Annotated in this window: 66 protein-coding genes and 1 pseudogene (2 of these 67 cut by a window edge); 59 read left to right on the forward strand and 8 right to left on the reverse strand. The window is 68.8% G+C overall.

Annotated elements, in window-relative coordinates:
• From fusA to truA, 39 genes and pseudogenes are all read left to right on the forward strand, one after another.
• On the forward strand, positions 1-1,436 hold the 3' portion of the coding sequence (fusA, locus tag ACWCRD_RS10285; protein ID WP_450965456.1) for an elongation factor G. Its footprint begins 691 nt before the window's first position; only the last 1,436 of its 2,127 coding nucleotides appear in the window; its start codon lies off the left edge, out of view; the stop codon is at positions 1,434-1,436.
• A gap of 178 nt (positions 1,437-1,614) precedes the next feature.
• The gene (gene tuf, locus ACWCRD_RS10290; RefSeq protein WP_450965457.1) at positions 1,615-2,808 is read left to right on the forward strand and encodes an elongation factor Tu; all 1,194 of its coding nucleotides are present in this window, start codon (positions 1,615-1,617) and stop codon (positions 2,806-2,808) included.
• A 230-nt stretch (positions 2,809-3,038) separates the two neighbouring features.
• Positions 3,039-3,748, forward strand: a pseudogene (locus tag ACWCRD_RS10295) (glycosyl hydrolase 115 family protein); the annotation flags it as partial.
• Positions 3,731-4,099 carry an endo-1,4-beta-xylanase gene (locus ACWCRD_RS10300; protein WP_450965823.1) on the forward strand — a complete coding sequence of 123 codons (369 nt, stop codon included), beginning with the start codon at positions 3,731-3,733 and terminating at the stop codon, positions 4,097-4,099. The pseudogene ACWCRD_RS10295 and the gene ACWCRD_RS10300, both read left to right, overlap by 18 nt.
• Before the next feature lie 273 nt (positions 4,100-4,372).
• Positions 4,373-4,846: a hypothetical protein gene (locus ACWCRD_RS10305; protein WP_450965458.1), complete on the forward strand. Its 474-nt coding sequence runs from the start codon at positions 4,373-4,375 to the stop codon at positions 4,844-4,846.
• Positions 4,847-4,997: 151 nt separating this feature from the next.
• The gene (locus ACWCRD_RS10310; RefSeq protein ID WP_450965459.1) at positions 4,998-9,449 is read left to right on the forward strand and encodes an SGNH/GDSL hydrolase family protein; all 4,452 of its coding nucleotides are present in this window, start codon (positions 4,998-5,000) and stop codon (positions 9,447-9,449) included.
• Positions 9,450-9,544: 95 nt separating this feature from the next.
• A complete protein-coding gene (locus ACWCRD_RS10315) occupies positions 9,545-9,730 on the forward strand; it encodes a hypothetical protein (RefSeq protein ID WP_450965460.1) in 186 nt (61 codons plus the stop codon).
• A gap of 19 nt (positions 9,731-9,749) precedes the next feature.
• Positions 9,750-10,046 (forward strand): hypothetical protein, encoded by a 297-nt coding sequence (locus ACWCRD_RS10320; RefSeq protein WP_450965461.1) that lies wholly within the window; start codon positions 9,750-9,752, stop codon positions 10,044-10,046.
• A gap of 387 nt (positions 10,047-10,433) precedes the next feature.
• Positions 10,434-10,742, forward strand: coding sequence for a 30S ribosomal protein S10 (gene rpsJ / locus ACWCRD_RS10325; RefSeq protein ID WP_003948644.1), 309 nt, complete (start codon positions 10,434-10,436; stop codon positions 10,740-10,742).
• Positions 10,743-10,759: 17 nt separating this feature from the next.
• A complete protein-coding gene (rplC, locus tag ACWCRD_RS10330; protein WP_189933353.1) occupies positions 10,760-11,404 on the forward strand; it encodes a 50S ribosomal protein L3 in 645 nt (214 codons plus the stop codon).
• An 8-nt stretch (positions 11,405-11,412) separates the two neighbouring features.
• Positions 11,413-12,069 (forward strand): 50S ribosomal protein L4, encoded by a 657-nt coding sequence (gene rplD, locus ACWCRD_RS10335; protein ID WP_266958977.1) that lies wholly within the window; start codon positions 11,413-11,415, stop codon positions 12,067-12,069.
• Positions 12,069-12,488, forward strand: a complete 420-nt coding sequence (gene rplW / locus ACWCRD_RS10340; protein WP_030930522.1) for a 50S ribosomal protein L23 — start codon at positions 12,069-12,071, stop codon at positions 12,486-12,488. Before rplD ends, rplW begins: the two co-directional genes overlap by 1 nt.
• Before the next feature lie 38 nt (positions 12,489-12,526).
• Positions 12,527-13,363: a 50S ribosomal protein L2 gene (gene rplB / locus ACWCRD_RS10345; protein WP_115906448.1), complete on the forward strand. Its 837-nt coding sequence runs from the start codon at positions 12,527-12,529 to the stop codon at positions 13,361-13,363.
• A 12-nt stretch (positions 13,364-13,375) separates the two neighbouring features.
• Positions 13,376-13,657 carry a 30S ribosomal protein S19 gene (gene rpsS, locus ACWCRD_RS10350; protein WP_030930516.1) on the forward strand — a complete coding sequence of 94 codons (282 nt, stop codon included), beginning with the start codon at positions 13,376-13,378 and terminating at the stop codon, positions 13,655-13,657.
• 44 nt (positions 13,658-13,701) lie between these two features.
• Entirely contained in the window at positions 13,702-14,049 is a 348-nt protein-coding gene (gene rplV, locus ACWCRD_RS10355) for a 50S ribosomal protein L22 (protein WP_003974262.1), read from the forward strand.
• Complete coding sequence (gene rpsC, locus ACWCRD_RS10360) at positions 14,049-14,876, forward strand: 30S ribosomal protein S3 (protein WP_030839666.1); 828 nt, start codon at positions 14,049-14,051, stop codon at positions 14,874-14,876. The genes rplV and rpsC overlap by 1 nt, the downstream gene beginning before the upstream one ends.
• A gap of 5 nt (positions 14,877-14,881) precedes the next feature.
• Positions 14,882-15,301 carry a 50S ribosomal protein L16 gene (gene rplP / locus ACWCRD_RS10365; protein ID WP_009327094.1) on the forward strand — a complete coding sequence of 140 codons (420 nt, stop codon included), beginning with the start codon at positions 14,882-14,884 and terminating at the stop codon, positions 15,299-15,301.
• Positions 15,301-15,525 (forward strand): 50S ribosomal protein L29, encoded by a 225-nt coding sequence (gene rpmC, locus ACWCRD_RS10370; protein ID WP_030930505.1) that lies wholly within the window; start codon positions 15,301-15,303, stop codon positions 15,523-15,525. The genes rplP and rpmC overlap by 1 nt, the downstream gene beginning before the upstream one ends.
• On the forward strand, positions 15,525-15,815 hold the full coding sequence (gene rpsQ, locus ACWCRD_RS10375) for a 30S ribosomal protein S17 (RefSeq protein WP_099930779.1): 291 nt from the start codon (positions 15,525-15,527) through the stop codon (positions 15,813-15,815). The genes rpmC and rpsQ overlap by 1 nt, the downstream gene beginning before the upstream one ends.
• Positions 15,816-16,171: 356 nt before the next feature.
• Positions 16,172-16,540 carry a 50S ribosomal protein L14 gene (rplN, locus tag ACWCRD_RS10380; protein WP_003998823.1) on the forward strand — a complete coding sequence of 123 codons (369 nt, stop codon included), beginning with the start codon at positions 16,172-16,174 and terminating at the stop codon, positions 16,538-16,540.
• 2 nt (positions 16,541-16,542) lie between these two features.
• On the forward strand, positions 16,543-16,866 hold the full coding sequence (rplX, locus tag ACWCRD_RS10385; protein ID WP_030930498.1) for a 50S ribosomal protein L24: 324 nt from the start codon (positions 16,543-16,545) through the stop codon (positions 16,864-16,866).
• On the forward strand, positions 16,866-17,423 hold the full coding sequence (gene rplE / locus ACWCRD_RS10390; RefSeq protein WP_007494758.1) for a 50S ribosomal protein L5: 558 nt from the start codon (positions 16,866-16,868) through the stop codon (positions 17,421-17,423). The genes rplX and rplE overlap by 1 nt, the downstream gene beginning before the upstream one ends.
• A gap of 5 nt (positions 17,424-17,428) precedes the next feature.
• A complete protein-coding gene (locus ACWCRD_RS10395) occupies positions 17,429-17,614 on the forward strand; it encodes a type Z 30S ribosomal protein S14 (protein WP_003948630.1) in 186 nt (61 codons plus the stop codon).
• A gap of 238 nt (positions 17,615-17,852) precedes the next feature.
• Complete coding sequence (gene rpsH, locus ACWCRD_RS10400) at positions 17,853-18,251, forward strand: 30S ribosomal protein S8 (protein WP_030930492.1); 399 nt, start codon at positions 17,853-17,855, stop codon at positions 18,249-18,251.
• Between the two features lie 24 nt (positions 18,252-18,275).
• Complete coding sequence (rplF, locus tag ACWCRD_RS10405; RefSeq protein WP_389084286.1) at positions 18,276-18,815, forward strand: 50S ribosomal protein L6; 540 nt, start codon at positions 18,276-18,278, stop codon at positions 18,813-18,815.
• A 3-nt stretch (positions 18,816-18,818) separates the two neighbouring features.
• Positions 18,819-19,202, forward strand: a complete 384-nt coding sequence (rplR, locus tag ACWCRD_RS10410) for a 50S ribosomal protein L18 (RefSeq protein ID WP_450965462.1) — start codon at positions 18,819-18,821, stop codon at positions 19,200-19,202.
• Positions 19,203-19,238: 36 nt separating this feature from the next.
• A complete protein-coding gene (gene rpsE, locus ACWCRD_RS10415; protein ID WP_019753099.1) occupies positions 19,239-19,844 on the forward strand; it encodes a 30S ribosomal protein S5 in 606 nt (201 codons plus the stop codon).
• 2 nt (positions 19,845-19,846) lie between these two features.
• A complete protein-coding gene (gene rpmD / locus ACWCRD_RS10420; protein ID WP_003974250.1) occupies positions 19,847-20,029 on the forward strand; it encodes a 50S ribosomal protein L30 in 183 nt (60 codons plus the stop codon).
• 2 nt (positions 20,030-20,031) lie between these two features.
• Positions 20,032-20,487, forward strand: coding sequence for a 50S ribosomal protein L15 (gene rplO / locus ACWCRD_RS10425; RefSeq protein WP_003974249.1), 456 nt, complete (start codon positions 20,032-20,034; stop codon positions 20,485-20,487).
• 198 nt (positions 20,488-20,685) lie between these two features.
• The gene (gene secY, locus ACWCRD_RS10430) at positions 20,686-22,002 is read left to right on the forward strand and encodes a preprotein translocase subunit SecY (RefSeq protein ID WP_450965463.1); all 1,317 of its coding nucleotides are present in this window, start codon (positions 20,686-20,688) and stop codon (positions 22,000-22,002) included.
• Positions 22,002-22,664 (forward strand): adenylate kinase, encoded by a 663-nt coding sequence (locus tag ACWCRD_RS10435; protein ID WP_232650423.1) that lies wholly within the window; start codon positions 22,002-22,004, stop codon positions 22,662-22,664. Before secY ends, ACWCRD_RS10435 begins: the two co-directional genes overlap by 1 nt.
• A gap of 99 nt (positions 22,665-22,763) precedes the next feature.
• Positions 22,764-23,600: a type I methionyl aminopeptidase gene (gene map / locus ACWCRD_RS10440; RefSeq protein WP_450965464.1), complete on the forward strand. Its 837-nt coding sequence runs from the start codon at positions 22,764-22,766 to the stop codon at positions 23,598-23,600.
• A 176-nt stretch (positions 23,601-23,776) separates the two neighbouring features.
• Positions 23,777-23,998 carry a translation initiation factor IF-1 gene (gene infA / locus ACWCRD_RS10445; protein ID WP_003948620.1) on the forward strand — a complete coding sequence of 74 codons (222 nt, stop codon included), beginning with the start codon at positions 23,777-23,779 and terminating at the stop codon, positions 23,996-23,998.
• Positions 23,999-24,057: 59 nt separating this feature from the next.
• Positions 24,058-24,171 (forward strand): 50S ribosomal protein L36, encoded by a 114-nt coding sequence (gene rpmJ, locus ACWCRD_RS10450; protein ID WP_003998809.1) that lies wholly within the window; start codon positions 24,058-24,060, stop codon positions 24,169-24,171.
• 195 nt (positions 24,172-24,366) lie between these two features.
• Positions 24,367-24,747 (forward strand): 30S ribosomal protein S13, encoded by a 381-nt coding sequence (gene rpsM, locus ACWCRD_RS10455; RefSeq protein WP_020135802.1) that lies wholly within the window; start codon positions 24,367-24,369, stop codon positions 24,745-24,747.
• 70 nt (positions 24,748-24,817) lie between these two features.
• Positions 24,818-25,222, forward strand: a complete 405-nt coding sequence (rpsK, locus tag ACWCRD_RS10460) for a 30S ribosomal protein S11 (protein ID WP_003956432.1) — start codon at positions 24,818-24,820, stop codon at positions 25,220-25,222.
• A 151-nt stretch (positions 25,223-25,373) separates the two neighbouring features.
• On the forward strand, positions 25,374-26,396 hold the full coding sequence (locus ACWCRD_RS10465; protein ID WP_003966937.1) for a DNA-directed RNA polymerase subunit alpha: 1,023 nt from the start codon (positions 25,374-25,376) through the stop codon (positions 26,394-26,396).
• Positions 26,397-26,490: 94 nt separating this feature from the next.
• Positions 26,491-26,985 carry a 50S ribosomal protein L17 gene (gene rplQ / locus ACWCRD_RS10470; RefSeq protein WP_450965465.1) on the forward strand — a complete coding sequence of 165 codons (495 nt, stop codon included), beginning with the start codon at positions 26,491-26,493 and terminating at the stop codon, positions 26,983-26,985.
• Positions 26,986-27,129: 144 nt separating this feature from the next.
• Positions 27,130-27,984, forward strand: coding sequence for a tRNA pseudouridine(38-40) synthase TruA (gene truA, locus ACWCRD_RS10475; RefSeq protein WP_450965466.1), 855 nt, complete (start codon positions 27,130-27,132; stop codon positions 27,982-27,984).
• On the opposite strand, the gene ACWCRD_RS10480 is transcribed toward truA, so the two are convergent.
• Positions 27,985-28,887, reverse strand: a complete 903-nt coding sequence (locus tag ACWCRD_RS10480; RefSeq protein ID WP_450965467.1) for a hypothetical protein — start codon at positions 28,885-28,887, stop codon at positions 27,985-27,987.
• Positions 28,888-29,236: 349 nt separating this feature from the next.
• Between ACWCRD_RS10480 and rplM the strand changes: the two genes are divergently transcribed.
• The 4 genes from rplM (at position 29,237) to ACWCRD_RS10500 (ending at position 32,414) form a co-directional block, all read left to right on the forward strand.
• Entirely contained in the window at positions 29,237-29,680 is a 444-nt protein-coding gene (gene rplM, locus ACWCRD_RS10485) for a 50S ribosomal protein L13 (RefSeq protein ID WP_030930458.1), read from the forward strand.
• A 42-nt stretch (positions 29,681-29,722) separates the two neighbouring features.
• Positions 29,723-30,244: a 30S ribosomal protein S9 gene (gene rpsI / locus ACWCRD_RS10490; protein WP_450965468.1), complete on the forward strand. Its 522-nt coding sequence runs from the start codon at positions 29,723-29,725 to the stop codon at positions 30,242-30,244.
• 162 nt (positions 30,245-30,406) lie between these two features.
• Positions 30,407-31,765, forward strand: coding sequence for a phosphoglucosamine mutase (gene glmM, locus ACWCRD_RS10495; protein ID WP_450965469.1), 1,359 nt, complete (start codon positions 30,407-30,409; stop codon positions 31,763-31,765).
• Positions 31,766-31,883: 118 nt separating this feature from the next.
• Positions 31,884-32,414: a hypothetical protein gene (locus ACWCRD_RS10500; protein ID WP_450965470.1), complete on the forward strand. Its 531-nt coding sequence runs from the start codon at positions 31,884-31,886 to the stop codon at positions 32,412-32,414.
• On the opposite strand, the gene ACWCRD_RS10505 is transcribed toward ACWCRD_RS10500, so the two are convergent.
• From ACWCRD_RS10505 to ACWCRD_RS10515, 3 genes are all read right to left on the reverse strand, one after another.
• Positions 32,411-33,358, reverse strand: coding sequence for a DUF389 domain-containing protein (locus tag ACWCRD_RS10505; RefSeq protein ID WP_450965471.1), 948 nt, complete (start codon positions 33,356-33,358; stop codon positions 32,411-32,413). The genes ACWCRD_RS10500 and ACWCRD_RS10505 overlap by 4 nt on opposite strands.
• Positions 33,359-33,409: 51 nt before the next feature.
• A complete protein-coding gene (gene coaA / locus ACWCRD_RS10510; RefSeq protein WP_450965472.1) occupies positions 33,410-34,399 on the reverse strand; it encodes a type I pantothenate kinase in 990 nt (329 codons plus the stop codon).
• Between the two features lie 80 nt (positions 34,400-34,479).
• Positions 34,480-35,427, reverse strand: coding sequence for a CbrC family protein (locus ACWCRD_RS10515; protein WP_450965473.1), 948 nt, complete (start codon positions 35,425-35,427; stop codon positions 34,480-34,482).
• A gap of 412 nt (positions 35,428-35,839) precedes the next feature.
• On the opposite strand from ACWCRD_RS10515, the gene glmS reads away from it, so the two are divergent.
• Complete coding sequence (glmS, locus tag ACWCRD_RS10520; RefSeq protein WP_450965474.1) at positions 35,840-37,687, forward strand: glutamine--fructose-6-phosphate transaminase (isomerizing); 1,848 nt, start codon at positions 35,840-35,842, stop codon at positions 37,685-37,687.
• On the opposite strand, the gene ACWCRD_RS10525 is transcribed toward glmS, so the two are convergent.
• The gene (locus ACWCRD_RS10525; protein ID WP_450965475.1) at positions 37,648-37,857 is read right to left on the reverse strand and encodes a DUF397 domain-containing protein; all 210 of its coding nucleotides are present in this window, start codon (positions 37,855-37,857) and stop codon (positions 37,648-37,650) included. The two genes, glmS and ACWCRD_RS10525, sit on opposite strands and share 40 nt — an antisense overlap.
• Between ACWCRD_RS10525 and ACWCRD_RS10530 the strand changes: the two genes are divergently transcribed.
• From ACWCRD_RS10530 to ACWCRD_RS10565, 8 genes are all read left to right on the forward strand, one after another.
• Positions 37,850-38,023, forward strand: coding sequence for a hypothetical protein (locus tag ACWCRD_RS10530; RefSeq protein WP_450965476.1), 174 nt, complete (start codon positions 37,850-37,852; stop codon positions 38,021-38,023). The genes ACWCRD_RS10525 and ACWCRD_RS10530 overlap by 8 nt on opposite strands.
• Before the next feature lie 9 nt (positions 38,024-38,032).
• Positions 38,033-38,404 (forward strand): holo-ACP synthase, encoded by a 372-nt coding sequence (locus ACWCRD_RS10535; RefSeq protein WP_450965477.1) that lies wholly within the window; start codon positions 38,033-38,035, stop codon positions 38,402-38,404.
• 16 nt (positions 38,405-38,420) lie between these two features.
• Positions 38,421-39,893 carry an NAD(P)H-hydrate dehydratase gene (locus ACWCRD_RS10540; RefSeq protein WP_450965478.1) on the forward strand — a complete coding sequence of 491 codons (1,473 nt, stop codon included), beginning with the start codon at positions 38,421-38,423 and terminating at the stop codon, positions 39,891-39,893.
• A 167-nt stretch (positions 39,894-40,060) separates the two neighbouring features.
• Complete coding sequence (locus tag ACWCRD_RS10545) at positions 40,061-40,864, forward strand: L,D-transpeptidase family protein (RefSeq protein WP_450965479.1); 804 nt, start codon at positions 40,061-40,063, stop codon at positions 40,862-40,864.
• Between the two features lie 62 nt (positions 40,865-40,926).
• On the forward strand, positions 40,927-42,096 hold the full coding sequence (gene alr, locus ACWCRD_RS10550) for an alanine racemase (RefSeq protein WP_450965480.1): 1,170 nt from the start codon (positions 40,927-40,929) through the stop codon (positions 42,094-42,096).
• 173 nt (positions 42,097-42,269) lie between these two features.
• Positions 42,270-43,520, forward strand: a complete 1,251-nt coding sequence (locus ACWCRD_RS10555) for an alpha/beta fold hydrolase (RefSeq protein WP_450965481.1) — start codon at positions 42,270-42,272, stop codon at positions 43,518-43,520.
• Positions 43,486-44,019, forward strand: a complete 534-nt coding sequence (gene tsaE / locus ACWCRD_RS10560; RefSeq protein WP_450965482.1) for a tRNA (adenosine(37)-N6)-threonylcarbamoyltransferase complex ATPase subunit type 1 TsaE — start codon at positions 43,486-43,488, stop codon at positions 44,017-44,019. The genes ACWCRD_RS10555 and tsaE overlap by 35 nt, the downstream gene beginning before the upstream one ends.
• Before the next feature lie 150 nt (positions 44,020-44,169).
• Positions 44,170-44,343, forward strand: a complete 174-nt coding sequence (locus tag ACWCRD_RS10565) for a hypothetical protein (RefSeq protein WP_450965483.1) — start codon at positions 44,170-44,172, stop codon at positions 44,341-44,343.
• A gap of 9 nt (positions 44,344-44,352) precedes the next feature.
• Here ACWCRD_RS10565 and ACWCRD_RS10570 read toward each other — a convergent pair whose 3' ends face one another.
• Complete coding sequence (locus tag ACWCRD_RS10570) at positions 44,353-44,907, reverse strand: hypothetical protein (RefSeq protein ID WP_450965484.1); 555 nt, start codon at positions 44,905-44,907, stop codon at positions 44,353-44,355.
• A gap of 272 nt (positions 44,908-45,179) precedes the next feature.
• Between ACWCRD_RS10570 and tsaB the strand changes: the two genes are divergently transcribed.
• From tsaB to ACWCRD_RS10590, 4 genes are read left to right on the forward strand one after another with little or no spacing between them, the layout of a single operon-like run.
• Positions 45,180-45,836 carry a tRNA (adenosine(37)-N6)-threonylcarbamoyltransferase complex dimerization subunit type 1 TsaB gene (gene tsaB / locus ACWCRD_RS10575; protein ID WP_450965485.1) on the forward strand — a complete coding sequence of 219 codons (657 nt, stop codon included), beginning with the start codon at positions 45,180-45,182 and terminating at the stop codon, positions 45,834-45,836.
• Positions 45,833-46,366 carry a ribosomal protein S18-alanine N-acetyltransferase gene (rimI, locus tag ACWCRD_RS10580; RefSeq protein WP_450965486.1) on the forward strand — a complete coding sequence of 178 codons (534 nt, stop codon included), beginning with the start codon at positions 45,833-45,835 and terminating at the stop codon, positions 46,364-46,366. The genes tsaB and rimI overlap by 4 nt, the downstream gene beginning before the upstream one ends.
• On the forward strand, positions 46,359-47,456 hold the full coding sequence (gene tsaD, locus ACWCRD_RS10585) for a tRNA (adenosine(37)-N6)-threonylcarbamoyltransferase complex transferase subunit TsaD (RefSeq protein WP_450965487.1): 1,098 nt from the start codon (positions 46,359-46,361) through the stop codon (positions 47,454-47,456). The genes rimI and tsaD overlap by 8 nt, the downstream gene beginning before the upstream one ends.
• Positions 47,453-47,710: a hypothetical protein gene (locus ACWCRD_RS10590; RefSeq protein WP_450965488.1), complete on the forward strand. Its 258-nt coding sequence runs from the start codon at positions 47,453-47,455 to the stop codon at positions 47,708-47,710. Before tsaD ends, ACWCRD_RS10590 begins: the two co-directional genes overlap by 4 nt.
• Here ACWCRD_RS10590 and ACWCRD_RS10595 read toward each other — a convergent pair.
• Positions 47,661-48,176, reverse strand: coding sequence for a hypothetical protein (locus tag ACWCRD_RS10595; RefSeq protein WP_450965489.1), 516 nt, complete (start codon positions 48,174-48,176; stop codon positions 47,661-47,663). The two genes, ACWCRD_RS10590 and ACWCRD_RS10595, sit on opposite strands and share 50 nt — an antisense overlap.
• Positions 48,177-48,204: 28 nt before the next feature.
• The gene (locus ACWCRD_RS10600; protein ID WP_450965490.1) at positions 48,205-50,508 is read right to left on the reverse strand and encodes a beta-xylosidase/alpha-l-arabinosidase; all 2,304 of its coding nucleotides are present in this window, start codon (positions 50,506-50,508) and stop codon (positions 48,205-48,207) included.
• A 152-nt stretch (positions 50,509-50,660) separates the two neighbouring features.
• Here ACWCRD_RS10600 and ACWCRD_RS10605 point away from each other — a divergent pair, with 152 nt between their 5' ends.
• From ACWCRD_RS10605 to ACWCRD_RS10615, 3 genes are all read left to right on the forward strand, one after another.
• Positions 50,661-51,722: a LacI family DNA-binding transcriptional regulator gene (locus tag ACWCRD_RS10605; protein ID WP_450965491.1), complete on the forward strand. Its 1,062-nt coding sequence runs from the start codon at positions 50,661-50,663 to the stop codon at positions 51,720-51,722.
• Between the two features lie 112 nt (positions 51,723-51,834).
• Positions 51,835-53,208, forward strand: a complete 1,374-nt coding sequence (locus tag ACWCRD_RS10610; protein ID WP_450965492.1) for an endo-1,4-beta-xylanase — start codon at positions 51,835-51,837, stop codon at positions 53,206-53,208.
• A gap of 155 nt (positions 53,209-53,363) precedes the next feature.
• A protein-coding gene (locus ACWCRD_RS10615) for an LCP family protein (RefSeq protein ID WP_450965824.1) crosses the window boundary here: on the forward strand, positions 53,364-54,026 show its 5' portion. The gene runs 300 nt beyond the window's last position; only the first 663 of its 963 coding nucleotides appear in the window; it begins with the start codon at positions 53,364-53,366; the stop codon falls past the right edge of the window.

The raw sequence follows: 54,026 nt of genomic DNA on the forward strand, positions 1-54,026 counted from the left end.
AGATCATGGAGCTGTACCTGGAGGGCACCGAGCCCTCCGTGGAGCAGCTGTACGCCGCGATCCGTCGCATCACCATCGCGTCCGGCAAGTCCAAGGACACCACGGTCACCCCGGTGTTCTGCGGCACCGCGTTCAAGAACAAGGGCGTCCAGCCCCTGCTCGACGCGGTCGTGCGCTACCTGCCGTCGCCGGTCGACATCGAGGCCATCGAGGGTCACGACGTCAAGGACGCCGAGGTCGTCGTCAAGCGCAAGCCGTCCGACGACGAGCCGCTGTCCGCGCTCGCCTTCAAGATCATGAGCGACCCGCACCTCGGCAAGCTCACCTTCGTCCGGGTCTACTCGGGCCGCCTGGAGTCCGGCACCTCGGTGCTGAACTCCGTCAAGGGCAAGAAGGAGCGCATCGGCAAGATCTACCGCATGCACGCGAACAAGCGTGAGGAGATCGAGTCGGTGGGCGCCGGCGACATCATCGCCGTCATGGGTCTGAAGCAGACCACGACCGGTGAGACGCTGTGCGACGACAAGGCCCCGGTGATCCTGGAGTCCATGGACTTCCCGGCGCCGGTCATCCAGGTCGCCATCGAGCCCAAGTCCAAGGGCGACCAGGAGAAGCTGGGCGTCGCGATCCAGCGCCTGGCCGAGGAGGACCCGTCCTTCCAGGTCCACTCGGACGAGGAGACCGGCCAGACCATCATCGGTGGCATGGGCGAGCTGCACCTCGAGGTGCTGGTCGACCGTATGCGCCGTGAGTTCAAGGTCGAGGCGAACGTCGGCAAGCCGCAGGTCGCCTACCGCGAGACGATCCGCAAGGCCGTCGAGCGCGTGGACTACACCCACAAGAAGCAGACCGGTGGTACCGGTCAGTTCGCCAAGGTGCAGATCGCGATCGAGCCCATCGAGGGCGGCGACGCCTCGTACGAGTTCGTGAACAAGGTCACCGGTGGCCGCATCCCGAAGGAGTACATCCCTTCGGTGGACGCCGGTGCGCAGGAGGCCATGCAGTTCGGCATCCTCGCGGGCTACGAGATGACGGGCGTCCGCGTCACGCTCATCGACGGTGGCTACCACGAGGTCGACTCCTCCGAGCTCGCTTTCAAGATCGCCGGTTCGCAGGCCTTCAAGGAGGCCGCGCGCAAGGCCAGCCCCGTGCTGCTCGAGCCGATGATGGCCGTCGAGGTCACCACGCCCGAGGACTACATGGGTGAGGTCATCGGCGACATCAACTCCCGCCGTGGTCAGATCCAGGCCATGGAGGAGCGGGCCGGTGCCCGCGTCGTGAAGGGCCTCGTGCCCCTCTCGGAGATGTTCGGCTACGTCGGAGACCTCCGCAGCAAGACGTCGGGTCGCGCAAGCTACTCGATGCAGTTCGACTCCTACGCCGAGGTTCCGCGGAACGTCGCCGAGGAGATCATCGCGAAGGCCAAGGGCGAGTAGCGCACTGCGTTAACGCACTGCGTTCACACGCCGTAGGCTTGACTCCGGAGCCTGCCGGGGCATTCACCCGCATTCGTCACCGTTTGCGAGTGGTGCCCCGGGGCCCGGGCACTAACAGCAAAGATCACCTGGCGCCGATGAAGTAAGGCGTACCAGAACCACTCCCAGGAGGACCCCAGTGGCGAAGGCGAAGTTCGAGCGGACTAAGCCGCACGTCAACATCGGCACCATCGGTCACATCGACCACGGTAAGACGACCCTCACGGCCGCCATTACCAAGGTGCTGCACGACGCGTTCCCGGACCTGAACGAGGCCTCGGCGTTCGACCAGATCGACAAGGCTCCTGAAGAGCGCCAGCGCGGTATCACCATCTCCATCGCGCACGTCGAGTACCAGACGGAGACGCGTCACTACGCGCACGTCGACTGCCCCGGTCACGCGGACTACATCAAGAACATGATCACCGGTGCTGCCCAGATGGACGGCGCCATCCTCGTGGTCGCCGCCACCGACGGCCCGATGCCGCAGACCAAGGAGCACGTGCTCCTGGCCCGCCAGGTCGGCGTTCCGTACATCGTCGTCGCCCTGAACAAGGCCGACATGGTGGACGACGAGGAGATCATGGAGCTCGTCGAGCTCGAGGTCCGTGAGCTGCTCTCCGAGTACGAGTTCCCGGGCGACGACCTTCCGGTCGTCCGTGTCTCGGCGCTCAAGGCGCTCGAGGGCGACAAGGAGTGGGGCCAGTCGGTCCTGGACCTGATGAAGGCCGTCGACGAGTCGATCCCGGAGCCGGAGCGCGACGTCGACAAGCCCTTCCTGATGCCGATCGAGGACGTCTTCACGATCACCGGTCGCGGTACGGTCGTCACCGGCCGTATCGAGCGTGGTGTCCTGAAGGTCAACGAGACCGTCGACATCATCGGCATCAAGACCGAGAAGACCACCACCACGGTCACCGGCATCGAGATGTTCCGCAAGCTGCTCGACGAGGGCCAGGCCGGTGAGAACGTCGGTCTGCTGCTTCGTGGCATCAAGCGCGAGGACGTCGAGCGCGGCCAGGTCATCATCAAGCCGGGCTCGGTCACCCCGCACACGGAGTTCGAGGCCCAGGCGTACATCCTGTCCAAGGACGAGGGTGGCCGCCACACGCCGTTCTTCAACAACTACCGTCCGCAGTTCTACTTCCGTACGACGGACGTGACCGGCGTCGTGACCCTCCCCGAGGGCACCGAGATGGTCATGCCGGGTGACAACACCGAGATGAAGGTGGAGCTCATCCAGCCCGTCGCCATGGAAGAGGGCCTGAAGTTCGCCATCCGTGAGGGTGGCCGGACGGTCGGCGCCGGCCAGGTCACCAAGATCAACAAGTGAGCTTGCTGATCTGACCTGGTAGCTCCAGCGCGAGCTCCTGAAGGGGCCCGTACGACTTCGGTCGTACGGGCCCCTTTGCCGTGCCCGGAGTCTCGCGCCCACGCCCGCCGGGGGCTTCGAAACTATTGGACGCGCATGGCCCATTGTTCGCACGCGACCCTCACTCCACTGTTTGTCACGGGCTCCACTGTTGTCACGGGCGGGGCCTTCGACGTCGTGCGGGGCCGGTCGTGGTCTCCCCTGAGGACCACCCGGGAGGCGTACGGGTAGCAGGCGACCTCCGCGGCGACATCGAGCGCGTGACGGGTGTACGGCCCGGCGACGCGATGGCGCGCGTGCTCGTCGGCGCCATCGGGCGCAGCCCGCTGATCGACGGGCTGATCGCCAGCGGCAAGCTGGATGTCACGGGTGTGCGCGGCAGGTGGGAGACCTCGCTGCAGACCGTCGCGGAGCGGCCGATGCCCGGCGTGGACCGGGTGTTCGTCGTTGCGGGCGGCCATCCGCGCGGGACGATCTTCGGTGCGGTCCTGGTACTGGTGGGGCGATGTGCCGCCGGTGCGCCGGGACGCGGTGTACGTGCTGCTCGGACGGGACACGAACCTGGCCCTCGGGACCTGGGCGCCCGCCTACTTCGGCCCGGGCAAGGCGCCCGGCTTCCCCGGCGGCTTCAACGCGGACTTCTACGCCGGACGCTCGGCCATGACCCGTACGGCGGTACGGACGAGTGGTCCTTCCGCCGCAACGCCGCAGGGTGCGCGGGCACGGCGACACCGCCCCCCCCGACGGCGACGGCATCGAGCTCATGCGGGAGATCATCGAGACGTAGCGGACCATCTTTGCCGAGGTGACCGGCAAGCCGCCGACCGCGACCCCACAGGTGTGGACCCTCTACAAGGAGGTCCAGCGCTACCGGGACCGAGGCCTGCGCACACCGGACGACGCACCCGGACCCCGAGGAGCCGCAGCGCGGGACGTACGACTGGTCGCAGGCCGACGAACTGGTCGCGTTCGCGCCCGCCATCGGCCAGGCGACTACAACGTCGAAGGCGTCAGCGCCGAGTCGACGGCCTACTGCGAACTGGCGTCCCGGCTGTGCGCCGAGGGCGTTCCCGTCCAAGGGTTGGGAACCCAGGGCCACCTGGGCATCCAGTACGGCTTCCCGGGCGGCGTCGCCGACCGTACGGCTCTGAGATTTGACTGCTCGTCAACTGAATTTTTCTCGCCTGTGGTTGACACCGTGGGCAAGGCGTTCCAGTGTTCGAGGCCGGAATGGAATCGTTACGTGCCGTGATGCGTGTCACTGCATATGTAAAGTTAACGCAGAGTAGCCCCCCAAACGGGGGCGCATGGTGAAGTTCTGAGCGAAAGCCGATCGCGGCTCCAACGGGGCCGCTACTTTCAGGCGTTGCCCCTTGCCGATGTGCAAATTTTTTTGCGTTGCTGTGAAGAGTCTGAGGTGGCTACAGTCCCGAGGTCTTCGATCGAACGGGGTTCTGAACGGGGAGGCCAGTCCTCGTCCCGCGGTCGCGGACATTCCACAGCATGACCAATCCAGGGGGGAATTATGTCTACTTTCGGTAGGAACCTGACCCGTCTCGCCGTCGCCGCCTCGGCCGTCACCGCGATGGGCGTCGCCGTGCCGAGCACCCCGGCGGCCGCAGCTTCCGCGACGGTCTGCGGCACCGGGTACGAGTTCACCGACGCCAAGCCGCTGCCGAGCGCCACGAATCGCCAGGCCACGCTCTTCTTCTACCTGAAGGGCAACAGCGCCTGCGCGATCCTCGACAACAACACGGGTGGCGCCGCCAACTACATGGACCTGCAGATCTGGCCGGGTAACAACAAGTCGGCCGGCGAGCGCGACCACGGCACCTTCTCGGAGTACGCGGGCCCGGTGCACAGCAGCACCCTCGCGACCGGTGGCCGCTGCGTCGGCATCTCCGCGCTGATGAAGAACGACGCGGGTACCGCCAATGTCGTCAACTGGAAGGGCGGCTACGTCTTCTCCGTCGACAGCAGCTCGTCCGACTGCGCCTGACCGATCCAGCTCGTCCGACCGCGCCTGAGGGGCTGACCACCCGGCGCTCGACGCGGCGGATCCGAACTCTCAAGTAAATTGGGGAACTTCAGCCTTGAGACCCAGGCTAAAACTTCATAGACCGCTCGTCGTCATAGCAGCGTGCACCGCGTTGAGCGGTGGCCTGCTGAGTGCCGTTCCGGCGTTCGGCGCGGCGGACGCCGGATCCGACTCGACATCCGGGTCCGGCCACAACTCGCAGGCCGGTTCGTCCTCCGCGACCCCGGCTCCGTCAGGATCCGGCCGGATCAAGGATCCGGGCAAGAAGCTCGGCACGGGGTGGAAGTCCTCACCCGACCGGGCCGTCACGGCCGCCGCCGACGCCGACGGCCTGCACCTTCTCGTGGCGGATTCGAAGGACGCGTACGCGTGGAAGACCGCGGCGATCCTTGCCGAGCCCGGGATGCCGGCCGATTCGTGGATCGGCAACCAGTGCCTGATGGACCGGGACCACGTGGCCGTCGTCTACGCGCCGCGTACGTTCACGAACAAGCCCGACCTGTTCCAGGGCGGGGCGTTCACCGCGATCGTCAACACCGGCACGGGCTCGGTCACCAAGCTCGGGTTCACCGCCTCGCTGGCGTACTTCGACCCGACCTGTAACACCTCCGCCCACACGGCCGCCTTCACCGCGTACCGGGACATGAACGACCCCGCCGCGGTGAAGTCCCGCGTGGTCACCGTGAACACGGCGGGCAGGCAGCTGACCCAGGCGTCGGTGCAGGGCGAGGTCACCTCGGCCGCGCCGGTCACCGGCGGTGCCGTCGGCGCGATCGGCCGCGATCTGGTGCGCCTCTGCGACACCGGCAAGAGCAAGTCCGGAAAGACCAGCAAGGTGACGTCCGTCGACGCGGTCGCCTTCGACATCCGGCCGCTCGACGCCGCCGGCAAGGAGATCGCGTTCGTCGAGCGCGGCAACAAGAAGCACACGGCGAAGATCTGGCGCGGTCACGGCAGGGCGGCCGCGGTCGCCTCCGGTGCTCCCGGCGCGCTCGACCTCGAGTCCGGCGCTTCCGGCAAGGCGTTTCTGACCGGGAAGACGACCGGTGCCGTGCACACGAAGGGCACGGGCATCACCCGGCTCGACGCGCCGGCCGACTCCGATGTCTCCACGCAGGGCCGGCTCGCCGTCGACCCCGTCCTCATGCCCGGCATGAGGGCAGGCCTGGCACACATCGCGAACGCCGGGCGCGGTTTCACCAAGGCCGCGGAGTCCGAGCGCGGCGCGGCGGACGAGTCCGCCGTGTCGCCGAAGACGCTGGCGAAGACGGCGTCGACCACCATCACCTCCACCGCCACCACTACGGGCACCGAAGTGACCCAGCAGGTGGCGCCGCAGGAGGCGGCGGGCACCGAGGAGTCCTCGCCCGCCCTGGGCGGCAGCACCAAGCCGGTCACGGAGACAGCGCCGAGCGGGCTGAGCACCCAGATGGAACGCACAGCCTCCACTACCGCCACGGCCTCGGACCCGGCGCACGACCCGACCGACCCGGACCGCTGGTGCGCGATCTCCCGCAACGACGTCAACGCGCAGGCGCTCCAGCCGACCTCGAACCAGGTCGAGTGGGCCGCCGACATGGCCGTACGCGGCAACCTCACCTCGTCGTGGATCCGGCAGGGCGGCTACCGGGACCAGGCCGGTCTCGGCACCGTCGACCCGCAGGGCCTCTTCCCCAAGCCGACGCTGAACGCCAAGGCCGGCGCCCAGATCCCGGTCAACGTCCTGCTCGGCATCCTGTCCCAGGAGTCGAACCTGTGGCAGGCCGAGTCCGGCGCTGTCCCGGGCCAGATGGGCAGCCCGCTCGCTGCGGTGGACGGCTACTACGGCCACAAGACCGGCGGCACGGTCGCCGACTTCTGGAACATCCACTGGGACAAGTCCGACTGCGGCTACGGCGTGGGTCAGGTCACTGACGGCATGCGCATGGCAGGCCACGAGAAGGAGCACGAGACGGCGCTCTCCCCGGGGAAGCAGAAGATCGTCGCAGTCGACTACGCGAGCAACATCGCCGCGTCGATGAAGATCCTCGCCGACAAGTGGAACGAGGTGCACAAGGCCGGCCAGACGGTCACCGTCAACAACGACGACCCGTCGAAGGTGGAGAACTGGTTCACCGCCGTCTGGAACTACAACCTCGGTTTCAACCCCCCGACCGCTTCCGGCGGCGCGTGGGGCCTGGGCTGGTACAACAACCCGGCCAACCCCGTGTACAAGAACGACAACCCGTTCATGGACACCTCCGTCGACGCCGACGCCAACCACGACGCGGCCCACCCGCAGGACTGGCCGTACGAGGAGAAGGTGATGGGCTGGGCCGCCTGGTCCACGGACACCGGATTCTCCTACGCCACCTCCGGGCGCCAGGACTGGCCGGGCGAGTCCGGGTTCTCCTCGGTGGGCTTCCGACCCGCCTGGTGGCTCGACACAAACCAGCGTTCCCTGGTCTCCCCGCCCAAGAGCACCTTCTGCAACAGCCACAACAACTGTGACCCGAGCAGCCCGCCGGACTGCCCGGACGCCGCCTGCTACCAGAAGTACTGGTGGAACCAGTCGAACGCGACGTGGAAGAACAACTGCGACGACAACTGCGGCCACGAGAACATCAAGTACCAGACGCTCGTGAGCGAGCCGGGCCGCGGCTTCCGGCTGAAGAACGGCACCCCGGTGTGCAGCGGGGCCCCTGCGGGCGCCAAGGTCGTCGCCTCCGTACCGAGCGGCACGCCGACCTGGAGCGACTGCGGCGCGGTCAAGTCCGACGGCACCTTCCGCTTCACGTTCTACGCGGACACCGACGGGCACTACGAGGCCAAGGCCGACCTGCACCAGATAGGCGGCGGCTACGGCGGTCACTTCTGGTACACGCACTCCCGTAACACCGACCATCTGGGCGGCACCACCTCCGGCCCGCTCACGGTCCGCGGTACATGGATCCCGAGCGGCAGCTTCGACCTCGCTCAGGTCTGGGTGCACGTCCCCGACACCGGAGCGCAGGAGAAGCGCGCACACTACGAGATCAGCGGTGCCGTGGGCGGTCCCTACGACCGCTACGTCGACCAGGACGGCAACAACGGCAAGTGGGTCTCGCTGGGTGCCTTCAAGTTCAACGGCACCCCGAGCGTGTCCCTGTCCAACTACTCGCCCACCGGGACCGCGGACAAGGACGTCGCCTACGGCGCCGTCGCCTTCCAGCCGGTGCAGGGCACGTTCGTCCACCGCACCCTGACGGCGGCCTCGGTCTTCGACCCCAACCAGGAGCTCAACTCCAACGGGCCGGTCAGCGACTTCCCAACGCCCATCCGGTCGATGAAGTCGCTCTATGACTGGGGGAAGGAACTCTCCCACGGGACGGACGGCGGCCCGCTGTGGGACGGCGACCCTGGCAACTCCGTGTCGTGGGCGGGGCTGACGGGCTGGGACGTGTGCACGCAGCCCAATCAGGAGGAGTGCGTGGGTCCCAAGACCTATGCCGCGGGCGAACAGTGGTACAAGGACGTCAAGGCCGGCGGGTACACGCCGAACGCCGACGGATCGGTGCCGTCGATGTCCATCCCGATGTGGATGGGCATGTCGAACTCCCGCCCGAACCCGTCGGCCTCTCCCGCCCAGGCGTACCAGGATCCGAACAGCTACAAGATCAAGAGCGATGTCGACGTGACGTTCGTGAAGGACGGCTCGGGGCACATCATCCCGGGCAGCGAGAGCGCCAGCTACGACGTCCGGGTCGGCAACGCCCACCTGCCCACCTTCGTCACGCAGGTGATCAAGGCGATCTCGGCGGACTATCACATCCCTGCCCCCGACCTGACCTACACGACCCCCGACGCCCTGGAGTACGGGCGCACCTACACCGCCGATCCGCTCGTGGACGGGGACACACCGGGGCAGGCGTACTTTCCGCACCTCAGGGGCGCGCGTCTGAACTCGGACAACACCTGCGTGGACATCCGCGCCGTGGGCGGAGGCGTCCACGGATACCGCGCGATGATCGGCCACAAGTCCATCAACGACAACGTCAAGGCCTGGCTCGACAAGGTCAACGCCCACCCTTACACCGTCTACGCGGTGCGCCGAGCGGCGGGGGACATCTACTCGATGTTCTTCAAGAACTCCGGCGACTGGAACAAGAACATGTGGGGCAGCATGATCGGCAACGCGCCGCCGATCTGGCACGACATCGCTGCCGCCTTCTGCGCCGACGGTTCCGTGAAGCCGACGCACGAGGAGACGAACGGGGACGCGGACCCGAGCAACGGCATCGTGTTCCAGAGCTACATGCCCGACCTCTACGTCTACGTGGACGGAAAGATGACCGACGACCTCGGCCGTCCGTCCAGCGGCCGGGTGCACGCGGGTGACTGGAAGAACTTCTCCAACTTCCCCCTCACCGCTCCCTACGGCAACGCGTTCGCCAGCTGCGATGCCGCCAACCGGGGCAGCGGCGGTAACCCGTGGAGCGTGGACGCACCGGTTCCGCTGTTCGGTGACGGTCCGGGAAACCGGCCTTCGAGCGTCGTCCACTGTGACGAACCGGCTACCAAGTTCACGACCAACCAGACGCAGTGACCTCGGATGATTGAATGACAGGGGGCCGGGCCACAGGCCCGGCCCCCTGTCATTCGGGTCCGGGTGATGCCGCGGTGAGACAGAGAGGGCTCGTCGTGGGAGCTGGGTTCCTGTTCATCTTCGTCCCGCTGTTCCTGTACCTGACCCCCATGACCCTGCTGTGCGTGAAGATCGCCGACAGGAACTCGTGGAAAATGGGACTGGTATTCGCGACCGGCCTCATATTCCTGCCCGCCGCGCTGGGCGCCGGCTGGATCCTCGTCGGGACCGGGGTCCTGTGATCCGAAAGGCCGAAGACGCGTGACTGTCATGGTCGTCGCACTGGCCGTGGCGCTCCTGGCCACTTCGTACGTGTGGCCGTTCGTGCCGTTGGTCATTTACCCGATGCGCAGATGGCGAGGGTTCTGGGCAGCGCTCTACTGTGCTGCGCTCGGCGCGGTCTGCGCCGTGGAGTTCCGTGATTACCGCTACATGGTCGGAGATTTCTTCGAGCTGTCCGTAGCTCTCGCGCTACTGAGGGCGATCGTCGAAGCGGCCGGGCTCGTGGAGCCGGCTCGCAGGAAACGCCGGGAGTCCCGGGCTGATGCCCCGCGCTGAGCCAAGGGTTTGACCTTCGTCACCCTCGGGGTATTCTCTCCGGCTCGATTGGCCAGCCCCCTGCCCCGTATGGCAGACTGTCGGAGTTGCTCGGTCGAGTGTTGATGCTGCGCGCCTCCCGCCGGGGGGACCGGAAGCGAGTCCCACAGTACTCGTCGCCCTAACTGCCGTAAGGCAGCACTGGGGCGGACGTACGGGAATCTTCCGGGAAGTGCAGTGCGGCACTGGCCAGGCACCCGGGTAAACCTCTTTCCCAGGCAAGGGATGTTCGAACAAGGGACATCTGTGTCAGTGGAAGCGCGACACGCCCGACCGCGTGGGTCGGCGAAAGAGCGTACGGAGGGCCGGGTTCCAGAGCGTGAAGAGACAAAGGACTACTGAGTAGCCATGGCGGGACAGAAGATCCGCATCCGGCTCAAGGCCTACGACCACGAGGTCATCGACTCCTCGGCGAAGAAGATCGTCGAGACGGTGACCCGCACTGGTGCGTCGGTCGCGGGCCCGGTGCCGCTGCCCACTGAGAAGAACGTGTACTGCGTCATCAAGTCGCCGCACAAGTACAAGGACTCGCGCGAGCACTTCGAGATGCGCACGCACAAGCGCCTGATCGACATCCTCGACCCGACGCCCAAGACCGTTGACTCTCTGATGCGACTCGACCTCCCGGCCGGTGTCGACATCGAGATCAAGCTCTGAGGGCCGGTGATCTGAGAATGGCTAAGCAGATCAAGGGCATCCTGGGCGAGAAGCTCGGCATGACGCAGGTGTGGGACGAGAACAACCGTGTTGTTCCGGTCACCGTCGTCAAGGCCGGCCCGAACGTCGTCACCCAGGTGCGTACGAACGACAGCGACGGCTACGAGTCGGTTCAGATCGCCTTCGGCGAGATCGACCCGCGCAAGGTGAACAAGCCCCTCAAGGGCCACTTCGCCAAGGCCGACGTCACCCCCCGCCGCCACCTCGTCGAGATCCGTACCGCTGACGCCAGCGAGTACACCCTCGGCCAGGAGATCACCGCCGAGGTGTTCGAGGCGGGCGTCAAGGTCGACGTCACCGGCAAGAGCAAGGGCAAGGGCTTCGCCGGTGTCATGAAGCGCCACAACTTCGGTGGCCTCGGCGCCGGTCACGGCACCCAGCGCAAGCACCGCTCTCCCGGTTCCATCGGTGGCTGCGCCACCCCGGGCCGTGTGTTCAAGGGCCTCCGCATGGCGGGTCGCATGGGCAACGAGCGGGTCACCACCCAGAACCTGACCGTCCACGCCGTTGACGCGGAGAAGGGTCTGCTGCTCATCAAGGGCGCGGTTCCCGGTCCGAACGGCGGCCTCGTCCTGGTCCGCACCGCGGCCAAGGGGGCCTGAGGTAACCGATGAGCACTGTTGACATCCTTTCGCCGGCGGGCGACAAGGCCGGTTCCGTCGAGCTCCCCGCGGAGATCTTCGACGTCGAGAAGGTCAGCATCCCGCTGATCCACCAGGTCGTCGTCGCGCAGCTGGCCGCTGCCCGCCAGGGCACGCACAAGACCAAGACTCGTGGCGAGGTCCGCGGTGGCGGCAAGAAGCCGTACCGCCAGAAGGGCACCGGCCGCGCCCGTCAGGGCTCGACCCGTGCGCCGCAGTTCGCCGGTGGTGGCGTCGTGCACGGTCCCGTGCCGCGCGACTACTCGCAGCGGACCCCGAAGAAGATGAAGGCTGCCGCGCTGCGTCACGCCCTCACCGACCGGGCCCGCCACAACCGCATCCACGTCGTCTCCGGCGTCGTCGAGGGTGAGAACCCGTCGACGAAGGCCGCCCGGACGCTGTTCGGCAAGATCTCGGAGCGCAAGAACCTGCTCCTGGTCGTCGAGCGCGCCGACGAGGCCGCGTGGCTGTCCGCCCGCAACCTGCCCCAGGTCCACATCCTGGAGCCGGGCCAGCTGAACACGTACGACGTTCTCGTCTCGGACGACGTGGTCTTCACCCAGGCCGCTTTCGAGTCCTTCGTGTCTGGCCCCAAGGCCGCTGACACCGAAGGGAGCGAGGCCTGATGGCTACGCGTCACCCGAGCATTGCCTCCAAGGCCGCCAAGGCCGCCAAGGCCGCGCGCGTCGCCAAGGCGCGTCGCCACGAGGCCGAGGGCAAGAACACCGTCGAGACCCCGCTGAGCAAGTCGTACACGGACCCCCGTGACGTGCTGCTCAAGCCGGTCGTCTCCGAGAAGAGCTACGCGCTTCTCGACGAGAACAAGTACACGTTCATCGTCGACCCGAGTGCCAACAAGACCCAGATCAAGCAGGCCGTCCAGGCGGTCTTCTCGGTCAAGGTCACCGGGGTCAACACGATCAACCGCATCGGCAAGCGCAAGCGGACCCGCACCGGCTTCGGCCAGCGTGCGGCCACCAAGCGCGCGATCGTGACCCTCGCCGAGGGCGACCGTATCGACATCTTCGGCGGTCCGACCGCGTAAGCGGGTCGGATCGTCCGATATCGGACGAGGACTGAGAAATGGGAATCCGCAAGTACAAGCCGACTACGCCGGGCCGCCGTGGCTCCAGCGTCGCCGACTTCGTCGAGGTCACGCGGTCCACGCCGGAGAAGTCGCTGGTCCGCCCGCTGCACAGCAAGGGCGGCCGTAACAACGCCGGTCGTGTGACCGTTCGCCACCAGGGTGGCGGACACAAGCGCGCCTACCGCGTGATCGACTTCCGTCGTCACGACAAGGACGGCGTGCCGGCGAAGGTCGCGCACATCGAGTACGACCCCAACCGCACCGCGCGCATCGCGCTGCTCCACTACGCGGACGGCGAGAAGCGCTACATCCTGGCGCCGAAGGGCCTGACGCAGGGCGACCGGATCGAGAACGGTCCCGGCGCCGACATCAAGCCCGGCAACAACCTGGCGCTGCGCAACATCCCGGTCGGTACGACGATCCACTCCGTGGAGCTTCGTCCGGGCGGCGGCGCCAAGTTCGCCCGCTCCGCCGGTGCCTCCGTGCAGCTGCTCGCGAAGGAGGGCTCGATGGCCCACCTCCGCATGCCGTCCGGTGAGATCCGCCTGGTCGACCAGCGCTGCCGCGCCACGGTCGGCGAGGTCGGCAACGCCGAGCAGAGCAACATCAACTGGGGCAAGGCCGGCCGCAAGCGCTGGCTGGGCGTCCGCCCGACCGTTCGTGGTGTGGCGATGAACCCGGTTGACCACCCCCACGGTGGTGGTGAGGGCAAGACCTCCGGTGGTCGCCACCCGGTCAGCCCCTGGGGTCAGAAGGAAGGTCGTACTCGTTCGCCCAAGAAGGCGTCGAACAAGTACATCGTCCGCCGCCGCAAGACGAACAAGAAGCGCTAGGAGCGGGTTTAGATGCCGCGCAGTCTCAAGAAGGGGCCCTTCGTCGACGAGCACCTCGCCAAGAAGGTGGATGCTCAGAACGAAGCCGGTTCCAAGAACGTCATCAAGACCTGGTCCCGTCGCTCGATGATCGTCCCGGCCATGCTCGGCCACACGATCGCGGTGCACAACGGCAAGACCCACATCCCGGTGTTCGTCACCGAGTCGATGGTCGGCCACAAGCTCGGCGAGTTCTCGCCGACGCGCACCTTCCGGGGCCACGTCAAGGACGACCGGAAGTCGAAGCGCCGCTAGTAGCGGATCGCATTCAGACACGTAAGTAACTGAGAGGGACAACCATGGAAGCCAGGGCCCAGGCGCGGTACATCCGCGTTACGCCCATGAAGGCCCGCCGCGTGGTGGACCTTATCCGTGGCATGGATGCCACGGAGGCTCAGGCTGTTCTGCGATTCGCTCCGCAGGCAGCCTCCGTGCCCGTCGGCAAGGTGCTCGACAGCGCCATCGCCAACGCCGCGCACAACTACGACCACACCGACGCCGACAGCCTCTTCATCTCCGAGGCGTACGTCGACGAGGGCCCGACCCTGAAGCGGTTCCGGCCGCGCGCCCAGGGCCGTGCCTACCGGATCCGCAAGCGGACCAGCCACATCACCGTGGTCGTCAGCAGCAAGGAAGGAACCCGGTAATGGGCCAGAAGGTTAACCCGCATGGGTTCCGGCTCGGTGTCACCACGGACTTCAAGTCCCGGTGGTACGCCGACAAGCTGTACAAGGACTACGTCAAGGAAGACGTCGCCATCCGTCGGATGATGACGTCCGGCATGGAGCGCGCCGGCATCTCGAAGGTGGAGATCGAGCGCACCCGTGACCGTGTGCGTGTGGACATCCACACCGCTCGTCCGGGCATCGTCATCGGCCGCCGTGGCGCCGAGGCCGACCGCATCCGCGGTGACCTCGAGAAGCTCACGGGCAAGCAGGTCCAGCTGAACATCCTCGAGGTCAAGAACCCCGAGACGGACGCTCAGCTGGTTGCTCAGGCCGTCGCCGAGCAGCTCTCCTCCCGCGTCTCCTTCCGCCGCGCCATGCGTAAGAGCATGCAGTCGGCGATGAAGGCCGGCGCCAAGGGCATCAAGATCCAGTGCGGTGGCCGCCTCGGTGGCGCCGAGATGTCCCGCTCGGAGTTCTACCGCGAGGGCCGTGTGCCCCTGCACACGCTCCGCGCGAACGTGGACTACGGCTTCTTCGAGGCCAAGACGACCTTCGGCCGCATCGGTGTGAAGGTCTGGATCTACAAGGGCGACGTCAAGAACATCGCCGAGGTCCGCGCCGAGAACGCTGCGGCCCGTGCGGGTAACCGCCCGGCCCGTGGTGGCGCCGACCGCCCGGCCCGTGGTGGCCGCGGTGGCGAGCGTGGCGGGCGCGGTCGCAAGCCGCAGCAGGCTGCCGGCGCCGAGGCCCCCAAGGCCGAGGCTCCCGCCGCCGCTCCGGCTGAGAGCACCGGAACGGAGGCCTGACCGACATGCTGATCCCCCGTAGGGTCAAGCACCGCAAGCAGCACCACCCGAAGCGCTCCGGCGCTGCCAAGGGCGGCACGCAGGTTGCGTTCGGCGAGTACGGCATCCAGGCGCTCACCCCGGCGTACGTGACGAACCGTCAGATCGAGGCCGCTCGTATCGCCATGACGCGTCACATCAAGCGTGGTGGCAAGGTCTGGATCAACATCTACCCGGACCGTCCCCTCACCAAGAAGCCTGCCGAGACCCGCATGGGTTCCGGTAAGGGTTCTCCGGAGTGGTGGATCGCCAACGTCAAGCCCGGACGCGTGATGTTCGAGCTGTCGTACCCCAACGAGAAGATTGCGCGTGAGGCCCTCACTCGTGCCGCTCACAAGCTGCCGATGAAGTGCCGGATCGTCAAGCGCGAGGCAGGTGAAGCGTGATGTCGGCCGGTACCAAGGCGTCCGAGCTGCGCGAGCTGGGCAACGAGGAGCTTCTGGCGAAGCTCCGCGAGTCCAAGGAAGAGCTGTTCAACCTCCGCTTCCAGGCGGCGACTGGTCAGCTCGAGAACCACGGCCGTCTGAAGGCGGTCCGCAAGGACATCGCGCGGATCTACACCCTGATGCGCGAGCGTGAGCTGGGCATCGAAACGGTGGAGAACGCCTGATGAGCGAGAGCAATGTGACTGAAGAGCAGACGACCGAGGCACGTGGCGCCCGCAAGACCCGTGAGGGTCTCGTCGTCAGCGACAAGATGGACAAGACCGTCGTCGTCGCTGTCGAGGACCGCGTGAAGCACGCGCTGTACGGCAAGGTCATCCGCCGTACGAACAAGCTCAAGGCGCACGACGAGCAGAACGCCGCGGGTGTCGGCGACCGTGTCCTCCTCGCGGAGACCCGGCCGCTGTCCGCGACGAAGCGCTGGCGCGTCGTCGAGATCCTCGAGAAGGCGAAGTAATCAAGCGGGGGTTCGCCCCCGCTGACCCCCGCCGGGGCTTCGGCCCCGGCACCCGCCGGGACACCGCCCGCGGCCTCGGCCGACGGGCGAGGTCCCGGGGAGGCCGGCGTCAGGCCACCGATCGGCCCGCGAGGCAACTCGCGGAGACCGCTCGGACGGCCTGCGGCCGTCGGCGGCCCGCGTATCCGCGCGAGCCCGGCCGGCGGATCGGGCCCAGTCGGTGCGCGCCCCCGGCGGCAGGGTTTTCGCCTGCAGAGGCGCAAGTAATTCCTGCGGAGCATCCCCCGCAGGACGGTTCCGCCAGGCTCTCCGGCCTCAACCCCCGGAGGGAACCGGCAGACAAACAGGAGATAGACGTGATCCAGCAGGAGTCGCGACTGCGTGTCGCCGACAACACTGGTGCGAAGGAGATCCTTTGCATCCGTGTGCTCGGTGGCTCCGGTCGCCGCTACGCGGGCATCGGTGACGTCATCGTCGCCACCGTCAAGGACGCGATCCCCGGTGGCAACGTGAAGAAGGGTGACGTCGTCAAGGCGGTCATCGTTCGCACCGTCAAGGAGCGCCGCCGTCCGGACGGCTCGTACATCCGCTTCGACGAGAACGCCGCCGTCATTCTGAAGAACGACGGTGACCCTCGCGGCACCCGCATCTTCGGCCCGGTCGGGCGTGAGCTGCGCGAGAAGAAGTTCATGAAGATCATCTCGCTGGCTCCGGAGGTGCTGTAAGCATGAAGATCAAGAAGGGCGACCTGGTCCAGGTCATCACCGGCAAGGACAAGGGCAAGCAGGGCAAGGTCATTGCCGCTTACCCGCGCGAGGAGCGCGTCCTGGTCGAGGGTGTCAACCGGGTCAAGAAGCACACCAAGGCCGGCCCGACCGCCAGCGGTTCGCAGGCCGGCGGCATCGTCACGACCGAGGCGCCGATCCACGTCTCCAACGTCCAGCTGGTCGTTGAGAAGGACGGCAACAAGGTCGTCACGCGTGTCGGTTACCGCTTCGACGACGAGGGCAACAAGATCCGCGTTGCCAAGCGGACGGGTGAGGACATCTGATGGCTACCACCACCACTCCGCGTCTCAAGACGAAGTACCGCGAGGAGATCGCGGGCAAGCTGCGTGACGAGTTCAAGTACGAGAACGTCATGCAGATCCCCGGCCTCGTCAAGATCGTGGTCAACATGGGTGTGGGCGACGCCGCCCGCGACTCCAAGCTGATCGAGGGCGCCATCCGCGACCTCACCACGATCACCGGTCAGAAGCCGGCCGTCACCAAGGCCCGCAAGTCCATCGCGCAGTTCAAGCTGCGTGAGGGTCAGCCGATCGGTGCCCACGTCACGCTCCGTGGCGACCGCATGTGGGAGTTCCTGGACCGCACCCTGTCGCTCGCGCTGCCGCGCATCCGCGACTTCCGTGGTCTGTCCCCCAAGCAGTTCGACGGCCGTGGCAACTACACCTTCGGTCTCACGGAGCAGGTCATGTTCCACGAGATCGACCAGGACAAGATCGACCGCGTCCGGGGTATGGACATCACCGTGGTGACCACGGCGACCAACGACGCTGAGGGCCGTGCGCTCCTTCGTCACCTCGGCTTCCCCTTCAAGGAGGCGTGAGCGAGATGGCGAAGAAGGCTCTGATCGCGAAGGCTGCTCGCAAGCCCAAGTTCGGCGTGCGTGGCTACACGCGCTGCCAGCGCTGCGGCCGTCCCCACTCCGTGTACCGCAAGTTCGGCCTGTGCCGCGTGTGCCTTCGTGAGATGGCTCACCGTGGCGAGCTGCCGGGCGTGACCAAGAGCTCCTGGTAATCCCGCATTTAGGGATTCCCGAAGCTCTCGGTAAGCAATGGGCGTGTCAGGCGCCCTCCCTTCCATGGCTTAGGCTTGGGGGGTTGGGCGTCTGACGACCGCCCGTACGCACGCGGACAGCGTCCGCTAATGAATGCTTACTACGCCGTAGGTCCACCGCACCGCACCCGCCTCGTCTCGGATCGAGGAGAGGGATGGGCACCTGGAAACCCCGGCGAGAGAGGCCGAAGGCCAATTCATGACCATGACTGATCCGATCGCAGACATGCTTACGCGTCTGCGGAACGCGAACTCGGCATACCACGACTCCGTGTCGATGCCGGCATCGAAGATCAAGTCGCACATCGCGGAGATCCTCCAGCAGGAGGGCTTCATCACGGGCTGGAAGGTCGAGGACGCCGAGGTCGGCAAGAACCTCGTTCTCGAGCTGAAGTTCGGCCCGAACCGTGAGCGCTCCATCGCGGGCATCAAGCGGATCTCCAAGCCCGGTCTCCGGGTGTACGCGAAGTCCACCAACCTGCCGAAGGTGCTCGGCGGCCTCGGCGTGGCGATCATCTCCACGTCGCACGGGCTCCTCACCGACAAGCAGGCCGGCAAGAAGGGCGTGGGTGGGGAAGTCCTCGCCTACGTCTGGTAGCGGAAGGGAACGGAGGAAACAGCTATGTCGCGCATCGGCAAGCTCCCCATCGCGGTTCCCGCCGGCGTGGACGTCACCATCGACGGGCGTACGGTCTCGGTCAAGGGCCCCAAGGGCACGCTGACCCACACCGTCGCCGCGCCGATCGAGGTCGCCAAGGGTGAGGACGGCGTCCTGAACGTCACCCGCCCCAACGACGAGCGTCAGAACAAGGCCCTGCACGGCCTGTCCCGCACGCTGGTGGCGAACATGATCACCGGCGTGACCCAGGGTTACGTGAAGAAGCTCGAGATCAGCGGTGTCGGTTACCGCGTGACCGCCAAGGGTTCGAACCTCGAGTTCGCTCTCGGCTACAGCCACCCGATCACCGTCGAGGCCCCCGAGGGCATCACCTTCAAGGTGGAGGCCCCCACCCGGTTCTCGGTCGAGGGCATCGACAAGCAGAAGGTCGGCGAGGTTGCGGCCAACATCCGCAAGCTGCGCAAGCCCGACCCGTACAAGGCCAAGGGCGTCAAGTACGAGGGCGAAGTCATCCGCCGCAAGGTCGGAAAGGCGGGTAAGTAAGCCATGGCATACGGACAGAAGATCCTCAAGGGCGACGCCTACAAGCGCGCCGCGATCAAGCGCCGCCACATCCGGATCCGTAAGAACATCAACGGAACGGCGGAGCGTCCGCGTCTGGTCGTTACCCGCTCGAACCGCCACATCGTGGCCCAGGTGATCGACGACATCAAGGGTCACACCCTGGCGTCGGCGTCCACCCTGGACACCTCGATCCGCGGTGGCGAGGGCGACAAGTCCGCGCAGGCCAAGCAGGTCGGCGCCCTGGTCGCCGAGCGCGCCAAGGCCGCCGGTGTCGTGGCTGTCGTGTTCGACCGTGGTGGCAACCAGTACGCCGGGCGCATCGCCGCCCTGGCGGACGCCGCCCGCGAAGCCGGGCTCAAGTTCTGAGCCGCTTGTAGCTAGCGGAAAGAGAGAGGTAATCCAATGGCTGGACCCCAGCGCCGTGGAAGCGGTGCCGGTGGCGGCGAGCGGCGGGACCGGAAGGGCCGTGACGGCGGCGCTGCTGCCGCCGAGAAGACCGCGTACGTTGAGCGCGTCGTCGCGATCAACCGCGTCGCCAAGGTTGTGAAGGGTGGTCGTCGCTTCAGCTTCACCGCGCTGGTCGTGGTGGGCGACGGTGACGGCACCGTGGGTGTCGGTTACGGCAAGGCCAAGGAGGTGCCGGCCGCCATCGCCAAGGGTGTTGAGGAGGCCAAGAAGCACTTCTTCAAGGTCCCCCGTATCCAGGGCACCATCCCGCACCCGATCCAGGGTGAGAAGGCTGCCGGCGTCGTGCTGCTCAAGCCCGCGTCCCCCGGTACCGGTGTTATCGCCGGTGGCCCGGTGCGTGCGGTGCTCGAGTGCGCCGGTATTCACGACGTGCTGTCGAAGTCGCTCGGCTCCGACAACGCGATCAACATCGTGCACGCGACCGTGGAGGCCCTGAAGGGCCTGCAGCGTCCCGAGGAGATCGCGGCCCGCCGTGGTCTGCCGCTCGAGGACGTCGCCCCCGCGGCTCTGCTGCGTGCGCGTGCCGGGGCGGGTGCGTAATCATGGCGCAGCTCAAGATTACGCAGGTCAAGTCCTACATCGGCAGCAAGCAGAACCACCGTGACACCCTGCGCTCCCTTGGTCTCAAGGGCATCAACACGCAGGTCGTCAAGGAGGACCGCCCCGAGTTCCGCGGCATGGTGCACACCGTCCGCCACCTCGTGACGGTCGAGGAGGTCGACTGATCATGGCGGAGAACAACCCGCTCAAGATCCACAACCTCCGTCCCGCCCCGGGCGCCAAGACCGCCAAGACCCGTGTCGGTCGTGGTGAGGCGTCGAAGGGTAAGACGGCCGGTCGTGGTACCAAGGGCACGAAGGCCCGCTACCAGGTTCCGGAGCGCTTCGAGGGTGGGCAGATGCCCCTCCACATGCGCCTCCCGAAGCTGAAGGGCTTCAAGAACCCGTTCAAGACCGAGTTCCAGGTCGTGAACCTCGACAAGCTGGCCGCGCTCTACCCCGAGGGTGGCGAGGTCACCGTCGAGGGTCTGGTGGCCAAGGGTGCCGTTCGCAAGAACAGCCTCGTCAAGGTCCTCGGCCAGGGCGAGATCTCCGTGGCGCTGCAGGTGACGGTCGACGCCGTCTCCGGCTCCGCCAAGGAGAAGATCACCGCCGCCGGCGGCACCGTCACCGAGCTCGTCTGAGTTTTTCGGACGTCTCGATGACGTAAGCAGTCCCGACCGGGGATACCTCACAATGGGGTATCCCCGGTCGGTCGTTCCACGGGGGGCCGTGCCGCCGGTAAGGTAGCCTGCACTGCTCTTTTTTTGTATCCGTCTGTATCCGTCGAACCTCAAGACCGTCACCCTTGACGCAGTTGCGCGGGGGTCGCAGGAGGCACCGTGCTCACCGCGTTCGCCCGGGCGTTCAGGACGCCCGACCTGCGCAAGAAACTGCTCTTCACGCTCGCCATCATCGTGGTGTACCGGATCGGTACGCACATCCCGATCCCGGGCGTCGACTACAAGAACGTCCAGCAGTGTGTCGATGTGGCCAACTCGAACCGTGGCCTGTTCAGTCTGATCAACATGTTCAGCGGTGGCGCGCTGCTGCAGATCACGATCTTCGCGCTCGGCATCATGCCGTACATCACGGCGAGCATCATTCTGCAACTGCTGACCGTGGTGATCCCGCGCCTCGAAGCCCTCAAGAAGGAGGGCCAGGCCGGCACCGCGAAGATCACGCAGTACACCCGGTATCTGACGGTGGGCCTGGCCATCCTCCAGGGCACCGGTCTGGTCGCCACCGCCCGCAGTGGTGCGCTGTTCTCCGGCTGCCCGGTGGCCAGCCAGATCGTCCCTGACCAGTCGATCTTCACCACCATCACCATGGTCGTCACCATGACCGCCGGTACCGGCGTCGTCATGTGGCTCGGTGAGCTCATCACCGACCGCGGCATCGGCAACGGCATGTCGATCCTGATGTTCATCTCGATCGCCGCGACCTTCCCGAGCGCGCTGTGGGCGATCAAGCTGCAGGGCAAGCTCGCCGGCGGCTGGATCGAGTTCGGCACCGTCATCCTCGTCGGCCTGGTCATGGTCGGTCTGGTGGTCTTCGTCGAGCAGGCCCAGCGGCGGATCCCCGTGCAGTACGCGAAGCGCATGATCGGACGCAGGTCGTACGGCGGTACGTCCACGTACATCCCGCTGAAGGTCAACCAGGCGGGTGTCATCCCCGTGATCTTCGCCTCATCGCTGCTCTACATCCCGAGCCTGATCGCTCAGTTCTCGAGTGGCAATTCCGCCTGGAAGACGTGGATCCAGAACAACCTGACCAAGCAGGGTGAGAGCCCGTACTACGTCACCACGTACTTCTTGCTGATCGTTTTCTTCGCGTTCTTCTACGTGGCGATCTCCTTCAACCCCGAGGAAGTCGCCGACAACATGAAGAAGTATGGTGGCTTCATCCCGGGCATCCGGGCTGGCCGACCGACCGCTGAGTACCTCAGCTACGTACTCAACCGGATCACCTGGCCGGGTTCGCTGTATCTGGGTCTGATCGCTCTCGTACCGACGATGGCGTTGGTTGGCTTCGGGGCAAGCCAGAACTTCCCGTTCGGTGGTACCAGCATCCTGATCATCGTGGGTGTTGGCCTCGAAACGGTGAAGCAGATTGAGAGCCAGCTTCAGCAGCGCAATTACGAAGGGTTCCTCCGCTGATGCGAATCGTCCTCGTCGGGCCGCCGGGTGCAGGGAAGGGCACGCAGGCCACTCGCCTTGCCGACAAGCTGCGCGTCCCGCACATCTCCACGGGCGACCTGTTCCGCGCCAACATCAGCCAGCAGACGGAGCTCGGGAAACTCGCGAAGTCCTACATGGATGCCGGCAACCTCGTCCCCGACGAGGTCACCATCGCGATGGCCAAGGACCGCATGGAGCAGCCCGACGCGGAGAACGGCTTCCTGCTCGACGGTTTCCCGCGCAACGTCTCGCAGGCCGAGGCGCTGGACGAACTGCTCAAGACCGAGGGCATCAAGCTGGACGCGGTACTCGACCTCGAAGTCCCCGAGGAAGAGGTCGTCAAGCGCATCGCCGGCCGGCGCATCTGCCGCAACGACTCGGCGCACGTGTTCCACGTGACCTACAGCCCGGCGAAGAAGGAAGGCGTCTGCGACGTCTGCGGCGGCGAGCTGTACCAGCGTGACGACGACTCCGAGGACACCGTGCGCACGCGGCTCGAGGTCTACCACACGCAGACCGAGCCGATCATCGACTACTACAAGTCGCAGGGCCTGGTCGTCACGATCTCGTCCCTCGGCCCGGTGGGCGAGGTCACGCAGCGGGCGCTGGAAGCCCTCAAGCGCGAGGACGACGGCAAGTAGCCGTCAGCCAGTTACGGCCGTGGCACCCGAAGGGGCGTCACGGCCGTACTGTTGTGTACGTAACCGGTTGACGTGAGTGACGGAGAGCGCAGGCCACCCATGGTGCAGATCAAGACCCCCGAGCAGATCGCCAAGATGCGTGAGGCGGGGCTGGTCGTCGCCGCCATCCACGCGGCCACTCGTGAGGCCGCGGTGCCCGGGGCCACCACCAAGGACCTGGACCAGGTCGCGCGCAAGGTGCTCGCCGAGCACAACGCCAAGCCGAACTTCCTCGGCTACGGCGGCTTTCCGGCGACCATCTGCACCTCCGTCAACGAGGTCGTCGTCCACGGCATCCCGTCCGACGACGTCGTCCTGAAGGACGGCGACATCATCTCCATCGACTGCGGCGCGATCATCGACGGCTGGCACGGCGACGCCGCGTACACCGCCTTCGTCGGCTCCGGCCACGCCCCCGAGCTGATCGAGCTCTCCCGGGTCACGGAAGAGTCCATGTGGGCCGGCATCGCGGCGATGAAGCAGGGCAACCGGCTGGTCGACGTGTCGAGGGCCATCGAGACGTACATCCGGCGCCAGCCGAAGCCGGGCGGCGGCAAGTACGGGATCATCGAGGACTACGGCGGTCACGGCATCGGCACCGAGATGCACATGGATCCGCATCTGCTGAACTACGTCGAGAAGCGCCGGGGGAAGGGTCCGAAGCTGGTGCCCGGCTTCTGCCTGGCGATCGAGCCGATGGTGTCGCTCGGGACGCCGAAGACGGAGGTTCTCTCCGACGACTGGACCGTCATCACGCTCGACGGCACGTGGTCGTCCCACTGGGAGCACTCGGTGGCGCTGATGGAGGAAGGCCCGCTGGTCCTCACGTCTCCCGACGGGGGCAGGGCGAAGCTGGCGGAGCACGGGGTCACCGCCGCCCCGGACCCGCTGGCGTAGCGCCGCAGGCAGCGGTCGGCTTAATGATCTCCCCGTCTGGGCATCCTTCCTCGATTCGTCTTTCAGGGTGCGCTGACGTAGACTGACTCGTCGGCTCTCGTGCACCCGCATGTCCGCATGCACCCGTAAGGGAAAAGCACGGAGTCGATCAAGGTAGTCGATTCGAAGGGCGAAGCGTGGCCAAGAAGCAAGGTGCCATCGAGATCGAGGGCACTGTCGTCGAGTCTCTTCCGAACGCCATGTTCAAGGTCGAGCTCCAGAACGGCCACCAGGTCCTGGCACACATCAGCGGCAAGATGCGTATGCACTACATCCGCATCCTCCCTGACGACCGGGTCGTGGTGGAGCTTTCTCCGTACGACCTGACGCGTGGCCGGATCGTCTACCGCTACAAGTAGATCTTGCCCGCACTCCGTTTCGGCGGGGTGGTGGCACTGACCCGGAGAACCTCAATCCCATGAAGGTCAAGCCGAGCGTCAAGAAGATCTGCGACAAGTGCAGGGTGATCCGCCGTCACGGTCGGGTCATGGTCATCTGCGAGAACCCGCGCCACAAGCAGCGCCAGGGCTGACGCACGATCGACCGATCCCTCTGCATCGATATCGCAGAGATTCGCGCGACGCGAGCTGAATATGTTCATACGCAGAACCCAAGCCGACACGGCTTGACACCCCCGGTTCGGAGGCCGGGGACCCGGTTCGTACCTCGTACGGCGGCCGGGAAGCGGTTCTGTGGCAGACCTCCGAAGATCACCAGGAGCCATTAAGTGGCACGCGTTTCCGGTGTTGACATCCCGCGCGAAAAGCGCGTGGAGGTCGCCCTCACCTACGTGTTCGGCATCGGCCGGACCCTTTCGCAGCAGACGCTCGCGGAGACGGGCATCGACCCGAACACCCGTGTTCGTGACCTGAGCGAAGAGCAGCTCGTCGCGATCCGCGAGTACGTGGACAACAACATCAAGACCGAGGGTGACCTCCGTCGCGAGATCCAGGCCGACATCCGCCGCAAGGTCGAGATCGGCTGCTACCAGGGTCTCCGTCACCGTCGCGGTCTGCCCGTCCGCGGTCAGCGCACCAGCACCAACGCCCGTACCCGCAAGGGTCCGCGTCGCGCCATCGCCGGCAAGAAGAAGCCGGGCAAGAAGTAGTCCTCAGCGGACAACGCTTCATCAGCGGTCTTCGCTGTAGGACCGACCACCTCCCCGTAGGAGTTTGTAGATGCCCCCCAAGGGTCGTCAGGGCGCTGCCAAGAAGGTGCGCCGCAAGGAAAAGAAGAACGTCGCTCACGGCCACGCGCACATCAAGAGCACGTTCAACAACACGATCGTCTCGATCACGGACCCCTCGGGCAACGTGATCTCCTGGGCCTCCGCCGGCCACGTCGGCTTCAAGGGCTCGCGCAAGTCCACCCCCTTCGCCGCGCAGATGGCCGCCGAGTCGGCCGCCCGCCGCGCGCAGGAGCACGGCATGCGCAAGGTCGACGTCTTCGTGAAGGGCCCGGGCTCCGGTCGCGAGACCGCGATCCGCTCCCTCCAGGCCACCGGCCTCGAGGTCGGCTCCATCCAGGACGTCACCCCCACCCCGCACAACGGCTGCCGTCCGCCCAAGCGTCGTCGCGTCTGACGCAGGGCCGGTAGGTCTTCGGGTCTCGGGCGGTACGGCGCCGTAAAAGCGCCGTATCGCCCGTACCCTTGCAGTACCCGTCCCTTTTGCCGGGGCGGTTCCGTCGGGCGTCAAATAGCGGGCGTCCACGAATGAAGGATCTGATCCACACATGCTGATCGCTCAGCGTCCCTCGTTGACCGAAGAGGTCGTCGACGAGTTCCGCTCCCGGTTCGTGATCGAGCCGCTGGAGCCGGGCTTCGGCTACACCCTCGGCAACTCCCTGCGTCGTACGCTCCTCTCCTCGATCCCGGGTGCGGCGGTCACGTCCATCCGCATCGACGGCGTTCTGCACGAGTTCACCACCGTGCCGGGCGTCAAGGAGGACGTCACCGACCTGATCCTCAACATCAAGCAGCTGGTCGTCTCCTCGGAGCACGACGAGCCGGTCGTGATGTACCTGCGCAAGCAGGGCCCGGGTCTCGTCACCGCCGCCGACATCGCGCCCCCGGCCGGTGTCGAGGTGCACAACCCCGACCTGGTCCTCGCCACGCTCAACGGCAAGGGCAAGCTGGAGATGGAGCTGACGGTCGAGCGCGGCCGCGGTTACGTCTCCGCCGTGCAGAACAAGCAGGTGGGCCAGGAGATCGGCCGTATCCCGGTCGACTCCATCTACTCGCCGGTGCTGAAGGTCACGTACAAGGTCGAGGCGACCCGTGTCGAGCAGCGCACCGACTTCGACAAGCTGATCGTCGACGTCGAGACCAAGCAGGCGATGCGTCCCCGTGACGCCATGGCCTCCGCCGGTAAGACCCTGGTCGAGCTGTTCGGTCTCGCCCGCGAGCTGAACATCGACGCCGAGGGCATCGACATGGGCCCGTCCCCGACGGACGCCGCCCTTGCCGCTGATCTGGCGCTGCCGATCGAGGAGCTGGAGCTCACCGTTCGGTCGTACAACTGCCTCAAGCGTGAGGGCATCCACTCCGTGGGTGAGCTCGTCGCCCGCTCCGAGGCCGACCTCCTGGACATCCGCAACTTCGGTGCGAAGTCCATCGACGAGGTCAAGGCGAAGCTGGCCGGCATGGGCCTGGCCCTGAAGGACAGCCCGCCCGGATTCGACCCCACGGCCGCCGCCGACGCCTTCGGCGCCGACGACGACGCGGACGCGGGTTTCGTGGAGACCGAGCAGTACTGACCGTACTGACCGGTCGTTGCCGGTGAGCATCCGCTCATCGGGTTCCTGACCCCGGTACCTGATACGGCCGGGGCAGACACACAGGAGAAGAACAATGCCGAAGCCCACCAAGGGTGCCCGTCTGGGCGGCAGCGCCGCGCACGAGAAGCTGCTCCTCGCGAACCTCGCGAAGTCGCTGTTCGAGCACGGCCGTATCACCACCACCGAGGCGAAGGCCCGCCGTCTGCGGCCGTACGCCGAGCGTCTGGTGACCAAGGCGAAGAAGGGTGACCTTCACAACCGCCGCCAGGTGCTGCAGGTCATCACGGACAAGAGCGTCGTCCACACGCTCTTCACCGAGATCGGCCCGCGCTACGAGAACCGTCCGGGTGGCTACACCCGCATCACCAAGATCGGTAACCGCCGTGGCGACAACGCGCCCATGGCTGTCATCGAGCTGGTCGAGGCGCTGACGGTTGCGCAGCAGGCTACGGGTGAGGCCGAGGCCGCCACCAAGCGTGCCGCCAAGGACGCCGAGGCTGCCGCGGCTCCCGCCGAGGTTGTCGAGGACGCCAAGGTCGACGAGGCCGAGGAGTCCAAGGACGCGTAAGCGTTCTGCCGGGGGCTGTTCGGTTGGCGGCTGCGGGTTCGTCGTGGCTGATCGCGCAGTTCCCCGCGCCCCTTACGGGGCGCTCAGTGGGTCCGTTCCTTTCGAGGAGCGGGCCCGCTTTTGTGTTGGTGAGAGGATCTCTGGGTGAGTGACGAAGTACAGGCCGGGTTCGTGCGGGTGCGGATGGATCTCTCGTACGACGGGAGCGAGTTCTCCGGGTGGGCCAAGCAGGCCGGGGGGCGGCGGACCGTGCAGGGGGAGATCGAGGATGCGCTGCGTACGGTCACGCGGTCCCGGGAGAGTTATGAGCTGACCGTGGCCGGGCGGACCGATGCCGGGGTGCATGCGCGGGGGCAGGTGGCCCATGTGGATCTGCCGCTGGAGGTCTGGGGGGCGCATCACGACAAGCTGCTGAAGCGGCTTGCCGGACGGCTGCCCAGGGATGTGCGGGTGTGGGCCCTCAGGGAGGCGCCCAGCGGCTTCAACGCCCGTTTCTCGGCGGTCTGGCGGCGGTACGCGTACCGGGTCACCGACAACCCGGGCGGGGTCGATCCGCTGCTGCGCAGTCATGTGCTCTGGCACGACTGGCCGCTCGACGTCGACGCCATGAACGAGGCCGCGCAGCGGCTGCTGGGGGAGCACGACTTCGCCGCCTACTGCAAGAAGCGCGAGGGCGCGACCACCATTCGTACGCTGCAGCAGCTGAGTCTGGTGCGCGGGGACGACGGGATCATCACCGCGACCGTGCGGGCCGACGCCTTCTGCCACAACATGGTGCGCTCCCTGATCGGGGCGTTGCTGTTCGTGGGGGACGGGCACCGGGGGCCGGAGTGGCCGGCCAAGGTGCTCGCGGCCGGCGTACGGGACTCGGCCGTGCATGTCGTACGGCCGCACGGGCTGACCCTGGAGGAGGTCGGCTACCCGGCCGACGAGCTGCTCGCCGCGCGCAACAAGGAGGCGCGCAACAAGCGGACGCTGCCCGGGGCCGGGTGCTGCTAGTTACCGGTTCGCCGCTGCCGACGCCTGGGCCTGGCCGCGGGCGATGATCTGGCGGAAGGTGTACAGCTGCAGGTCGTTGCCGGTCTTGAAGACGGACGTGGACTGGTTCGTGACGTCCTTGCCGTTGGTGAAGCCGACGGTGGCGAAGTAGGCGTAGCGGCCGACGGAGTTGGCTGTCGTGAGGCACCTGGCGGCGTTGCAGAAGGCCTTCACACCGTTGCCCGCCAGCGCCGTGACGAATGCCTTCTTGCGTGCCTTGGCTGCTGCGTTCGACTGGGTCCTGGCCTTGGTCGCCTGTGCCTCGGTGTCGAAGACGGCGACGCCGACCGTCACCGCGACGCCGTCCCTGCTGTAGGTGACGCGCAGCAGGCGGGTGCAGTCGTTGCTGGTGAGGATGTTGGAGAGGGCGCCCTGGGCGGCCGGGGCGCAGTTCTTGGTGTCGGCCGTGGCGCCCCGCTTGTAGACGTTCGACTCCATGGTCAGCTGTGCGAGCGGGAAGAGGTTCTGCGCGCTGAGCGGGGCCGTGTCCTTGGCCTTGCTGGCGATGAACTCCTTCGGGTCCAGCGGGGGCGGGGCGCTGGTCGGGGCGAAGGACGGCGCCGAGGCGCTGCCGCTCGGGATGGCGCCGCCGGCGGGCAGGTTGGACGGGTTGCCCGAGGCCTCGTTCTTGCCGTTCGCCGAGACGACGGCCATGGCGACGGCGGTGCCGATCGCGATCGTGGCGACCGCGCCGCCGCCGATGAACAGCAGCCGGCGCCTCTTGTTGCGCGTCTCGGAGGCCTCGGCAAGCGCTGCCCAGTCCGGGGTCTGGCCGTCGTCGCCGCCGCTGGTCCACGGCTGCTGCGATTGCGGTTTCCAGGGGTCCCACTGGGACTGCGGTCCCCCCTGCTGCCCAAAGCTCATGGGGCGCATCTTAGACGGGAGGCGGGAGGTGCCGGTGAGGGTCCGGGGTGGCCCTCGGGGACCTTTCCGGCAGGGCCGTACATCTCGGCCGGGTATTGTCGCCGTGGCGTGGTGCGGGCGGGTGCGCGGGCCTCGTTTTGACCCGTCCGGGGCAGCGCGAGTACTCTTGCGGTTTGTTATGCGTATCGGCTTGGTCGCTCTCCGGCGGAAGGCCCTTACGTAGGTTCCCTGGAGCAGTTACCAGTGGGCGGCATACGGGCAGTGGTCCCGGCTTCTGTCGTCCCCAGCTGCACGATCGCTTCAAGGATGCCTTGTGTCAGCACCCATCCCTGAAGAAGAAGGCTGAGAAGTGCGTACGTACAGCCCTAAGCCCGGCGATGTGACTCGCCAGTGGCACGTCATTGACGCTCAGGACGTCGTCCTGGGCCGTCTCGCCACCACCGCCGCGTCCCTGCTGCGTGGTAAGCACAAGCCGATCTACGCCCCCCACGTCGACACCGGTGACTTCGTCATCATCATCAACGCCGACAAGGTGCACCTCTCCGGCAACAAGCGGACCCAGAAGATGGCGTACCGCCACTCCGGCTACCCGGGTGGTCTGCGCTCGGTCCGCTACGACGACCTTCTCGCGAACAACCCCGAGAAGGCCGTCGAGAAGGCCGTCAAGGGCATGCTCCCCAAGAACACCCTGGGCCGTCAGATGCTCTCCAAGCTGAAGGTCTACTCGGGCGACCAGCACCCGCACGCTGCCCAGCAGCCGGTGCCGTTCGAGATCACCCAGGTCGCGCAGTAAGTCCGGCCACCCCCTAAGACTGAAGAGAATCTGAGGAGAATCGTGGCCGAGACCACCGTTGAGCAGCCGGTCGAAGAGACTGAGCTCGTCGACATCGACAGCTACACCACCGAGTCCGAGGTCCCCGTCGAGGGCGAGTACACCTCGGAGTCCCTCGCGTCCCGCTTCGGCGAGCCCCAGCCGGCCGCCGGCCTGGGCCGTCGCAAGAACGCCATCGCCCGCGTCCGGATCGTCCCGGGCACCGGCAAGTGGAAGATCAACGGTCGCACCCTCGAGGACTACTTCCCGAACAAGGTGCACCAGCAGGAAGTCAACGAGCCCTTCAAGGTGCTCGAGCTCGAGGGCCGTTACGACGTCATCGCCCGCATCTCGGGCGGCGGTGTCTCCGGGCAGGCCGGTGCGCTCCGTCTCGGTGTCGCCCGCGCCCTGAACGAGGCCGACGTGGACAACAACCGCGGCCCGCTCAAGAAGGCCGGCTTCCTCCGCCGCGACGACCGTGCGGTCGAGCGCAAGAAGGCCGGTCTGAAGAAGGCCCGCAAGGCCCCGCAGTACAGCAAGCGCTAAGCTTCGCTGCCTGCTCGTACGTACGCCCCGGCGGCACGCCTCAGTGCTGTCGGGGCGTTCGTTTATCACTGGCGGGGGCGTATAACGGCACAAGACCCTCGAAGGCTTGTGTGATGGGCTGCCGGTACGCCTGCGACAACTGACGCTTCCTCAGGAGGACAAGTGGGACGACTCTTCGGCACGGACGGCGTGCGCGGCGTCGCCAACGCGGACCTGACGGCGGAGATGGCGCTCGGCCTCTCCGTTGCCGCGGCGCACGTACTGGCCGAGGCGGGCACGTTCGAGGGCCACCGGGCGACGGCGGTCGTCGGACGGGACCCGCGCGCGTCCGGAGAGTTCCTGGAGGCCGCCGTGGTCGCCGGCCTCGCCAGCGCCGGTGTGGACGTCCTGCGCGTCGGCGTGCTGCCCACTCCTGCTGTGGCGTATCTCACGGGCGCGCTCGGCGCCGACCTGGGCGTCATGCTCTCCGCCAGCCACAACGCCATGCCCGACAACGGCGTCAAGTTCTTCGCCCGCGGCGGCCACAAGCTGGCCGACGAGCTCGAGGACAGGATCGAGGCCGTGTACGAGTCCCACCGGCACGGCGAGCCCTGGGAGCGGCCGACCGGTGCGGGCGTCGGGCGGGTGCGGTCGTACGACGAGGGCTTCGACCAGTACGTCGCGCATCTGGTCGGCGTACTCCCGAACCGGCTCGACGGGCTGAAGATCGTCCTCGACGAGGCGCACGGCGCCGCGGCGGGGGTGTCGCCGGAGGCGTTCTCGCGAGTCGGTGCCGAGGTGATCACGATCGGCGCCGAGCCGGACGGGCTCAACATCAACGACGGCTGCGGCTCGACCCACCTCGACCTGCTGAAGGCCGCCGTCGTCGAGCACGGAGCCGCGCTCGGCATCGCGCACGACGGGGACGCGGACCGGTGCCTCGCCGTGGACCACACCGGTGCGGAGGTCGACGGCGACCAGATCCTGGCCGTGCTGGCGCTCGCGATGCGGGAGCGGGGCGTACTGCGCGAGGACACCGTCGTCGCGACGGTCATGTCCAACCTGGGCTTCAAGCTGGCGCTGGAGCGGGAGGGGCTGCATCTCGTCCAGACGGCGGTCGGGGACCGGTATGTGCTGGAGGAGATGAAGGAGCACGGGTACGCGCTCGGCGGTGAGCAGTCCGGGCACGTGATCATCCTCGATCACGCGACCACCGGTGACGGCACCCTGACCGGGCTGCTGCTGGCGGCCCGGGTCGCCGAGACCGGCCGTACGCTCAAGGACCTCGCGGGAGTCATGGAGCGGCTGCCGCAGGTGCTGATCAATGTGCCGGACGTGGACCGGGCACGGGTGCGGACCTCCGCGGAGCTGGCGGCTGCCGTGGCCGAGGCCGAGCGGGAACTCGGCTCCACCGGGCGGGTGTTGCTGCGGCCGTCGGGGACGGAGCCGTTGGTGCGGGTGATGGTCGAGGCCGCGGACATCGACCAGGCCCGGGCCGTGGCCGGGCGGCTTGCCGACGTGGTGAAGTCGGCGCTGGGCTAGAGCCGACCTGCCTCACCCGAAAGCCGTAACACAATGTGCCGAATGGGTTACTGATTGTTTCACTGGCGTCGAGGCCGCCCGCGCGTGGCGTTCCCCCGACGGAAGTGAGAAAGGCACCATGAAGACAGTCAGTAGCACCCTGAAGCGAGCCGCCGTTCCGGTCCTGGTCGCGAGTCTCGCCGTCCCGGCCCTCGCCACCCCGGCCGCGGCCCAGACCCCCGGCTCCACCGCGTTCCGTCTCTTCGGCATGGTGATCCTCAGCGCACGTTCAGGCGCGGCCAACCAGGTCACCGCCAGTACCTCCACGGGTCGTGTGGTCCTCACGGACTCCACGGGCATCGCGCTGGGGCCGGGTTGCACGCGGTTGTCCGCCACCAGCGTCGACTGCGGCAGCGTCGCCGGCACCTCCCAGCTCTCCATCGGGCTGGGTGACCTGAACGACAGCTTCGACGGGAGAAGCGTTTCGCTGCGCACGCTCGTCGACGCCGGCACGGGCTCCGACACCGTGGCCACCGGCAGCGGCAACGACACCATCGGAGTGAGCGGCGACTCGCCCGCCGTCGACACGGTGAGCTGCGACGGCGGCTCCGACGTGGTGTTCGCAGACCCCGGCGACAGCGTCGCCGCGGACTGCGAAACGCGCCACTAGACGCCGCCGGCCTTCGCGGTGCGTTCACGCTGCCTGGCCCAGAGCCATTTCTGGGCCAGGAGTGTGAGGGTGCCGGCGAGGACGATGCCGAGCAGGTTCAGCAGGAGCTGCACGGATGAACGCCCGGCCTGGTTGGTGTCGCTGTAGATCAGGGCCACGGCCGCGTTGGCGGCGGCGGGGACCGTCGTCACGGAGATGGCGACGCCCACCAGGGCGCCCGACTTGGCGGACGTCAGGGAGAGGGTGCCCGCGGCTCCGGCGAGGACCGCCACGACGAAGGAGAACCAGTCCGGGGCGTAGATGAAGTTCGTGTTGGGCCGCTTCCCCTCCAGTTGAGCCTTGCTGAACAGGCCGACGGCGTCCATGAAGTAGCTGAAGCACACCGTCACCGTCATCGCCACCGCGAAACCCGCCAGCAGCGCGATCAGTGACCGCAGGGCGAGACGCGGATGCCGCTGCACCAGCGCCGTGCAGATCCCCGCCAGCGGGCCGAACTCCGGGCCCACCGCCATCGCCCCCACGATCAGGATCGCGTTGTCGAGGACGACACCGCAGGCCGCGATCATCGTGGCGAGCGTGATGAACGCGACGTAGGTGATGGAGAGCGTGGACTCCTCGTGCGTCGCGTCGGTGAGGTGCTCCCACAGCACCGCGTCCGCGCCTTCGCCGGGAGCCTCCGCCTCGGCCTTGTCGGCGCGCTTCGACAGCGACAGGTCGATGTTCTCGACGGCGATGGATCCGGTGCGGTCGAGCTCCAACGCCCTGAGTTCGCCGATGAGTTCGTCGCCGGCCTCGCGTGCGACGTCGCACATCACGACATCGCCGGCGGGGTTGCGGGCGGCTTTCGGCAGCACGACGAGATGCGTGGTGCCGACGGTCCTCTCGATCAGGCGGACCACGTCGTCCGTCTTGTCGGACGGCGTGATCAGGCGCAGGTGCAGCATGGGCCTTATTTAACAGGCAGGTTCTGACAGCCAGGTTCTGCACAGGCGGGTCTACAGCTTGCGCAGCCGCAGGCGCTGGACCTTGTGGTCCGGGCCCTTGCGGACGACCAGGGTGGCGCGGCCGCGGGTCGGGGCGATGTTCTCCACCAGGTTGGGCTTGTTGATGGTGCGCCACTGGGTGCGGGCGTACTCGAGGGCCTCCTCCTCGGACACCTGCGTGTACTTGCGGAAGTACGAGTGCGGGTCCTGGAAGGCCGTCTGACGCAGCTTCTTGAACCGGTTGAGGTACCAGCGTTCGACGTCCTCGGCGTTCGCGTCGACGTACACGCTGAAGTCGAAGTAGTCGGCGAGACCGACCCGGGTGCGGCCGTCCTTGCCGGGCAGGGCGGGCTGGAGGACGTTCAGGCCCTCGACGATCAGGATGTCGGGGCGGCGGACGACCAGCTTCTCGCCCGGAACGATGTCGTAGATCAGGTGGGAGTAGACGGGGGCGGTGACCTCGTCCTTGCCCGCCTTGATGTCGGCGACGAAACGGGTCAGGGCCCTGCGGTCGTAGGACTCGGGGAAACCTTTGCGCGACATCAGGCCGCGGGCCTGCAGCTCCTTGGTCGGCAGCAGGAAGCCGTCGGTGGTCACCCGCTCCACGCGCGGGTGCTCGGGCCAGCGGGAGAGGAGGGCCTGCAGGAGACGGGCAACGGTCGACTTGCCGCACGCCACGGATCCGGCGATCCCTATCACGAACGGGGTGCCGGACTGGGAGCCCTGTTCGCCGAGGAAGGTGTTCAGGGCGCCTCTGAGGCCGTCGGTGGCCCCGACGTAGAGGTTGAGGAGCCGGGACAGCGGGAGGTAGATGTCCCGCACCTCGTCGAGGTCGATGACATCACCGAGGCCGCGCAGCTTCTCGACCTCCTCGGCGGTGAGGGGGAGCGGCGTCTTCTCACGCAGCGCGCTCCACTCGGATCGGGTGAGGTCGACGTAGGGAGTCGCCTCCGGCCTGGGCCGGTGGGCGCTCCGGGGCGTCGAGGAGACCGGAGAGATCACAGTCCATTGTTAACGGAGTTTGAACGGGTGGCGGGGTGGGGTCGGTCACGTTGTTCCGTGATCTAGCTTTCGGGGCGTGATCACGAGAAGTCCGCGTAGGCGAGGTGGGCGCCGCAGGCCCGGCATCGGAAGAGGTACGCAGTCGGCTGGTCCTCGTTGTCGAGCGAGCGGAGAAACTCCTCTATCTGCCCGGGCGGCCACTTCCACTCGGCACACTCCCGGCGCAGGTGATCGACCGCGTCCGGATACGCCTCGAGTTGTCTCGCCCCGGCGCGGCCGAGGTAGGCGGCGCCGTCGCCGCAGTGGGTCAGCCAGTGCGGGGACTGCCAGGCGATGAATCCCGGGGTGCGCTCCAGCAGAGCCTTCCTGACGTCCGCGGGTACGTCTCCGTCGACGGTGTCGCTGAAGCAGGCGCCGTAGCGTTCGGCGGCGGTCCCGAAGGCGATGCAGTGCGGGCAGATGCCGCTGTCCGGGCCGTCGGCGGCGTAGACAGGGCCCGTGTAGACCCACCCGCGCTTCTGCCCGCAGCACACGCATGCCTCGTCGGAGGCTGCCACGGAACCGGTGGCCACCGGGTTCGGGTGGTACGGGAACTGCGGAAGGGCGGGCCGTCGGCCAGGTTCCGGCCGTGGGGCGATGGTCTGCGCGATTGCCTGGCCGGTCAGGGAGGCGGGCGGCACCACGATCGCATCTGCTCGAAGCGTCTGCGGCAGGTGCTTCCGGTCGGCCTCGCTCGGCAGGATCGCCGGGCGGTCCAGGGGCAGGACCACTGCGCCTGCGCGGCGGGCGAGTTCGGCCACGCGGTCGAGGATCGCGCCGGTGGAGAAACGGGTGAACGTGAGCCGTTCGGAGTCGCCGTAGACCTCTGAGCCGCCTCCGTCCTCGGCTTCGAGATCCCAGGATTCCGGCAGACCTGAGGCCGGCATGCCGCCGACTGTGACGGGGCCGAGTACCTCCCGGATCGCGGTCTCGTCCATGCGGACCGGTTCTCCGTCGATGAATCGGCAGACGTACATGCTGTAACTCACGGGACTCCTTGCCTTGGGCGGGATCTTCTGTCCAGGTGGTGGCCGTCGCTCAGTTGCCCGTGTCGACCAGACCCGTGGACTCCGGGAAACCGGCAGCGAACGCCTGGCCACGGCCGACGGTTCCGGCGCTGGGAGTCAGAGTTCGGCGGGGAGCTCCAGCAGTGAGAGTTCCGCTTTCCAGAATCCAGGAAGGCCCTGGCCTTGGAGGCAAGTAGGCATCCCCTCTGTCGCAGTGCAGAGCGGTCGGGGGTGCATGGCAGGAGTGCGAGTCGTCCTCTTTGAGCGATGAGGGGTGATGGCGCGTCGGCTCACGCCGATCTGAAGGCAGCTGATCGCCGACCACCGCTAGAAGTTCCGAATTCGGGCACGTGGAAACCTTTTCTGGTGGCGATCCGGTCGTAGGCTGCCGCCCATGTGCGGAATCGTGGGATACGTGGGGTCGCAGTCGGCGCTCGATGTCGTGATGGCCGGGCTGAAGCGGCTGGAGTACCGGGGGTACGACTCGGCGGGGGTCGCCGTGCTGGCGGACGGTGGGCTGGCGGCAGCGAAGAAGGCCGGGAAGCTGGTGAACCTGGAGAAGGAGCTGGTGGAACGGCCGCTGCCGACGGGCTCGACCGGGATCGGGCATACGCGGTGGGCCACGCATGGCGGGCCTACGGATCCCAATGCGCATCCGCATCTGGACAACGCGGGGCGGGTCGCCGTCGTCCACAACGGGATCATCGAGAACTTCGCCCTGCTGCGGGCCGAGTTGGAGGAGCGGGGGCACGACCTCGCCTCGGAGACGGACACCGAGGTGGTCGCCCATCTGCTCGCCGAGGAGTTCTCGGCCTGCGCGGATCTCGCCGAGGCGATGCGGCTGGTGTGCCGGCGGCTGGAGGGGGCGTTCACCCTGGTCGCGGTGCATGCGGACGAGCCGGATGTGGTGGTCGGGGCGCGGCGGAACTCACCGCTCGTGGTGGGCGTGGGAGAGGGCGAGGCGTTCCTGGCCTCCGATGTCGCCGCGTTCATCGCCCACACGCGGTCGGCCATCGAGCTGGGTCAGGACCAGGTCGTCGAGCTGCGGCGCGACGGGGTGACGGTGACGGGGTTCGACGGCCGTCCGGCCGACGTGCGCTCGTACCACGTCGACTGGGACGCCTCCGCCGCGGAAAAGGGTGGCTACGACTACTTCATGCTCAAGGAGATCGCCGAGCAGCCCAAGGCGGTCGCCGACACGCTGCTGGGGCGCATCGACGCGGGGGGCTCGCTGACGCTGGACGAGCTCCGGATCAGTGCCGCTGAGCTGCGGGAAGTCGACAAGGTGGTGATCGTGGCGTGCGGTACGGCCTTTCATGCCGGGCTCATCGCCAAGTACGCCATTGAGCACTGGACGCGGATTCCGTGTGAGGTGGAGCTTGCGAGTGAGTTCCGGTATCGGGACCCGATTCTCGGTGCGCGGTCGCTGGTCATCGCGATTTCGCAGTCCGGCGAGACCATGGACACGCTCATGGCGCTGCGGCATGCGCGGGAGCAGGGCTCCAAGGTGCTGGCCATCTGCAACACCAACGGGTCGACGATTCCTCGGGAATCGGATGCGGTGCTGTACACGCATGCGGGGCCGGAGGTGGCCGTCGCGTCCACCAAGGCGTTCTTGACGCAGCTTGTGGCCTGTTACCTGGTTGCTCTGTATCTCGGGCAGGTGCGCGGTACCAAGTGGGGCGACGAGATCGGGGCCGTCATCCGGGACCTGTCGCACATCTCCGGTGAGGTCGAACGGGTGCTGGAGACCATGGAGCCCGTACGGGAGCTTGCGCGGTCGCTCGCCGACAAGAACACGGTGCTGTTCCTGGGGCGGCATGTGGGGTATCCGGTCGCGCTGGAAGGGGCTCTGAAGCTGAAAGAGCTCGCCTACATGCATGCGGAGGGGTTTGCGGCGGGTGAGTTGAAGCACGGGCCGATCGCGTTGATCGAGCCCGATCTGCCGGTTGTTGTGGTCGTGCCTTCGCCTCGGGGGCGGTCCGTCCTCCACGACAAGATCGTGTCCAACATCCAGGAGATCCGGGCGCGGGGGGCGCGGACGATCGTCATCGCGGAGGAGGGCGACGAGGCGGTCGTGCCGTACGCCGACCATCTCGTACGGATCCCCGCGACGCCGACGCTGCTGCAGCCGCTGGTGGCCACGGTGCCGTTGCAGGTGTTCGCGTGTGAGTTGGCGACCGCTCGCGGCAACGAGGTGGATCAGCCGCGGAACCTGGCGAAGTCGGTGACGGTGGAGTAGTTCCTCACGCCGTCCAGGAAGGCGGCGAAGGCTCCGGCCGGGAAGGTGAGGGTTGCCCTGGCCGGGGTCTTTGAGTCGCGGACGGCAACGTGGGTGGGGGAGTTCGCGATCTCCACGCAGCTGTTGCCGTCGCCCTCGCCGGAGTAGGACGACTTCCGCCAGTTGTCCATCCCGGCCCTGCCGGAAGTGCGGCGGCTGCCCTTCTCCGACGATGTCCGGGCGCGTATCACCACTTGTACCGACCTCGCTCGCCTCGACGACTGGCTCGGCCGGGCCGGAACGGTCGAGCGAGCCGAGGACCTGCTCGGCGAGGGCGTGGCGGCTCCCCCGGAATAGAGTGCCCGAATGAGCATCATCGGGGTCGGTATCGACGTGGCCGAGATCGAGCGGTTCGAGGCGTCGCTCAAGCGGACGCCCGGAATGGCGGAACGGCTTTTCCTGCAGAGCGAGTTGCTGCTGCCCAGCGGGGAGCGTCGGGGTGTGGCCTCGCTCGCCGCCCGGTTCGCCGCCAAGGAAGCGCTGGCCAAGGCTCTCGGTGCACCGGCCGGGCTGCTGTGGACGGATGCGGAGGTGTTCGTCGAGGACAGCGGGCAGCCCCGGGTGCGGGTGAAGGGGACGGTGGCGGCGCGGGCGGCCGAGCTGGGGGTGCGGTCCTGGCATGTGTCGCTGAGCCATGACGCCGGGGTGGCGTCGGCGGTGGTGATCGCCGAGGGCTGAGGGCAGACTCGACCCCATGCGTACTGCGTACAGCGTGGAGACGGTAAGGGCAGCAGAGCGGGAGCTCATGGCGCGGCTTCCCGAGGGGGCGTTGATGCAGCGGGCGGCCGCGGGGCTTGCGGCTGCCTGTGCCGACCTCATCGGGCGCGTCTACGCCAGTCGGGTCGTGCTGCTCGTCGGGAGCGGCGACAACGGGGGTGACGCGCTGTATGCCGGGGCGCGGCTCGCCCGGCGAGGGGCGGCCGTTGCGGCCGTGCTGCTCGCACCCGAGCGGGCCCATCCCGGGGGACTTGCCGCCCTGCTGCGCGCCGGAGGGCGGATCGTGGGCAGCGGGGCGGGCGCCGGCGCTGCCGTCTCCGCCGGGGTCGGGGCCGTCGAAGAGGCGGTTCTTCGGGCCGATCTCGTCGTCGACGGGATCGTCGGGATCGGGGGGTCGGGTGGACTTCGGCCCGAGGCCGCGCAGTTGGCCGCGTGCGTCGAGGAATCCGGTGCCGCCGTCGTCGCCGTCGATCTGCCGAGCGGTGTCGACGCCGATACGGGGGAGGTGCGCGGTGCCGCCATCCGGGCCGATCTCACCGTCACGTTCGGGACGCACAAGCCCGGGCTGCTGATCGATCCCGCGCGGGAGTACGCCGGGTCGGTGCGGCTCGTCGACATCGGGCTCGGGGAGGTGCTGCCCGCCGAGCCGGAGCTGGAGGCCCTGCAGCACGCGGACGTGGCGCGGTTGCTGCCTGTGCCGGGCGCCGAGAGCGACAAGTACCGGCGGGGGGTCGTCGGGATCGCCGCCGGGTCCGCGCGCTATCCCGGGGCCGCTGTCCTCGCCGTGTCCGGGGCGCTCAGGGGCGGCGCGGGAGCCGTGCGGTATGTCGGGCCCGCCGGGGACGCCGTCGTCTCGCGGTTCCCGGAGACCCTCGTATCGGACCAGGGGCCCGCGAAGGCGGGGCGGGTGCAGGCGTGGGTGGTCGGGCCCGGCGCGGGGGACGACGCCGCGACCGTGGCCGAGGTGCTGGAGGCGGACGTGCCCGTGCTCGTCGACGCGGACGGGCTGCGGCTTGCCGAACGGGATGCCGTACGGGCCCGTAGCGCCCCCACGCTCATGACCCCGCACGCAGGGGAGGCCGCCGCGCTGCTCGGTGTGGCGCGGGAGGAGGTCGAGGGGGCGCGGCTGGCCTCGGCGCGCGAACTCGCCTCGCGGTACGGGGCGACCGTGCTGCTCAAGGGGTCCACCACACTCGTCGCCGATGCGAATGGCGGGGTCGTACGGGTCAATGCGACCGGGACGCCGTGGCTCGCCACCGCGGGCAGTGGGGATGTGCTCTCGGGGCTCGCCGGGTCGCTGCTGGCGTCCGGGCTCTCCGCCCTGGACGCGGGGAGCGCGGCGGCGTATCTGCACGGGCTGGCCGGGCGGTTCGCCGCCGACGGGGCGCCGGCCGGGGCGCACGACGTCGCCGAGGCCATTCCGGGGGCGTGGCGGGACGTGCGGGACTGACCGACCGTCGGCACTCCTCGAAGGCCACGCCGCGGCCGCGCAGTTCCCCGCGCCCCTTCGGGGCGCGGCTGAAGCTGCTGCCGTCGCACAGGCCGCCGCTCGTCGGAAAGGGTGAACCCGCCGCGCGCCGCTCCCGGCCTGTCGGCCCTGCGCGTTTCTCTGATTGCATGATCAATAGACATTTTGCGCATATCGCCTGCCAGGGTGTCGCGGTCGTGCTCGCCGCCGTCACCGTCCTCCCTGTCGGCGCCCTTTCGGCCTCCGCCGCGCCCTCGCCTCCGGACCCGAGGTCGAGCACGGTTCACCGGCCCGCCGACGACGAGGATGCCGTCGAGGACGGTGACCTCGTCGAGGTCGTGCCGCACCAGGACGCCACCGGGAAGGTGAAGTGCAGCCGGCGGGCCGGGCCCTATCAGCGGGCGGTCGAGAAGTGGCTGAAGCTGAAGGTGGACGGGAAGCAGTCGGCCGCCGACTGCCGGGCCGTCCGGGACTTTCAGGAGCAGCACGGGATCAAGCCCGCGATCGGGTTCGCCGGGCCCGCCACCTGGGCCACCATGCAGCTCATCTCCGCCAAGGACCATCCCAACGCGAAGCACAAGTGCCCCGAGCGGAAGCACCGGGTCGCGTGTGTCGATCTCGACCGGCAGGTGACCTGGGTGCAGAAGGGCGGTGACGTGGTCTACGGGCCCGTCCCGATGCGCAGCGGACGGGTCGGGCACACCACCCGGACCGGGTGGCACAAGATCTACTGGAAGCACAAGAACCACTGGTCGACGCTCTACGACGCGCCCATGCCCTATGCCCAGTTCTTCAGCGGCGGGCAGGCCTTCCACGGCGTCCACGACAGCATCTACACCACCCTCGGCTCCTGGGGGTGCATCAATCTGCGGCTGGACGACGCCCGGAAGCTGTGGCGGGTGCTGAAGAAGGGCGACCGTGTGTATGTGTGGGGACACCGGCCCGGGAAGTAGGCGCATGGACGGGGGCCGGTGCCTCGGGGGGTGTCCGACCCCTCTGAGACACTGGGGGCGCCATGACTGAGACAGCAGCTGCCCCGACCGCGCCCCTGCGCGCCCGCGCCGAGATCGACCTGGCCGCCCTGCGCGCCAACGTGCGGACCCTGCGCGCCCTCGCGCCGGGCGCTGCCCTCATGGCCGTGGTCAAGTCCGACGCGTACGGCCACGGGGCCGTGCCGTGCGCCCGGGCCGCCGTGGCGGCGGGGGCCGCATGGCTGGGGACCGCCACGCCCGAGGAGGCGCTCGCACTGCGGGCCGCCGGGCTGCCCGGACGCATCATGTGCTGGCTGTGGACGCCGGGCGGACCTTGGCGGGAGGCCGTCGAGGCCGACATCGACGTGTCGGTGAGCGGGATGTGGGCCCTGGACGAGGTCACCGAGGCCGCCCGGGCGGCGGGCATCCCCGCGCGCGTGCAGCTCAAGGCCGACACCGGGCTGGGGCGGGGCGGCTGTCAGCCGGGGGAGGACTGGGCCGAGCTGGTCGCGGCCGCCCTGCGCGCCGAGGCCGAGGGGACCGTACGCATCACCGGACTCTGGTCGCACTTCGCGTGCGCCGACGAACCCGGGCACCCCTCCATCGCCCTCCAGCTCACCCGCTTCCGCGAGATGCTCGCCTACGCCGAGGGCCGGGGCGTGCGCCCCGAGGTGCGGCACATCGCCAACTCGCCCGCCACGCTCACCCTTCCCGAGGCCCACTTCGACCTGGTGCGGACCGGGATCGCCCTCTACGGCATCTCCCCGAGCGCCGAGATGGGCAGCCCCGCCGACTTCGGGCTGCGTCCGGTGATGACACTGTCGGCCTCCATCGCGCTGGTGAAGCACGTTCCGGGGGGTCACGGCGTCAGCTACGGGCATCACTACGTCACCCCCGGCGCCACGACCCTCGGCCTTGTGCCCGTGGGGTACGCCGACGGCGTTCCGCGGCACGCCTCCGGGACCGGCCCCGTGCTGGTCGGCGGCAAGTGGCGGACCGTCGCCGGGCGGGTCGCCATGGACCAGTTCGTCGTCGATCTCGGCGGGGACGAGCCCCCGGCAGGCACCGAAGCGGTGCTGTTCGGGCCCGGCGACCGCGGCGAGCCCACCGCCGAGGACTGGGCGCAGGCCGCGGGCACCATCGCGTACGAGATCGTCACGCGGATCGGAACGCGCGTTCCCCGCGTCTATGTGAATGAGCAACAAAGCGGGTAACCGCACAGAGGCGCGACAGTCCACGGACCGGCACAGGTGCAGCACCCGTAAGCCGAGCAACATCGGGCAGTCGATCGACAGCGGTATCAACAGGCAACACGAGTAACGCAAGCAACACCTGCATCACCCGACCAAGCGAACAGCAGTAATGATCCGGCGAAGAGGAGCGGTACGTGAGCGAGAGCAGTGCGGAGGCCGTCGCAGCCGTCGCGGCCGTCGCCTCCGCCACGGGGGCGGCCGGGAACTGGCGCAGGGCGACCGGCATCGCGGGCGCCGCGATAGGCGTGGTCGCCGCGGGCGCGGCGGCCGGAGTCGCCATAGAGCGGCTCACCGTCGGCCGCGGGATGCGCAAGAAGGCGCGGCTCGCGCTCGATTCGACCGGACCGTACGGGGCGCTGCGCGGCACGCCCGGCAAGGCCACGGCCGACGACGGGACCGAGCTGTACTACGAGGTCGACGACATCGACCCGGACGCCGTCCCCGCGCTCGGCCCGCGCCGCCGCCGGCTGTTCGGCCGTAAGGCGCCCGCTCCCGTCACCGTCGTCTTCAGCCATGGCTACTGCCTCAACCAGGACTCCTGGCACTTCCAGCGGGCGGCCCTGCGGGGGGTCGTACGGACCGTGCACTGGGACCAGCGCAGCCACGGGCGCTCCGGGCGGGGCGTGCAGCAGGTGCAGGACGGCGTGCCGGTCAGCATCGACCAGCTGGGGCGCGATCTGAAGGCCGTCATCGACGCCGCCGCGCCGGACGGGCCCATCGTGCTCGTCGGGCACTCCATGGGCGGCATGACCGTGATGGCGCTGGCCGACCAGTGTCCCGAGCTGATCCGGGAGCGGGTGGTCGCCGTCGCCTTCGTCGGTACGTCGTCCGGGCGGCTCGGCGAGGTCAACTTCGGGCTGCCGGTCGCGGGGGTCAACGCGGTGCGGCGGGTGCTCCCCGGAGTGCTGAAGGCGCTGGGGCAGCAGGCCGCGCTGGTGGAGAAGGGGCGGCGGGCGACCGCCGACCTGTTCGCAGGGATCATCAAGCGGTACTCGTTCGCCTCGCGGGACGTGGACCCGGCCGTCGCACGGTTCGCCGAGCGGATGATCGAGGGCACGCCGATCGACGTGGTCGCCGAGTTCTACCCGGCGTTCACGGAGCACGACAAGACCGAGGCGCTGGTGCACTTCGCGGACCTGCCGGTGCTGGTGCTGGCCGGGATCGGGGACCTCGTCACACCCAGCGAGCACAGCGAGGCGATCGCCGACCTGCTGCCGGACGCCGAGCTGGTGCTGGTCCCGGACGCAGGGCACCTGGTGATGCTGGAGCACCCGGAGGTCGTCACCGACCGGCTGGCCGACCTGCTCACCCGTGCGGGTGCCGTGCCGGCAGGAGCTACCGTGGGGGGCTATGGAAGCACCAGCAGCACCGCACAACCCGGCTGAGACCGAGGCCTCCGTGCCTTCTGTGGAGATCACCGTCACGGCCCCCGAGCAGATGCGGGACCTGGGTCGCCGCCTCGCCAAGCTGCTGCGCGCCGGCGACCTCGTGATGCTCAACGGGGAGCTCGGCGCGGGCAAGACGACGCTCACCCGCGGGTTGGGTGAAGGGCTCGGCGTGCGGGGCGCGGTCACCTCGCCGACCTTTGTGATCGCCCGTGTGCATCCCTCGCTGGGCGACGGTCCGCCGCTCGTGCACGTCGACGCGTACCGCCTGGGCGGCGGGCTCGACGAGATGGAGGACCTCGACCTCGACGTCTCGCTGCCCGAGTCGGTGATCGTCGTGGAGTGGGGCGAGGGCAAGGTCGAGGAGCTGACCGAGGACCGGCTGCACGTCGTCATCCACCGGGCCGTCGGAGACACCACCGACGAGGTACGGCACGTGACCGTGACCGGGCTCGGCCGGCGGTGGTCGGCGGGGGACCTGAGCGTGCTGTCCGCCTGACGGCCGTACGGCGGGCCCACCATTCCGTGAACGTTCCGACAAGACGTCGGCAAGATATTGCATTCGGTGTCTTGTGCGTGGTCACATGGTACCCAGTTCGTAGTTAGGTCTACCTAACTACGCCTGCCCCCGGGTCCTCAGGAGGCGTCCATGCCGGCCACCGAGAGCAATGCGCAGCCGCTGAAGCCGTACGCCGTCGTAGCCGGTGTGTCCATGCGCGACCTACTGGCGTCGTGCGCCGCGGCGGACGCGGTCTCGACCCCGCCGCGACTGCCGGACCCCGAGGTGTCCGGGCCGCCCGCCCGGCATCGGGAAGCCGCGTAGCCGAGCCGCTCAGGGGATCACGGCGACCTGTGCGCCGATCGTGGCGAACTCCCACAGCGCGGCACCGTCCTTGCGGGACTCGCGGATCCCGCCCGTGCGCACCGACGGGTCGGAGGCCGCCGCCGACGTTCTGACCGCCGCGCTGAAGCCGACGGGGACGCCTTCCACGCTGGTGAAGCGCACCACGTGCTCGATGGCGGTGCCGTCGGTACCGACGGCGGAGTTCGAGCGGGAGGTCACCCCGTAGACGCCGGGCGCCGGGTCGACATTGCCCGGGGCGACCGTGAAGCTGCGCAGGACCCGGTTGCGCGCGTCGACCAGCCAGACCCGGTCGGAGCCCACCGAGTAGACGACGCGTTCCCCGGCACCGGACGCGGCGGGCGGCAGGCCGGGGTTGCGCTGGGCGCCGGGTGCTCCCGGGACGGCCGCGGCGGGTGAGGCGCTCGCCTGCGGCTTGCCGAAGCCGGCCGGTGTGGTCACGGAGGCCCGGTAGCCGAGGAAGCCGACGGCGGCCAGGGCGGCCACGGTGAGCCCGAACACGAATCCGGAGTTGCTCCTCGCCACGGTCGCCACCTGCCCCATTCGCCTCGAACGTCATGCTTTGCGGCGACCGTAGCAGCCCGTACACCCCTGACCGGGGCGACGATGCCCGAGGTGGGGGCCCGTGTCGGACGCCCCGCGACGCCCCGCGACGCCCCGCCCGCACCCCTCTTGACATGGCACGCTCCGCCATGTTCGAACAACCTCGCGCGGAACCCCGTGGCGCCGTAGGGTCCGCCCCTCCGGGCGGACGACGGGGCGTCCGGCACGGGCCCCGGGAGCCGTAGGCTGTTTGCGTGCTCTTGCTCGCTCTGGATACCGCAACCCCAGCCGTGACCGTCGCCCTGCACGACGGCACGGACGTCATCGCCTCGTCGAGCCAGGTGGACGCCCGCCGGCACGGTGAGCTGCTGCTGCCGGCCGTCGACCGGGTGCTCGCCGAGGCCGGGATCGGGCTCGACGCCGTCACCGGCATCGTCGTCGGCATCGGGCCCGGCCCCTACACCGGGCTGCGCGTCGGCCTGATGACCGCGGACACCTTCGGGCTCGCGCTCGGTGTCCCCGTGCACGGCGTGTGCACGCTCGACGGTCTGGCGTACGCGGCCGACATCGACGAGGGCCCCTTCGTCGTGGCGACCGACGCCCGGCGCAAGGAGGTCTACTGGGCGCGCTACGCGGACTCCCGGACCCGGCTGGCCGACCCCGCCGTCGACCGGCCCGCCGACATCGCCGACCGGGTGGCGGGCCTGCCCGCCGTCGGCGCGGGCGCGCTGCTGTACCCGGACACCTTCCCGAACGCGCACGAACCGGAGCACGTGTCGGCCGCCGCGCTCGCGAGTCTGGCCGCCGAGCGGCTGGCCAAGGGCGAGGAACTGCCCGAGGCCCGGCCGCTGTACCTGCGCCGCCCGGACGCCCAGGTCCCCAAGAACTACAAGGTGGTCACCCCGAAGTGACCGAACCCGTGACCTCTCGACTGCGCGAGATGCGCTGGTGGGACATCGACCGCGTGCTCGAACTGGAGAAGGACCTCTTTCCCGAGGACGCCTGGTCCCGCGGCATGTTCTGGTCGGAACTCGCCCACTCCCGCGGCGCCGAGGCGACCCGCCGCTATGTCGTCGCCGAGGACGGCGAGGGGCGGGTCGTCGGGTACGCGGGCCTCGCCGCCTCCGGGGACCTTGCCGACATCCAGACCATCGCCGTCACCCGCGAGCAGTGGGGCACCGGCCTCGGCGGACGGCTCCTCGCCGAGCTGCTGCGGGCCGCCACCGCGTTCGAGTGCGCCGAAGTGATGCTGGAGTGCCGCATCGACAACATCCGCGCCCAGAAGCTCTACGAGCGCTTCGGCTTCGAGGCCATCGGCTTCCGGCGCGGCTACTACCAGCCCGGCAATGTGGACGCCCTGGTGATGCGGCTGACCACGCAATCCGACAGCGGCCCCGCCGCGGGACCGACTTCCGAACGAGAAACCGAGATCCATGGCTGACGAACCCCTGGTCCTGGGAATCGAGACCTCCTGCGACGAGACCGGCGTCGGCATCGTCCGGGGCACCACCCTGCTGGCCGACGCCGTCGCCTCCAGCGTCGACGAGCACGCCCGCTTCGGCGGCGTCGTCCCGGAGGTCGCCTCCCGGGCGCACCTGGAGGCGATGGTGCCGACCATCGACCGCGCGCTGAAGGAGGCGGGGGTGAGCGCGAGGGACCTGGACGGCATCGCGGTCACCGCCGGTCCCGGTCTGGCCGGTGCCCTGCTGGTCGGCGTGTCGGCGGCGAAGGCGTATGCGTACGCACTGGGCAAGCCGCTCTACGGCGTGAACCACCTCGCCTCCCACATCTGCGTGGACCAGCTGGAGCACGGCGCACTGCCCGAGCCGACGATGGCGCTGCTGGTGTCGGGCGGGCACAGCTCGCTGCTGCTGTCGACGGACATCACCTCGGACGTACGTCCCCTGGGCGCGACCATCGACGACGCGGCCGGCGAGGCCTTCGACAAGATCGCCCGGGTGCTGAACCTCGGCTTCCCCGGCGGCCCGGTCATCGACCGCTACGCACGCGAGGGCGACCCCTCGGCGATCGCTTTCCCACGCGGGCTGACCGGTCCGCGCGACCCCGCGTACGACTTCTCCTTCTCCGGGCTGAAGACCGCCGTGGCCCGCTGGATCGAGGCCAAGCGGGCGGCGGGCGAGGAGGTGCCGGTGCGGGACGTGGCGGCCTCCTTCCAGGAGGCGGTCGTCGACGTGCTGACCCGCAAGGCCGTGCGGGCCTGCAAGGACGAGGGCGTCGGGCATCTGATGATCGGCGGCGGGGTGGCCGCCAACTCCCGGCTGCGGGCGCTGGCGCAGGAGCGGTGCGAGGCGGCCGGCATCCGACTGCGGGTGCCGCGGCCGAAGTTGTGCACCGACAACGGGGCGATGGTGGCGGCGCTCGGCGCCGAGCTGGTGGCCCGCAACCGGGCGGCTTCCGACTGGGACCTGTCCGCCGACTCTTCGCTGCCGGTGACCGAGGCGCATGTGCCCGGGCACACGCACGACCACGATCACGTCCACGAGGTCGGCAAGGAGAACCTGTACCCGTGACGGTCGCGTTGATGTGGGAGGCGCGGGCGGCCGAGGGCCGGGGCGAGGAGCTGCTCGCCTGGGCGCGGGCGCAGGAACTCCCGGTGCGACCGGTGCGCCGGGAGACCTTCCGGGCTCCGCAGGACCGCGTCCTCGTCATCACCTGGTGGGACGCGGCCCCCGACGCCGAGCTGCCCGAACTGCCCGAGCCGGACGGCGAGTTGGTCATGCGGGCGGTGCATCGGTGGCGGTTCGAGTCGGTGGGGGAGGGCTGAGGGGCGAGTACGCCAGCTGCCGCTCCCCGTCCTCGTCGGACACCTGCCACAGCAGCTTCCCGTGCCGGCGTTGCCAGAGGCCGCCGACAGCCGCCTTGGCCAGGTAGTCCGACGCCACCAGCAGAACGAAGACCCAGATGTCGGACGAGACGTAGACGAGGCCGGCCGCCAGCACGAAGAGGAAGACCGAGCGCCCCACGGTCTCTCCGCCGGCGGACGCCCGGTCGGCCTCCGGCAACGGGCCCGCGGACTCGAAGTCCCGTCGGTGGCCGAAACGGGTGGAGCGCACGAGTGCCGCGACGACCAGGAACGCGACCGCCACGACCGCCACGATCGCCGCGTTCGCCGTGTCGGCGGCCGACCACTGCCGGCTCTCCCGCGTGCCGACCGCCACCGCCGTACCGGCCAGGATCCCGGCCAGCTTCGCCGCACCTGACGCCAGTTCGTGGCGCACGTATCTGACCATCGCATCCCCCGGGTTCCTCGGCCCGGGGTCACTCGGCCCCCGACACCTCCGTCTCGCAGCACATCCGCCGCTCGCTGCCGAGCACCCGCACCGGGCCGGTGAGCTGGAGGCGAGCCGTGTGTCGTACCTCTGCGCTCGACGCGGCCAACCGTAGTTCGAGGGCGCCCGGTTCGACCACCCGGCGGCCCGAACGGTCGGTGAACGCCGAGAGGTCGGTGTGGAAATGGAAGGTGACCCGGGAGGCCTCCCCCGGGTCCAGCTCCAGCCGCCGGTAGCCGATCAGGCGCACGTCCGGGCGGGTCACCGAGGCCACCGGGTCGTGCAAGTACAGCTGGACGACCTCCGCGCCCGCCCGCTCGCCCGTGTTGCGGACGGTGACCGCCACGTCGTACGAGCCGTCCGTGCCGATCTCCGCCCCGGCGGACTCGCAATCCCAGGCGAACGTCGTGTATGAGCAGCCGTGGCCGAAGGGGTACAGCGGGGTCGGGTCGAGGTTGCTGACCTCGCCCGCGAGGCCCAGCGGGGGCTGGAGGTACGTCCACGGCTGGCCTCCGGGGAGCCGCGGGACGCTCACCGGGAGGCGGCCCGAGGGGTTCACGCGGCCCGACAGCACTCCCGCCACCGCCGGGCCGCCCTCCTCCCCGGGGAAGAACGCCTGCACCACCGCGGCCAGCCGGCCGTGCCAGCGACCCAGCGCGTACGGGCGGCCGGTGAGCAGCACGAGGACCACGGGGACCCCGGTGGCGACCAGCGCGTCCAGCAGGTCGCCCTGCACGCCCGGGAGCCGGAGGTCCGTCACATCGCAGCCCTCGCCCGAGGTACCGCGGCCGAACAGGCCCGCCCGGTCGCCGAGGACCGCCACGCACAGGTCGGCCTCGGCGGTCCGCGCCACCGCCTCCTCGATCCCCGACAGGTCCGGGTCCGAGGTGTCGCAGCCCTGAGCGAACGTCACCTTGGCGTCCGGCAGTTCGGCCCGCAGCGCCTCCAGGACGGTCGGGATCTCCACGCCCATGGGAACGTCCGGGTGGTGGGCCAGGACGTGGGACGGGAAGGAGTAGCAGCCGAGCATCGCCAGCGCGTCGGCCGCGCGCGGCCCGACCACCGCGACACGGGTGTCGGGCGGGAGCGGAAGGACCCCGGACGGGTTGTCCAGGAGCACCACCGACTCCTCGGCCAGCCGGCGGGCCAGGGCCCGGTTCGCGGCCGAGTCCAGGTCGATCACGGCGGCGGGCTCGGGGTCCCAGCCCTCGTCCAGGAGGCCCAGCTCGCACTTCTGGAGCAGCACCCGGCGGGCCGCGCGGTCCACCAGCGACTCCGGTACCGCGCCCGCCCGTACCGCCTCCAGCAGCGGCTTTCCGTAGCACTTGAGCGTCGGCAGCTCCACGTCGATGCCGGCCGCCAGCGCCGCGTGCGCCGCCTCGGCGGGGGAGCCCGCCACCCGGTGCAGGGTCTCCAGGAAGCCGATGCCGAAGTAGTCCGCGACCACCGTGCCGGTGAACCCCCACTGCTCCCGCAGGAGTTCCGTCAGCAGGGACGGGTCCGCGGAGGCCGGGATGCCGTCCGTGTCGGTGTACGCCGCCATGACCGAGCGGGCGCCGCCCTCACGCAGCGCCAGCTCGAACGGCGGCAGGGTCACGTCCGCGAACTCGCGGATGCCGGCCCGCACGGGCGCGAGATTGCGGGCGCCCGCCGAGGACGCGTACCCGGCGAAGTGCTTGAGCGTGGCGACGATCCCGGCGGACTCCAGGCCGCGCACATAGGCCGCCCCGATCGTGCCCACCAGGTACGGGTCCTCGCCGATCGTCTCCTCGACCCGGCCCCAGCGCGGATCCCGTACGACGTCCAGGACCGGGGCGAGGCCCTGGTGCACGCCGGCCGTGCGCAGGTCGCCGCCGATGGCGCGGGCCATCTCCTCGACCAGCGGCGGATCGAAGCTCGCGCCCCAGGCCAGCGGGACGGGATAGGCGGTGGCGCCCCAGGCCGTGAACCCGGCCAGACACTCCTCGTGCGCCACGGCCGGGATCCCGAACCGGCCCGCCTCGGCGATACGGCGCTGGGCGCGGGCCAGTGCCTGCGCGCCCAGCGCCGGGTCCACGGGGGCGGTGCCGTAGGAGCGGGTGAGCTGGCCCAGGCCGTGGGTGATCAGCTCGTCCCAGTCGTACTCGGCGGTCATCTCGCTCTGCAGGGGGGCGACTCCGTCGCCGTCCGTGGCGGCGCCCACCCACACGCCGTACAGCTGGGCGGTCTTCTCCTCGAGGGTCATCCGGGAGAGGAGGTCGTCGACGCGGGCGGCGGCGGGCAGGGCGGGGTCACGCCAGGGGGCGGTGGTCATGAAACTCCTGCTCTGGTCGAGTGGGTGGGGCCCTCTCACGGACGCTGGCAAACTCTGGCGACGAATGTTTCGTTATGTATATCGAATGTTCCGGGAACCTAGGCCGGTCCGAAGGCTTCGTCAAGAGGTCGTGCAGGGATACGATCGCCGCCATGACACCCCCGGAGCCCGTTGAAACGCGGACGACAACCCCGACGGCGGGCCGGTCGGCGCAGACCGCGACGCTCGCCGAGATCGCCCGCGAGGCCGGCGTTTCCGCGCCGACTGTTTCGAAGGTCCTCAACGGCCGCGCGGACGTGGCCCCGGCCACCCGCAACCGCGTCGAGGAACTGCTGCGCGCCCACGGCTATCGGCGCCGACGAGCCGAGGCGAGCCGCTCGCCCCTGATCGACCTGGTCTTCCACGAGCTGGAGAGCGCGTGGGCGATGGAGGTCATCCGGGGCGTGGAGAACGTGGCCCGGGACGCAGGGCTCAGCGTGGTGCTGAGCGAGAGCGCCGGGCGGCTGACGCCCGGGCGGACCTGGGCGGACCAGGTCGCCGCCCGCCGCCCGCACGGCGTGATCCTGGTGCTGTCCGGGCTCGACGAGTCCCAGCGGGCACTGCTGACCAGCCGCTCCATCCCGTTCGTGGTGATGGACCCGGCCGGCGACCCCGGCGTCGACGTCCCCTCGATCGGCGCGACCAACTGGCAGGGCGGTCTGGCCGCCACCCGGCACCTGATCGAACTCGGCCACACCCGCATCGGCGCCATAACGGGACCGTCCCGCATGATGTGCAGCCGTGCCCGCGTCGACGGCTACCGGGCCGCGCTGGAGACCGCGGGCCTGCCGGTCGACCCGGCGCTGATCGCGACCGGCGACTTCCATCACGAGGCCGGCTACCGGCAGGGCCTGGAGCTGCTGCGCCGCCCGGACCGGCCCACCGCCGTCTTCGCCCTCAACGACCTCCAGGCGCTCGGCCTGTACGAGGCCGCGCGGGAACTGGGCCTGCGCATCCCCGAGGACCTGAGCGTGGTCGGCTTCGACGATCTGCCCGTCGCGCGCTGGGTGGGGCCGCCGCTGACCTCCGTACGGCAGCCGCTGACGGAGATGGCCGAGGCGGCGGCCAGGCTCGTCCTCGACCTGGGGCGGGAGGACCAGGCGCCGGCGGCGACCCGGGTGGAACTGGCGACCAGCCTGGTCGTACGCAGCAGCACGGCACCGCCGCCGGCGTGACGTACGTGCCCCGGGCGGCCGGAAGTTGACGTATTGACGGGTGGTACGGCCGCCTCCACACTCCTCCGAAGCCAATCGGTTGGACGACCGAAACTTTCGGAGGCACTCCGCGATGAGATCTCTGAGAACATCTCTGAGCACTTCTCTGAGAACAGGCTCATTCCTGGCGGCTCTCGCCACCGGCGCCGCGCTGCTGTTCACTGCGCCCGCGGCGCACGCCGCCGACACCCCGCTGCGCGACCTCGCCGCCGCCAAGGGCAAGGTCATCGGCACGGCGGTGACCGGTTCCAAGCTCACCGGGACGTACGGCGACCTCGCCGGGGCGCAGTTCAACTCGCTGACCCCCGGAAACGCCATGAAGTGGGGCTCGGTCGAGCCCACCCGGGGCAGCTTCGACTGGACGGAGGCCGACCAGATCGTCGCCTTCGCGCAGGCCCACCACCAGCAGGTGCGCGGCCACACCCTGGTCTGGCACAACCAGAACCCCAGCTGGCTGACCAACGGCAACTGGACGGCGGCCCAGCTCGGCAGCCTCCTGCAGAATCACATCACCACCGAGGTCGGCCGCTACAAGGGAAAGATCACCGCCTGGGACGTGGTCAACGAGCCCTTCAACGAGGACGGGACCTATCGCTCGGACCTCTGGTACGACACCCTCGGCGCCGACTACATCACCAACGCCCTGACCTGGGCGCATGCCGCCGACCCGGCCGCCAAGCTGTACATCAACGACTACAACGTCGAGGGCGTCGACGCGAAGTCGACCGCCCTGTACAACCTGGTGAAGGACCTCAAGAGCCGCGGCGTCCCGATCGACGGCGTGGGCCTGCAGGCGCATCTGATCATCGGTCAGGTGCCCTCGTCCTTGCAGCAGAACATCCAGCGCTTCGCCGACCTCGGCGTCGACGTGTCGATCACCGAGCTGGACGTGCGCATGGCGCTCCCGGCGGACAGCACGAAGCTCGCTCAGCAGGCCGCCGACTACAAGTCGGTGCTGAGCGCCTGTGTGGCGGTCACCCGGTGCGCGGGCGTCACCGTCTGGGGCTTCACCGACTCCGACTCCTGGGTGCCGGGCACCTTCCCGGGCTATGGGGCGGCGACACCGTACGACGAGAACTACGCGCCGAAACCGGCGTACCGCGCGGTCGCGGAGGCCCTCGGCGGTACGACGACCCCGCCGCCCACCGGTGCCTGCACGGCGACGTACAGCGTGACCAGCCAGTGGAACACCGGGTTCACCGGCCAGGTGACGATCGCCTGCTCGGGCGCCTCGCTGTCGTCCTGGAAGGCGAACTGGACGTTCGGCGCGGGCCAGCAGATCACCCAGGCCTGGAACGCCACCTGCAGTCAGTCGGGTACGGCGGTCACCTGCACGAACGCCTCCTACAACGGCTCGGTGCCGGACGGCGGTTCGGTGAGCTTCGGGTTCAACGGGTCCTGGAGCGGCAGCAATCCGGTGCCGACGGTGACGCTGGCCGGAGCGTGAGAATTTCCGAAGAAAACCGTTTCACGCCGTCGTCACTAACAATCCCCTAATAATTCGGACTTACGTTCCTGTCCGTGACGGGACTCGATGACAGCGCGGACGCGGGCAGACCCAGGGGCCGGCGGTCGAAAGCACTGAAGATCGCCGGCCTCACCATGGCGGGCCTGCTGGTGCTGGGCGCGGGTGCGGCGGGCTGGGCGTACTGGCACCTCGACCACAACATCAAGAGCGTCGACATCAACCAGGCACTGGGCGACGACCGCCCCGCGAAGGCGGTGATCACACCCTCGCCGTCCGCATCCCCTCTCCCGACCGGCTCCCTGAACATCCTGGTGCTGGGCTCGGACTCGCGCAGCGGCAAGGAGAACCAGGCGCTCGGCGGGGGCGACAGCTCGGGCGCCCGCTCCGACACGGCGATGGTCGTGCACATCGACGCGGGCCGGAAGAAGGCCACTGTGGCCAGCATCCCGCGCGACACGCTCGTCACGCGTCCGTCCTGCCCGCTGAAGTCCGGCGGGTCGACGGCGGTGGCGTACAACACGATGTTCAACAGCGCCTATTCGGTGGGCGGCGCGGTGTGCGCCGTGAAGACGGTCGAGTCGATCACGAACGTCCGCATGGACCACTACATCGAGATCGACTTCTCGGGCTTCGCGAAGCTGGTGAACGCACTCGGCGGGGTCACCGTGACCACAGACCAGGACATCGACGACGACGACAGCCACCTTCACCTGAAGTCGGGCACCCACACCCTGAACGGCAAGCAGGCCCTGGCCCTGGCCCGCACCCGGCACGGCATAGGCGACGGCAGCGACCTG

This window comes from Streptomyces sp. NPDC002092 (genome assembly GCF_053593775.1).

Bases quoted from the DNA above. Each gene is read 5' to 3' on its own strand.
- rplD (WP_266958977.1), top strand. From the start codon at position 11,413: ATGAGCACTGTTGACATCCTTTCGCCGGCGGGCGACAAGGCCGGTTCC.
- rpsK (WP_003956432.1), top strand. From the start codon at position 24,818: ATGCCCCCCAAGGGTCGTCAGGGCGCTGCCAAGAAGGTGCGCCGCAAG.
- ACWCRD_RS10435 (WP_232650423.1), top strand. From the start codon at position 22,002: ATGCGAATCGTCCTCGTCGGGCCGCCGGGTGCAGGGAAGGGCACGCAG.
- ACWCRD_RS10565 (WP_450965483.1), top strand. From the start codon at position 44,170: ATGCCGGCCACCGAGAGCAATGCGCAGCCGCTGAAGCCGTACGCCGTC.
- ACWCRD_RS10535 (WP_450965477.1), top strand. From the start codon at position 38,033: ATGAGCATCATCGGGGTCGGTATCGACGTGGCCGAGATCGAGCGGTTC.
- glmS (WP_450965474.1), top strand. From the start codon at position 35,840: ATGTGCGGAATCGTGGGATACGTGGGGTCGCAGTCGGCGCTCGATGTC.
- rpsS (WP_030930516.1), top strand. From the start codon at position 13,376: ATGCCGCGCAGTCTCAAGAAGGGGCCCTTCGTCGACGAGCACCTCGCC.
- rplE (WP_007494758.1), top strand. From the start codon at position 16,866: ATGGCTACCACCACCACTCCGCGTCTCAAGACGAAGTACCGCGAGGAG.
- rplV (WP_003974262.1), top strand. From the start codon at position 13,702: ATGGAAGCCAGGGCCCAGGCGCGGTACATCCGCGTTACGCCCATGAAG.
- ACWCRD_RS10545 (WP_450965479.1), top strand. From the start codon at position 40,061: ATGATCAATAGACATTTTGCGCATATCGCCTGCCAGGGTGTCGCGGTC.
- rpmC (WP_030930505.1), top strand. From the start codon at position 15,301: ATGTCGGCCGGTACCAAGGCGTCCGAGCTGCGCGAGCTGGGCAACGAG.
- rpsQ (WP_099930779.1), top strand. From the start codon at position 15,525: ATGAGCGAGAGCAATGTGACTGAAGAGCAGACGACCGAGGCACGTGGC.
- rplQ (WP_450965465.1), top strand. From the start codon at position 26,491: ATGCCGAAGCCCACCAAGGGTGCCCGTCTGGGCGGCAGCGCCGCGCAC.
- ACWCRD_RS10305 (WP_450965458.1), top strand. From the start codon at position 4,373: ATGTCTACTTTCGGTAGGAACCTGACCCGTCTCGCCGTCGCCGCCTCG.
- rplP (WP_009327094.1), top strand. From the start codon at position 14,882: ATGCTGATCCCCCGTAGGGTCAAGCACCGCAAGCAGCACCACCCGAAG.
- rplR (WP_450965462.1), top strand. From the start codon at position 18,819: ATGGCATACGGACAGAAGATCCTCAAGGGCGACGCCTACAAGCGCGCC.
- rpmD (WP_003974250.1), top strand. From the start codon at position 19,847: ATGGCGCAGCTCAAGATTACGCAGGTCAAGTCCTACATCGGCAGCAAG.
- alr (WP_450965480.1), top strand. From the start codon at position 40,927: ATGACTGAGACAGCAGCTGCCCCGACCGCGCCCCTGCGCGCCCGCGCC.
- ACWCRD_RS10480 (WP_450965467.1), bottom strand. From the start codon at position 28,887: ATGAGCTTTGGGCAGCAGGGGGGACCGCAGTCCCAGTGGGACCCCTGG.
- ACWCRD_RS10395 (WP_003948630.1), top strand. From the start codon at position 17,429: ATGGCGAAGAAGGCTCTGATCGCGAAGGCTGCTCGCAAGCCCAAGTTC.
- rplC (WP_189933353.1), top strand. From the start codon at position 10,760: ATGGCTAAGCAGATCAAGGGCATCCTGGGCGAGAAGCTCGGCATGACG.
- ACWCRD_RS10540 (WP_450965478.1), top strand. From the start codon at position 38,421: ATGCGTACTGCGTACAGCGTGGAGACGGTAAGGGCAGCAGAGCGGGAG.
- rpsC (WP_030839666.1), top strand. From the start codon at position 14,049: ATGGGCCAGAAGGTTAACCCGCATGGGTTCCGGCTCGGTGTCACCACG.
- rpsH (WP_030930492.1), top strand. From the start codon at position 17,853: ATGACCATGACTGATCCGATCGCAGACATGCTTACGCGTCTGCGGAAC.
- ACWCRD_RS10610 (WP_450965492.1), top strand. From the start codon at position 51,835: ATGAGATCTCTGAGAACATCTCTGAGCACTTCTCTGAGAACAGGCTCA.
- ACWCRD_RS10595 (WP_450965489.1), bottom strand. From the start codon at position 48,176: ATGGTCAGATACGTGCGCCACGAACTGGCGTCAGGTGCGGCGAAGCTG.
- ACWCRD_RS10500 (WP_450965470.1), top strand. From the start codon at position 31,884: ATGAAGACAGTCAGTAGCACCCTGAAGCGAGCCGCCGTTCCGGTCCTG.
- map (WP_450965464.1), top strand. From the start codon at position 22,764: ATGGTGCAGATCAAGACCCCCGAGCAGATCGCCAAGATGCGTGAGGCG.
- rpsE (WP_019753099.1), top strand. From the start codon at position 19,239: ATGGCTGGACCCCAGCGCCGTGGAAGCGGTGCCGGTGGCGGCGAGCGG.
- ACWCRD_RS10600 (WP_450965490.1), bottom strand. From the start codon at position 50,508: ATGACCACCGCCCCCTGGCGTGACCCCGCCCTGCCCGCCGCCGCCCGC.
- ACWCRD_RS10605 (WP_450965491.1), top strand. From the start codon at position 50,661: ATGACACCCCCGGAGCCCGTTGAAACGCGGACGACAACCCCGACGGCG.
- rplW (WP_030930522.1), top strand. From the start codon at position 12,069: ATGGCTACGCGTCACCCGAGCATTGCCTCCAAGGCCGCCAAGGCCGCC.
- rplB (WP_115906448.1), top strand. From the start codon at position 12,527: ATGGGAATCCGCAAGTACAAGCCGACTACGCCGGGCCGCCGTGGCTCC.
- rpsJ (WP_003948644.1), top strand. From the start codon at position 10,434: ATGGCGGGACAGAAGATCCGCATCCGGCTCAAGGCCTACGACCACGAG.
- ACWCRD_RS10505 (WP_450965471.1), bottom strand. From the start codon at position 33,358: ATGCTGCACCTGCGCCTGATCACGCCGTCCGACAAGACGGACGACGTG.
- tsaD (WP_450965487.1), top strand. From the start codon at position 46,359: ATGGCTGACGAACCCCTGGTCCTGGGAATCGAGACCTCCTGCGACGAG.
- ACWCRD_RS10465 (WP_003966937.1), top strand. From the start codon at position 25,374: ATGCTGATCGCTCAGCGTCCCTCGTTGACCGAAGAGGTCGTCGACGAG.
- rplX (WP_030930498.1), top strand. From the start codon at position 16,543: ATGAAGATCAAGAAGGGCGACCTGGTCCAGGTCATCACCGGCAAGGAC.
- rplF (WP_389084286.1), top strand. From the start codon at position 18,276: ATGTCGCGCATCGGCAAGCTCCCCATCGCGGTTCCCGCCGGCGTGGAC.
- rplO (WP_003974249.1), top strand. From the start codon at position 20,032: ATGGCGGAGAACAACCCGCTCAAGATCCACAACCTCCGTCCCGCCCCG.
- tsaE (WP_450965482.1), top strand. From the start codon at position 43,486: ATGGAAGCACCAGCAGCACCGCACAACCCGGCTGAGACCGAGGCCTCC.
- rpmJ (WP_003998809.1), top strand. From the start codon at position 24,058: ATGAAGGTCAAGCCGAGCGTCAAGAAGATCTGCGACAAGTGCAGGGTG.
- ACWCRD_RS10525 (WP_450965475.1), bottom strand. From the start codon at position 37,857: ATGGACAACTGGCGGAAGTCGTCCTACTCCGGCGAGGGCGACGGCAAC.